A 55,334-nucleotide genomic window follows, 5' to 3' on the forward strand; every position below is an offset into this window, starting at 1 on the left:
TGTTCGGTCTCAACCGGCGGCTTTTGGGCGCGATCGTCGGTCACCTCGCCGCATTCGAGATGACCTCTTCGATTCCGTGTCGAATGTATGGCGACGGCCTGCGTCGCCTTGGATTCGATGAGGAAGTCACAGACTACTACGACGAGCATGTCGAGGCAGATGCGGTGCATGAGCAGATCGCGGCCCGCGATATGGCGGGCGCATTGGTTGAGGATCGCCCCGAGCTGCTTCCCGACATCATGTTCGGTGCTGCTGCCTGTCTCGCCGTGGATGGATGGATGGGCGACCACATCCTCGAAAGCTGGTCGAATGGGCGGTCTTCTCTTCGGGGCCGGAGGGCAGCGTGAGCGAGAAGGAGCCCGTGAGCGTCACGCCCTACCCTGACGGGCCCCTTTTGATGCGCGGCGACTTCGAGCTCCGCACGACCGACGGTGAACCGATCGAGCGGAAGCGTCGAACTGTGGCCCTGTGCAGGTGCGGGCTCTCGAGCATCAAACCGTTCTGCGATGGCACGCACAAAGCTGCCGGCTTTCGCACGGACGACTGAGCGCTGGTGCCTCGGACCATCACCCGCGGCCGGCCCCCGCGTCAGCCCCTGACGGGACAGAATGGACCTCGTATGCTTCTACCAATTCATACGGAACAAAGTGGCAGTCTGACTGCAAAGGAGAAGGATCATGGCCGAGATCTGGAAGCAGAACGAGAACAAGAGCGAAGAGGAAGATCTCGTCGTCACCGAGCACCGCGATGAGCAGGAGCCGGCGGTGACCCCCGAGGAGGAGCAGTCCGTCGAGACGACGAGCGGTGATCCCCGAAATGCTCTCGAAGAACTTGGCGACGATGTGGCATCATCGCCCGCTCGTCGCGGCACCGAAACGAGTGACTGATGCTGGCGGCGAAGTATCCCCGCCCGTTCGGGGTGGAGGAGGAATACCTGCTGCTCGACGCGGCCGACGGAAGGCCCGTTGACCGCGCTGCGGAACTCATCCTGGCAATGCCGGAACGGGCGGGACAGACCGAGCACGAGTACTTCACGAGCCAGATCGAGACTGCGACACCCGTGTGTCACGAGGCCTATGAGGCAGAAGAGTCCCTCATGAGGTTCCGCGTCCTCGCGTCACGTGAAGCGTCGTTCAGGGGGGTGGTGCTCGCGGGCACGGGTCTGCCCGCGACCGGCGGTGAGACCGCCGGAACCGTTTCGCCGAAGCGGCGCTACCACCTGATCGAATTGCAGATGCGGGAGGCGGCTGCCCACCAATACTCGACAGGCATGCACGTGCATGTCGAGGTGCCCTCGCCCGATGCCGGCATCGAAGTGCTGGCGCGATTGGCGCGCTGGGCGCCCGTATTACTCGCGATGACCGCGAATTCGCCGCTTTGGTGCGGCGAGACGACCGGGTTCGCGAGCTGGCGGCACGTCATGGGCCTTGCCTGGCCCGTTTCCGGCTACCCGCATGGCTTCGAGAACGCGCAGGACTATCTGCGCTCCGTGGCCAGTTTGATTGAGACCGGGATCGTTCCCGACGCGGGCCTGCTGACATGGGTGGCCCGGCTCTCGGCGAACTACCCGACGGTGGAGCTGCGGATCGCGGATGCGCAGCTCGAAGCGCGCGATGCGGTGGCCTTCGCCGTGATAGTACGTGCCCTTGTGGATCGCGCGCTGGCGGACTACACGAATGGGATATCTCGCCCTCAGTACCCGCTCGCGATCGTGAACGGCGCGAACTGGACAGCGGCACGGAATGGGCTCGGGTCCGAGCTCATTGACCCGCTAAGTGCGGAGTCGTCGCCGGCGTTCGATCTCGTCGACCGAATGCTCGGCACGATCGAGACCGAGCTCGACCGGTTCGGTGATCGCAATCGAATCGATCGTTATCTGCGCCGGCTTCGCGAAGGAGGCGATCCCGCAAACCGGCAGCGAGCCGCGTATGAATCCGCTGGGATGGCCGGACTCTTGGAGCTGTATCGTGCCGCGGGTGTCGCGGACGCAGCTGCCTAACCGGTGACGCCGATGGCGACCCGGCGAAGGGGGAGGAAGCTCCCTATTTCACGCGAAAAAGATGGTGATGAGTTCATCTACCGTCTGGGCAAACGGAAGATCACGAACCGTGCGGAGATCGAACGTATCGAAGCGCTCGTCATACCTCCGGCCTGGGAGCAGGTGGAGATCGAGAAAGCGCCCTCTGCGAAGGTGCTCGCTCGGGGCATCGATGCGGCTGGCCGTACGCAAACGATCTACCACCCTTCCTTTCGCAGGAGGCAGGATCGCCGGAAGTTCGACCGTATGCTGCGTTTCGGTGAAGCGCTGCCGCGCCTGAGAGCGCGTGTGGATCGCGATCTGAGACGCCGCAGACTGAGTCGCGACCGAGTCACCGCGTGCGTGATCCGGTTGATCGACCTCCAGTTCTTTCGAGTAGGCAACCCAATATATGCGAAGGACAATCGCAGCTACGGCGTCACGACTCTCCGTGAGGAGCACCTCACGACGACTTCCTCGGCCGTCGAGTTCGACTTCATGGGGAAGAGCGGGAAGCGTCAGCGGCGTCGCGTTTCCGACGCGAGAATCGCCCGGCTGATCGCACGGCTGACCGAGCTTCCGGGCCCGGAAGTGTTTCGGTTCTTCGACGAGGATGGCGTCGTGCACAATCTACGCAGTCGGCATGTGAATGCATACGTCAAGCGGCATATGGGCGACGAATTCACCGCGAAAGACTTTCGCACCTGGGGCGGCACTGTGCTGGTGGCCGACGCGCTGCTCAACGTGGACCCCTCGGAGGTCAAGTCCGAAAAAGCTCGTGCGAAGGGCCTCCGAGACGCAATCGCCGCCGCATCCGCACGCCTCGGCAATACCTCGGCCGTTACTCGATCCTCATATGTGGATCCTCGGGTGATCGACGCGGCCGAGCATCCGAAGATACTCGACCGCGTGCGGCAGGCGCGCATCTACCCCCGAAAAAATTTGACCGATTCCGAACAGCGTGCGATGCGCCTGCTAGAGCTGGAGAGTCAGACCTCGGGATAGTGTGCAACGAGAAAATGCCGCGACCATAGTAGGTAAGAGCCCAGAAAGACAGGAGTAGCCATGCCAGATGCCGCACTCGACGACGAAGTGGATCGAATCGTGAGACGACTCGCCGAGGCCGCTCAATCAACGGGCCAAAGCGTTGCGACGGCTGAATCACTGACGGGCGGGCAGCTCGCGGCAGCGATTTCAGCCGCATCCAACGCCGGCGACTGGTATCGGGGAGGGGTTGTGGCATACCACCCCGAGGTGAAATACTCGCTACTGGAAGCACCGCAGGGTCCGGTAGTTACCGCCCGAACGGCCGAGACCATGGCCCGGTCGACTCTGGAACTGCTCGGGGCCGACTATTCGGTTGCGGTCACCGGCGTCGGCGGCCCGGAACCGCAGGAAGGCAAACCGGCAGGCACGGTCTACCTCGCAACGTGTGTGCGCAATGAGGACCCGCAGAGCGAACTCCACCGCTTCGACGGTGAGCCGGTTGAAGTCATGGAACAGACGATTCGTGCAGCGTTCCAAGCGCTGTTGTCTCGAATGTCGGATTAACCCTCGGAGCCCTCTTCTTCTTCATCCACGTCGACGTCGTCCGCGGCCGTCGAAGTGGCGGGGCCGACCGGTGTGGCGCCGCCCTCGTCGGCCCAATCATTGCCAACTCGGTCGTCGAGAGCCGGGTCACTCACGACGTCGTCGTTCGACTGGTCTGATCCGTTACCTGTCTTGACCGTCGTGCTGTATTCGACGTCCTGGTCGTTTTCCGAGTGTTTGTTCATGGCCGTGCCTCCATTCCTAGCGACGCTCGCTAGCCGTAGAACTGAACCTACTGTCATACTGACGGCGGTGCGCGGCATTGTCAACACGGTCGTCGTGGTGTAAAGAGCCGCCTACTCTCGCTGGCATGACTTCGTTATGGCAACTCACCGGACCGGAGGTCGGATCTGATGGATTCGAGGAGGGGCGGCGTGATGCAGTCGTCGTGGGAGCGGGCATCACCGGGCTGACCACCGCTGTGTTGCTCGCACGAGCGGGCCAACGGGTCACTGTGTTAGAGGCGAGGCCGAGCGGCGACGTCACGACGGGCAACACCACCGGAAAGCTGAGCTTGCTCCAGGGAACAACGTTCTCGGAGGTTCTACTTCACAGTGACGGGGAGACCGTGAAAGCGTACGCCGAAGCGAATCGAGAAGGTCAGGCCTGGATGCTTCGACAGTTCGAAACATGGGGCCTCTCAGTAGATCGCCGCCCGCCGTACACCTACGCCGTCGATCCCTCGAACCTGGAAGGGCTCGAGCGGGAGAAGGAGGCTTCGGCCCTCGCGGGAATAGACATCGAAGAAACCTCCGATGCGAAGCTGCCGTTCGAGACCTCCGGTGCACTGATGCGTCCGGATCAAGCGCAGCTCCAGCCGATGGCTATGCTCGCAGAGCTCGCCAGAGAGCTTCGGGAGCGAGGTGGAACTTTGATCGAAAGATGCCGAGTCCACGAAATCGATGAACTCGTCGGTGGACTCGAAATCACAACGAATTTTGGAAGGATCAGGGCCGAAGTCTGTGTGCTGGCGACCGGGATCCCGATTCTCGACCGCGGCGGGTTCTTCGCGAAGCTCAAGCCCTTCCGGTCCTTCGTCGCGGCCTATCGAATGCCCGAAAGCGAGATACCGCGCGGCATGTATGTTTCAGTCGGTGAGCCGATGCGATCGTTGAGGACGGGCGAGGACTCAGACGGGAATGAGGTGCTTGTCGTCGGCGGAGGATCGCACGTAACCGGCCGTGGGGGAGACACCCGCGGAGAAGTCGCTAAACTCGACGACTGGACAGCGGAACAGTTCGCTCCGCGCGAGCGAATCGCCTGGTGGGCGGCACAAGATTACCAACCGCACTCTTGCGTCCCGTTCGCCGGCGCGCTCCCGCGCGGCGGCGGGCGAGTTTACGCTGCGACTGGATACAACAAGGGGGCATGACAAACGGCGTGGCGGCAGCACTGACGGTCACGGCCGACATCCTGGGCGGACAATTGGAGTGGGCACACACGTTGCACGAACACACATCGCGACTGCCGACGCTGCGAGACGGGATCGACAATAATGCGGTGGTCGCTGCTCAGCTGGTTTCGGGCTGGGCGGAGGCCGAATTGAAGTCGGTGAAAGAGGTCGAATCGCCAGGTGAAGGAGAGGGCATCGTCGTGCGTGACGGGATTTCGCGTGTGGGCGTCGCGCGAGTAGATGGCGAGCTCTGCCGGGTGTCGGCCATCTGCCCGCACCTGGGCGGAGTCGTGAAGTGAAACGGGCCCGAGCGCAGCTGGGACTGCCCGTTTCACGGATCTCGTTTCACGGCTGACGGCAAGCTGCTCGAAGGGCCGGCAGCCGATGGTCTCGGAGCCGTCGAAGACCCGGAAACCAAGGCGTAAGGTGTCGCGTCTCTCGAGAGCTACTCGGATTCGATTGCCGATAAGTGATGCGGCATGCCGACCGGCTTGGACTCGGCAGAACCTCGCTGTCGTAAGAAGATCGAGAAGGCGACCATCGAGCCCACCGCGAGCAGTTCGGATTGCCAGTTCTGCAGCGTGCGGTTCCAGAAGTCAGCCGAGAGCACCCGCCTCAGCCACCGCTACAGCGCCATCACCCGTGGCATCCTCGACCTCGACGAGCGCGACCTTGATGCCCTTGCCAAGGCCGCCGCAATTGCCGCGTGCACGCGACGCAGGTTGGCGATTCCTATTCGACGTTGAAAGAAGCCCGCGACGCGGGACGCGAATTGGTCGAGCACGGCGAATACACCGAACTCGTGGTGAAGTCGAAAGTGCTTCGCGGGCACAATACCGACGTGCTTGCACTGATTTCGCGCCCGGAACCCGAAAGCAGCAATGTCACGCTGAGCGTGACCACGAAAACCCCGAAGTCGGGCGCACCCATTACCGGGTACGCCTGCTGCTTCGACGTCCACAGCTAACCTGCCTGCCGGAGGCACCCGGTGTCTCGTTTCGAGCATCGCGGCACATTCCTCGTTCGCGATTGCGGGACGACCTCGCGACCTTCTGCACCGCGCCCTGTGGTGGGTGCGATCGCCGTTGCTCGCACTGCCCGGAAAAGTATGGCGCGGTCCCGCCCAGCCACCACCTAACCGAGCGGGGACCGCGCGCGAGCCTGCGTTGTATCCCAACAACTGAATATAGGGTTCCACCCCGGGTGTTGCCTACGCGGGGCCTGGAAGACTCCAGAGAACGCGGGTGGCAATGTCACGACTATCAGGCGCAGCGGGTTGAAGGCGAGCGGGCAACGTCGTAGTGGGTTTTTAGGGGGCATCCGTCGAACGTATGGTCGACTCCCGAGCATGGCGTCACGTGGGAACGTAGTGGGCATCGCGATGGAAGCGTGTTCGATAACTTCTCGCGGGCGACCGCGCAGCGGGTGTAGTGGGCAGCGAAGTGCCCAATTCTGGCCTCGTACCCTCTTTGCCAGGCTGGTTGTGAGTCATTCGTGGAGCACGAGAGTAGGGGCAGGGAGTATGTCACTCACGCCGGGATGGACCGATGACGAGGTCCGGGAGTTTGTATACGAGTACGCGCGGCAGCCGTGGGGCACGCGGCGGTCGTGGCTGGTGGAGCAGGGCGTGAGTTGGAACCGGTTCCGACGATGGCGCAGCGCGGTGGAAGACGGGGACCTCGACCGGGGCCTGGTTCCGCGAGAGGGTAGTGCTATGACTACCGAGAACGAACGTCGACAGTTCGTGAACGAGCGGCAACGGCATGCCGCGGAAACCGAGCGCCTGAGGGAGCGGGTGCGGGAGCTGGAGGCGACGAACGAGGCGTTGGGAAAAGCTATCGGGCTCTTGCATCAGTTGAACGCGCAAGAGCCCGACACTGTCGAGACGAACGAGCCGAGGGATTCATTCGGGCCGAGAACGAGCTCGTAACCACGCTCACGACCGTGGTGGGATCGCAGCGGCAAGCGCTGCTGCTGGCGGGGGTGTCGCGGGGGACGTGGCAGTACCGGCAGCGGGCGCGGGCGCGGGTCACGGCCCCGATCCGGCAGGCGGATCGGGCGTATCCGTCGAGGATTAGCGAGACCGATCGTGCACGGATCGAGGAGCGGATCAAGTTGGCGTGGGCCGCGGGTGAGTCGGTGGACTGGGCGTTCGCGACGGCGTGGGACGCTGGCGTGATGCTCGCGTCGCGCAGGAGTTGGTGGCGGGTCGGGGCGAGTATCGAGGACCAGGTGTTGCGGCCGAGCCCGCCGAAGAAGACCAGCCATCGGGGGCCGCGTGCCGCGCCCGTGCTCACCGCGACCGGGCCTGGGCAGGTGTGGTCGTGGGACATCACGGATCTGTACTCGCCGTGGCGGGGAACGAGCTACAAGGCGTACAAGATCATTGATGTGTTCTCCCGCGAGATCATGGGGTATCGCGTCGAGCATCGCGAGGCGGACCACCTCGCGGTCGAGTTGTTCGAGGACGCGATCCGTCAGCACGGCGCCCCGCGGGTCGTGCATGCGGATAACGGGGCCACGATGACTTCGACCGTGTTGCGGGACCTGCTGCGCGGGCATGGTGCCGCGCTCACGTTTAACCGGCCGTATGTGTCGAACGATAACCCGTTCAGCGAGGCCGCGTTCAAGACGATGAAGTATCGGCCCGGGTATCCCCGGATCTTTGCCACGTTGGAGGACGCGCGTGCCTATGTTGCTGGCTACGTGGGTTGGTACAACACGAGCCACAAGCACACGGGGATCGCGTTGTTTTCCCCGGCCGAGGTCGGTGACGGTTCCTGGGAACGCAAATGGGAGATCCGGGACCGGGCGCTCCAGGCGTATTACGACCGGCATCCAGCGCGCTTCGCGCGCCGGCCCCGCACCCCGTCACCCGCCACGCTGGTCGGGATCAACCACCGGAAACCACAAACCGACCAACAACCATCCCGGTGACTCAACACAGCTTGACAACGAGCGGTAGTGGGCATTTTAGTGGGCATTTTGAGGCCATTTTGGCCACCTTAGCGTTTGCTTAAAGGGCCGCGATCCGCGTCCTGATGCGGATCGCGGGGGTCTACATAGTGGGGCGGACGGGACTTGAACCCGTGACCGATGGATTATGAGTCCACTGCTCTAACCAGCTGAGCTACCGCCCCGCAACCTGAGCAATTCTAGCGACGATCTGCCGATTGTTCGCATTCGCGAAGATTCGCTTCGCGTTCACCCGCAACTGGCTACGCTCGGATGCGTGAAGGCCTTCGATACGCTCACCGTTGCCCCCGTCCTCCCCGAAAAGCTGCAGCCGCTGCGCAAGTTGGCGATGAACCTGCGCTGGTCGTGGCGCGAGCAGACTCACCAGCTGTTCAAGTCGATCGACCCGCAGCTGTGGAGGGCAACCGGCCACAACCCCATCACGCTGCTTCAGCGCCTTTCGGCCGAGCGCGTCGCCGAGCTCGAGGCCGACGCCGACTTCCTGCAGCGCCTCCAGTTCGAAATCGACGAGCTTGACGGCTACCTCGGTGTCGAGCGCTGGTTCGAGCGCACCACGCGCGGTAGTGAGGACGCGGCGACGAGCATCGCGTACTTCTCGATGGAGTTCGGTGTGCACCAGTCGCTGCCCATTTATTCGGGCGGCCTCGGCGTGCTGGCGGGCGACCACCTCAAGTCGGCCTCCGACCTCGGCGTGCCGCTCATCGGCATCGGCCTGCTCTACACCTACGGCTACTTCAGCCAGTCACTGAGCCGCGAAGGCTGGCAGCAAGAGGGCTACGAGCGCCACAACCCGGCCGATCTGGCGGTCACGCCGGTGCTCGACGAGACCGGCGAGCAGCTGCGCATTTCGGTGAACTTCCCCGACGAGCGTGAGGTGCACGCCATCGTCTGGCGCGCCGCAATCGGCCGCATCACGCTGCTGCTGCTTGACACGAACCTGCCCGAGAACCCCGAGGACTATCGGGTCATCACCGATCGCCTCTACGGCGGCGACGCCGAGCACCGCATCAAGCAGGAACTCGTGCTCGGCGTTGGCGGCGTGCGCGCGGTGCAGCGCTTCTGCGAGGTCAGCGGTCTCGCACAGCCTGACGTGTTCCACATGAACGAGGGTCACGCCGGCTTCCTCGGCATCGAGCGCATCGGCCAGCTCATCACGGCGGGCGAGTCGTTCGAGACCGCCCTCGCGACCGTGCGCGCATCCACGCTCTTCACGACACACACCCCGGTGCCCGCGGGCATCGACCGCTTCGACATGCACCTCGCACAGCGCTACCTGCAGCCGCTGGCCGACGGTACGTCGCGCCTCGCGGCCGGGGCGCCCGTCGCCCGCGTACTCGAGCTCGGCGGCGAAGACGACCCGCAGCGCTTCAACATGGCGCACCTCGGTCTGCGCCTCGCGCAGTATGCGAACGGCGTTGCCAAGCTCCACGGCGCGGTCTCGCGCGAGATGTTTAAGGACCTCTACCCGAACTTCGACGTCGCCGAAGTGCCGATTACATCGATCACCAACGGCGTGCACGTACCCACCTGGACGCGTGGCCCGATCAAGTCGGTCATCAACTCGATGGCCGGCGGTCGCGACGTCGCCACCGCGGACCGCTGGCAGAACGCGGATGCGGTTGGCTCGGCCGAGCTCTGGCGCATCCGTAACGAGCTCCGGCGAGAACTCGTCGAGCGTGCGCGTGGCCTTTCACTCGAATCATGGGAGGAGCGCGGCGCACAGGAGGCCGAGCTTGGCTGGACTAAGAACATCCTCAACCCGGATGCGCTCACGATCGGCTTTGCCCGCCGCGTCTCGACGTACAAGCGCCTCACGCTCATGCTGCAGCAGCCCGAGCGCCTCCGGCGCATCCTGCTCAATGAAGACCGCCCCGTGCAGTTCGTGATCGCTGGCAAGGCACACCCGGCCGATATGGGGGGCAAGCAGCTCCTGCAGCAGCTCGTGCAGTTCGCCGACGACGCGGGCGTGCGCGACCGCATCGTATTCATTCCCGACTACAACATCTCGCTCGGCAAGTTCCTTGTCGCGGGATCGGACATCTGGCTGAACAACCCGATCCGCCCTCAAGAGGCCTCGGGTACGTCGGGTATGAAGGCGGTCATGAACGGCTGCCTCACCATGTCGATCTCCGACGGCTGGTGGGACGAGATCGCCGACGACGAGCTCGGCTGGACGATCCCAACAGTGTCGAACGCGGATGCGCACCAACGCGACGCGTGGGAGGCACAGGCCCTCTACGACATCCTCGAGCACGAAATCGTGCCCATGTTCTACGACCGCGACAGCCAGGGCATCCCGCAGGCCTGGGTCGACAAGGTTCGCCGCTCGATGTCGCAGGTCGGTCCGAAGGTGGCCGCCGAGCGCATGGTGCGCGACTACGTCGAGCAGCTCTACCTGCCAGCCGGCCGCACCGCTCGCATCGCCGCTGACCTCGACCGCAGCCGACGCTTCGCTGACTGGCAGCAGCGCGTCATCGCGGGTTGGAACGGCGTCGCGGTGACCGAGGTGCACAACGAGGTCGGCAACCCGACGGCCGGCGAGGATGCGCGGATCTCGGCACAAGTCGACCTCGGCTCGCTCTCGCCCGAGGATGTTCTGGTGGAGGGCGTGGCCGGACGCGTTGGCGAGTTCGGCGAGCTTGAAAACCCGGTGCGCCTGCCGATGGTACCGCTCGGTGAGGGCCGCTACGAGGTCGCGGTGCGCACGAACGAGACCGGTGAATTCGGCTACACCGTGCGCGTCGTACCGAATCACGAACTGCTGCGTTCGCCCGCAGAAATGGGGCTCGTTCGATTCCCGGGGTAATCGGGTTCCAACACGCCGTCAGGCTAAATCACAGGGTTGTAATTCACCGATAAAGTCGGGCATAATTCCTGTGACGACAGTCGAATTGAATATCGGCGGGCAGCATGCCTGAGTCACGAATGGTCGTAGGGGAAGACGCACCACACGTGAAACAGGAGGACAACATGGCTGCACCAACAACTCAGGGTGTGCTCTACGTACACTCCGCACCGCGCGCGCTTTGCCAACACGTTGAGTGGGGGCTTGGCCGGGCGATCGGCGAGCCCACTAACCTGCCGTGGATTCCACAGCCGGTGATTCCGGGCTCGGTTCGTGCGGAGTTCGCGTGGCGCGGCACCCCCGGTACCGCTGCGGCAATCGCGTCGCAACTGCGCGGCTGGGAGCACCTGCGGTTCGAAGTAACCGAAGACCCGAGCGCGAACACCGACGGCGGACGCTGGATGCACACGCCCGGCCTTGGCATCTTCTTCGCGCAGGTCGACATGTCGGGCAACATGGTCGTGCCCGAAGACCGCATTCGCTACGCGATGGAGATCGCCGGCGGCAACGCGACCGAGCTCCACCGCGAACTCTCGCTCGCCCTCGGCCAGGCCTGGGACGACGAACTCGAGCCCTTCCGCACCGCCGGTGACGAGAGCCCAGTCGTCTGGATGCACCGCGTCGGCTAGCATCGGCGAGTGGACTCCAGCGATATCGGCGGCTATTTGATCCTGCTCACCGCCTGGGGAGCGGTCATGCTCGGAGTCGCCCTGTGGTCTCGGGCTGCCGCCTCCGGGCTGCCCAAGCACCGCATCGCCGAGTACGTGCCGCCCGAGGGCGACATCATCACGCATGGCCTCCTCACGCGTGCTGATCGCCGGCTGATTGGCGCCGCGTTCGTGGGCCTCGCGGTCAAGGGGCGAGTCCGGGTGCTCGCGCCGAGCGGAGACCGGGGCCCGGTTGCGCTCGAGGCGATGCTCGGCAATGGACTGACGACGCAAGAGCGGATGCTGCTCGACTGCCTCCGCCCCACACGCCCCACAGAGCGACAACAACGTCGCTACAGCGAGGGCCTCGCCGAACTTGGTATCACCGCCAGCAACGGTCAGCAGCTACCCGACATCTACTTCCTCAAGGGCCGCGGGGCGGATCGCCGGTATCAGCGTCGGCAGCTCGCGCGCTACTTTGACAATGCACGCCAGTCGCTCCGGGATGCGGGCCTCGCGAAACGTCTGCAAAACGGGTTTTTTCTCGCAACGCTGTCGCTGCTATTCCTGCTCAGCTTCGCCGTACTCGCGCTACTCATCCTTGGCGCTATCTTGGACGGCGCCTGGTGGTTTGTCGTGGTCGCGCCGCTATTCCTCGTCGGCTATTTCTTCATTCTTTTTCTCGCCGCGCCACCAATTCTTCGCTTTACCGCCGCAGGTAAAGAATTACGTGTCAGGCTCGCCGGCCTCCGCGAATACGTTCGCCTCGGCGAACAGGAGCGACTCCGATTCACACAGACGCCGCAGACGGCGCTGCGCGACCCGGTCGGCGACCTCACGCCGGCGGGGCACGCGCTCGGACTGCCACGCGTACCGCAGGCGCCCAACGCTCTCGAGCAATTTCAGCTCGACCAGATCATCCTCACCGAAGAACTGTTGCCGTACGCCGTGCTCTTCGGCCAGGAACGTCAATGGGCCAATGAGTTCGCGCACTTCGACGCCGCCGGCATCCGCGCCCAGAACCTCGAGGCCGTCAGCACCACGATGGAGGGCATCGTCATCGTGATGGAGGTGCTCTCGATTATCGGGCAGGTTCTGCGCGTGATCGGAACGATCGCCTCCTTCGCTGGGCGAGCCGACTAGGCGCGAGCTGTGGCGCACGCAGGCAAGAAAACGACGGATGGCCGGGGCTCACAAGAGCCCCGGCCATCCGTCAATGTGGTGCGTTACGCGTACTTGCGCAGCGCAAGCACGGCGTTGTGGCCGCCGAAACCAAACGACGTCGAGATAGCGAGCGCGCCGGGGGTGAGCGCAACCTCGCGAGCCGAGGTGACCACGTCAAGCGGGATCTCCTCGTCGAGGTTCTCGATGTTGATCGTCGGAGGCAGCACGTTGTTGTGCAATGCGAGCGCCGTGAACATCGCCTCGATCGCACCGGCGCCGCCGAGCAGGTGACCGGTCGAGCCCTTCGTCGCCGAAACCGGCACCGAGTGAATGTGGTCGCCAAGCACGCGCTTGAACGCGTTGTACTCGGCGATGTCACCCACCGGGGTCGAGGTAGCGTGCGCGTTGATGTGCACGACGTCCTCGGGCGATGCGCCGGCGATCTTGAGTGCCTCCTCGACGGCTCGGGCAGCGCCCTCCCCCTCGGGCTCGGGTGCCGTGATGTGGTAGGCGTCGGCCGTCACGCCGCCGCCCGCGACCTCGGCGTAGATCTTCGCTCCACGGGCGAGCGCATGCTCTTCGGTCTCGAGTACGAGCGCGGCCGCGCCCTCGCCGAGCACGAAGCCGTCGCGGTCGCGGTCGTACGGCCGCGAAGCGTGCTCCGGGTCGTCGTTACGCTTCGACAGCGCCTGCATCGCGGCAAACGCGGCGATGGGCAGAGGGTGCACCGCAGCCTCAGAACCACCGGCGATGACGACGTCTGCAAGGCCAGCCTGCAGGTGATCGTACGCGTTGATGACCGACTCGGTGCTCGAGGCACAGGCCGACACGACGGTGCGGATGCCGGCGCGGGCTTCGAGGTCCATACCGATCGCGGCCCCGGGCCCGTTCGGCATGAGCATGGGAACAGTCAGTGGGAGCACTCGGCGGGCACCGCGCTCACGCAAGGTGTCCCAGGCGTCGAGCAGGGTCCAGACGCCACCGATGCCGGTAGCCCAGTCGACGAGGAGCCGCTGCGGCTCGATCGCGCCCTTCTCGAGACCCGCGTCGGCGAAGGCCTCGCGGCCCGCGATGAGCGCGTATTGGCTCGACGGGTCCAGCCGCTTGGCCTGCACGCGACCCAGGATCTCACTCGGAGATTCCTTGACCGTCGCAGCAAACTTCACCGGCAGGTCGATCTCGTACTTCTGCGTGGTCTCGGCGGGCAACGTACGTGCGCCGGACTCGCCGCGCAGCAGTGCCTCCCAGGTGCCGGGTGCATCCGTTGCCAGCGGCGTGAACGCACCGATACCCGTGATCACGATCTTTTTCGTCATGAACGTAGCTTTTCCTCGAGGAGACAGGGCCAGTGGGGGTGAAACGAACCGTGGTGGCCGCAAACAGCTCGGGCGGCCACCACGGGCTCGCTAGGCCTCCTGGGCCTTGGCGATGAAGTCGACCGCGTCCTGCACGGTCTTGAGGTTCTCGACCTCGGCGTCGGGAATCTCGACGTCGAACTTCGACTCGGCGTTGACGACGATCGTCATCATCGAGATCGAGTCAATGTCAAGGTCGTCGGTGAACGACTTGTCGCCGGTCACGGTGTCAGCCGCAATGCCGGTCTCTTCGTTCACGAGCTCGGCGAGGCCGGCCAGGATCTCTTCGTTCGAAAGTGCCATGGTGTTCTCCTTGTTATGGGTGGTTGGTTTGATTGGGGGTCGGTGAGAGCTGTGGGCCCGTTAGGGCAGTCGAACGACCTGCGCCGCATAGGCGAGGCCGGCGCCGAAGCCGATCTGCAGTGCGAGGCCACCCGACAGCTCGGGGTGCTCTTCGAGCAAACGGTGCGTCGCGAGCGGAATTGATGCCGCCGAGGTGTTGCCCATCGTCTCGATATCGCGAGCGATCGCCACGGTCTCGGGCACGCCGAGCTGCTTCGCGAACTCGTCGACGATGCGCATGTTCGCCTGGTGTGGGATGAACGCGGCGAGGTCATCGACCGTCACGCCAGCGCGATCAAGCGCTTCGCGCGCCGCCTTCGCCATCTCCCACACAGCCCAGCGGAACACGGATTTGCCGTCCTGGCGGAGCGTGGGCCACTCGGCCTCGCCGCGACGGTAGTCCTGCAGCGGGCTGCTCATCGAAACCGCGTCCCACTTGCTGCCGTCGGAACCGATGACTGACTCGGCAATGCCGGGCTCGTCGGACGGACCAATGAGCGCCGCGCCCGCACCGTCGCCGAGCAGGAAGGAGATGGAACGATCGGTGGGGGAGATGACGTCCGACAGCTTCTCGGCGCCGACCACCAGTACGTACTCGGCGACACCGGCACGGATGAGGGCGTCGGCCTGAGTGACCGCGTAGCAGTACCCGGCGCAGCCGGCCGAAATGTCGTACGCCGCGGCGGGCGTGGCGCCGAGGCCGTCAGCGACGCGAGTGGCGGCGGCCGGCGTCTGCATCACGTTGGTGACCGTGGCGACGATGACGGCGCCGATCTGGCTCGGCTCAATGCCCGCCTTGTCGATGGCCTCCTGGCCCGCGCGAATGCCCATGTCGATGACATTGACGTCGTCAGTGGCGCGCTGGCGCGAAATAATACCCGTGCGCTGGCGGATCCACTCGTCAGACGAGTTGATCGGCCCAGCGATGTCGTCGTTCGTGACCGTCAGTTCGCCGCGGTACGCGCCGATGCTGTGAATACGGGTGAACTGGGGGCCAGTTGCCTGGTGGAGTTTCGGGCTCATGCTGCATCCTCTGCGGCCAGTGCGGCAACTACCGCGTCAATGTCTTCGGGAACGTTCACGGCGATGCCGTTCGTGCCCTTCATGCCACGCTTCGCGAGCCCGACGAGCGTGCCCGCGGGTGCGGCCTCGACGAGCGTCGTGTGCCCGGCCTCCACAAACGCGGCCATGCAGGCGTCCCAATGAACGGGGCGGTTCACCTGGTCAATAAGCAACTCAAGGTAGCGGCTGCCCGAGTCGACTCGGGTGCCGTCATAGTTCGTGTAGAGACGAAGCTTCGGGTCGTTCACCGCGAATCCGCCGGCCGACGCAGCAAGCTGCTCGTGTGCATCCGCCATGTAGCGAGTGTGGAACGCGCCGGCGACCTTGAGCGGAATCACGCGGGTGCCCTTGGCGGGCTCGGCGCGAAGCTGCTCGAGCGCATCCGGGTCGCCTGCGGCGACGATCTGTCCGGCACCGTTGAAGTTGGCTGGTTCGAGTTCGAGCTCGGCGAGGCGTGCGAGCACCTCGTCTTCGCTGCCGCCGAGGACAGCGGACATGCCCGTAGTCTGCTTCGCGGCGTCCTCGGCCATGAGCGTCGCGCGTCGCGACACGAACGCGAGCGCGGTGGCTGCGTCAAACACCCCGGCGGCGTACGCCGCGGCGATCTCGCCCACCGAGTGGCCCGCCACCTCGACACCCGAGAGGTCGGCGCCCGACGCGACCAGGACATCCCAGGTCAGGATGCCGGCGGCAACAATGAGCGGCTGCGCGATCGCGGTGTCGCGGATCGTCTCGGCGTCCGACTCGGTGCCGTGGCGAACGAGGTCAACGCCAACCGCGTCGCTGAGCTGCGCCAGCGTGTCTCGGCGTTCGGGCGTCGCGAGCCACGGGCCCAGAAAGCCGGGCTTCTGCGACCCCTGACCGGGGAAGGTAATGATGGTCATGTATCTGCGTTTCTTCGGGTGGTCAATTGCGGGAAGTGGCTGCGAACCACGCTAGCGGGAACGCTTTGTCGGCTTCGGGGTGGCGCGCCCGTCATAGGAGTTTGAATCGGCGATGCGGCCGAGGATCAGGGCGGACTGCAGGATTACGGCCTCGCGCGCGCCGGTCGCGTCCCACCCAATGACCTCGCTGATGCGCTTGAGGCGGTACCGAACGGTGTTCGGATGCACGAACAGCTCGCGCGCGGTGGCCTCGAGTGAGCGGCCGTTGTCGAGGTAGCACCAGAGGGTCGTGAGCAGGTCGGACTGGTGGTCGGCGAGCGGCAGGTAGACACGCTGCACGAGCGCCTGCCGCGCGAGGGGGTCACCCGCGAGGGCGCGCTCGGGCAGTAGATCGTCGGCAAGGATGGGCCGATCGGTCCGCCGGTACGCGCCGGCCACCGAGAAAGCCGCCAGCGCGGCGCGGGCGCTCATCGCGGCCTTGACCACGTTCGGCACCTCGGGCCCAAGTACGAGGCGGCCCTCGCCGAAGCCGCCCTCGAGCAGCTGCGATACCTCGAGAAAGCTGATCGGCGGCTCCTCAAACTCGTCGCTCGGCTTAGCGCGCCCAATAACGAGCACGAGGCGGTTGCCCTGTACACCGACCAGGAGGTCGGTCTGGTTGTGGCGGGCCGTGCGGCGCAGTTGGTCGACCTCGAGGACCTTCGGGGTCGTGCCGACGAGCACCGCCACCTCGCCATGGCCACTCCAGCCGAGGGCGGCAATGCGGCTCGGGAGCTCGGAGTCATGCTCGCCCGTGAGGATCGAGTCGACGACAAGCGCCTCGAGGCGCGCATCCCAGAGCCCACGCTGTTCGGCCGCGCGTGCGTAGACCTCGGCCGCCGCGAAGGCCATGTCGCGCGAATACCGCAACACGCCCTCGCGGATCTCGGGCGAGGCGTTGGCAACTCGCTCTTCAAAGACGTCGACGACGACGTGGATGAGCTGCAGCGTTTGCTGCAGGCTCACCGAGCGCAGGAGTTCGCGCGGGGCCGTGTCGAACACGTCCCGCGCGACCCACGGCGCCCCGCCGTCGTCTTCGAACCACGACACGATCGCGGAAATGCCCGACTGCGCCACCATGCCGACCGCACTGCGGCGGCCGGGCGGCATGTCAGAGAACCAGGGGAGCGTGAGCTCCATCCGGCGCAGCACCGTCGTGGCAAGGTCGCCCGTGATGCTGCGCAGCCAGGCAATCTCCCGATCTTTGTCGAACTTCGGTGTCATTGGTCGCGGGTGCGCTTCCTAGGCGTCGCCACCCGCCGAGCCGGACTCGCCGGCCGCCGGGTTGTTGAGGTCGTAACGGTCGATGGCCGTCTGCACGACGCTCGCGTCGACCTCACCGCGGCGGGCGAGCTCCGAGAGCGTGCGGACGACGATCGAGTGCGCGTCGATCTTGTAGAAGCGGCGGGCGGCGGCGCGGGTATCCGAGATACCGAAGCCGTCGGCGCCGAGGGTCGCGTAGTCACCGGGGATGAACTCGCGCACCATGTCGGGCAGTTGGTGGTTGAAGTCGCTCACGCCGAGGAACACGCCCTCCGAGTTCTGCAGCTTGTCGCGGAGGTACGGCACGCGAGCTTCCTCGGACGGCTTGGTCCAGTTGTGCTCGTTCGCCTCGAGGCCGTCGCGGCGCAGCTCCTGCCAGCTCGTGACCGACCAGACGTGGGCACGAACGCCCCACTCCTCGGCGAGAATCTGCTGTGCGTGCAGTGCCCACGGCACCGCCACGCCCGAGGCAAGCAGCTGCGCCTGCGGGCCCTGCTCAAGCTCGGGAGCGCGCAGGTAGTAAATGCCCTTCACGACGCCGTCGACGTCGAGGTTCTCAGGCTCGGCCGGCTGCGCCATCGGCTCGTTGTACATCGTGATGTAGTACATGACGTCCGGGTCCGGGTGGTTTCCGCCATACATGCGCTCGATACCGGCGCGCATGATGTGGCCGATCTCGTAGACGTAGGCAGGGTCGTATGACACGACGGCCGGGTTGGTGCTCGCGATGATGTGCGAGTGACCGTCCATGTGCTGCAGACCCTCACCCGTCAGGGTGGTACGGCCAGCCGTGGCACCGAGGATGAAGCCGCGGGCGAGCGAGTCGCCTGCGGCCCAGAAGCCGTCGCCCGTGCGCTGGAAGCCGAACATCGAGTAGAAGATGTACATCGGCACCATGAGTTCGCCGTGCACCGAATGCGAGGTGCCCACGGCGGTCATCGATGCGACCGCTCCAGCCTCGTTGATGCCGACGTGCATGAGCTGGCCCTGCGGCGACTCGCGGTAGGCGAGTAGCAGTTCGCGGTCAACCGCGGTGTACTGCTGGCCGTGCGGGTTGTAGATCTTCGCGGTCGGGAAGAACGCGTCGAGGCCGAAGGTGCGGGCTTCGTCGGGAATGATCGGCACGATGCGCTTGCCGAACTCGCCCGAACGCATGAGGTCCTTGAGCAGGCGCACGAAGCCCATGGTCGTCGCGACCGGCTGGTTGCCCGAGCCCTTTTTCGCGATTGCGTAGGTCTTCTCCTCGGGGAGGTCGATCTGCGTGTACTTCGAGCGACGCTCGGGCACGAAGCCACCGAGTTCGCGGCGACGCTCCAGCATGTACTGCAGGGCCGGGTCGGAGTCGTCCGGCTTGTAGTAGGGGATGCTGTAGAGGTCGGCCTCAAGGTCCTTGTCGGCGATCGGAATCTGCAGCGTGTCGCGGAACTTCTTGAGGTCGGCGAGCGTGAGCTTCTTCATCTGGTGGGTCGCGTTGCGGCCCTCGAAGTGCGTGCCGAGACCGTAGCCCTTGACCGTGTGCGCGAGGATGACGGTCGGCTGGCCCTTGTGCTCTAGCGCTGCCTTGTAGGCGGCGTAGACCTTGCGGTAGTCGTGCCCACCGCGCTTGAGGCCCCAGATGTCGTCGTCGCTGAGGTTCTCAACGAGCTTGAGGGCCTCGGGGTCGCGGCCGAAGAAGTTGTCCCGGACGTACTTGCCCGACTCAGCCTTGTAGGTCTGGAAGTCGCCGTCGGGGGTTTCGTTCATCAGGCGAAGGAGCGCGCCCTCGCTGTCGCGGGCGAGGAGGTCGTCCCACTCGCGGCCCCACACGACCTTAATGACGTTCCATCCGGCACCACGGAAGTACGACTCGAGCTCCTGCACGATCTTGCCGTTACCGCGCACGGGGCCGTCGAGGCGCTGCAGGTTGCAGTTGACGACGAAGGTGAGGTTGTCGAGCTCGTAGTTCGCCGCGATCTGCAGCTGGCCACGCGACTCGGGCTCATCCATCTCGCCGTCGCCGAGGAAGGCCCACACGTGCGAGCCCGAGGCGTCCTTGATGCCACGGTTGGTGAGGTACTTGTTGTACTGCGCCTGCCAGATCGCGTTCATCGGGCCGAGACCCATCGACACCGTCGGGAACTGCCAGAAGTCCGGCATGAGGCGCGGGTGCGGGTACGAGCTCAGACCGTTCGGGGCCTTCGAGGCCTCCTGACGGAAACTGTTGAGGTTGTCTTCCGTGAGGCGACCCTCGAGGTAGGCCCGCGCGTAGTTACCGGGCGCCGCGTGGCCCTGGAAGTACACCTGGTCGGGGCCGGCCGGGTGGTCGTAGCTCTTGAAGAAGTGGTTGAGACCGACCTCGTAGAGGGTCGACTGCGCCGCGTACGACGAGATGTGACCGCCAACGCCGATGTGTGCCTTCTGCGAGTTCTGCACCGTGATTGCCGCGTTCCAGCGGATCCAGCGGCGGTAGGTGCGCTCAATCGACTCATCGCCAGGGAACTCCGGCTCATCTTCCGGCGCGATCGTATTGATGTAGTCCGTCACCGGGTGCATCGGCACGCCCAGGTGCTGTTCGCGCGAGCGCTGGAGCAGCGCCAGCATGACTTCGCGGGCACGCTGGTGGCCCCGTTCGCCAATGACCGCGTCGAGAGATTCTTTCCATTCCGCAGTTTCCTGCGGATCGGTGTCGACGTAGTCCTCGGAATACGGGTCGGAGATGTGGAGTGCCACGTTGACCTCTTTCGTTGTCAGGAAGCGCGGTGCTAGACGCCGCATCGGGTTGCGATGTTGCGCCACCTCAACAGCCTAGCGACTTCCGACAATGAATTTGTGCGCTTGATTGATGATTCGTCCAGTTCAGATCATGTGCAGTATGTGCTGCCACGCTGTGCTGCGTGGAACCGACTTTTACTGTTTCGGGCGACCAGCCGGTCACCGCGCCGACGCACCGCGGTGACCGTGTCACCGTGCTCGGGCCGGGCTCGCCTCGCCTCCTCGTCTTTATTCCGGGCGCCTTCACGCCGCTGTGCTCGGGCGAAATTCGTGAGCTCGGCGAGCTCGCTGTCCGGGCAGAGCAACTCGGCGTGCAGGTCTATGCCGTCTCGTGCGATAGCCCCGCGACGCTTGCCGCGTGGCTGGCGGCGGAAGACGCATCCGGCCGAATCATCGGCGTGTCGGATCACTGGCCGCACGGGTCGCTGGCGTCGATCCTCGGGTCGTTCGACGATCATGCCGGCACGGCGCTGCGCCGCAGCTGGGCCATTCGAGCGGATGGCACGCGCGTACTCGTCGCGGGCACGGCAGCGGGGGAGTCGCGCGAGCTGCACGACCACCTGCGCGGCATTGAATGGGCAGGCGCCGAGTAGCCGCTATAGTTATTCGCTGCGGGCCTGTAGCTCAGTTGGTTAGAGCATCTGGTTTACACCCAGAGGGTCGGGGGTTCGAGTCCCTCCGGGCCCACGTAAGAAATTGAGGAAGCAAGACCTTGGCATACGAGGCCTTGCTTCCTCTCGTTTCCCACACGATTCGCACCGAGGCACCCGAATTGCGACCGACTCACTGCCGAATCACCGCGGTCCCAACTTCGACCGTTTGCATATCGCCTTCTCCTCACCCACGGCAACCACTTCTGGAGCGCCGAGCTTGCCGGCGCCTGCCCCGACATCATCACGGTCGCCAAGGCCTCGGGCAACGGCCTCCCGCCCGGTGCGGTCGGCTCCGCGGTACTCGACCTCCTCGATGAGGGGCGCGTCATGGAGCGCGCCGTCCGCGCCGGCACCCGCTTCACCGAGCTAATGCAGGAGCTGCAGGCACGCCACGTGTGGATCGGCGCCGTGCACGGCAGTGGGCTCTACCCGGGCGTCGAGCTCGTTCGTGACCGCGAGACCCTCGAGCCAACAACCGAAGAGACCGCACTAGTGTGCGAACGGATGCTGCACCCCGGCATCATCGTGCAGCCCGCGAGCGAGCGGCAGAACGTGCTGAAGTCCAAGCCGCCAACCACCATCACAGAGTTCGACGTCGAGGCCTTTGCTCAGGCACTCGACGTCGAACTTGCGCGATTGGGTTAGTTACGAGGTGACGATCCGTCGCTGACGGGCTCGAGCTCGCCGTCGTCGTCGCCGATGCCCTCGGGGATCTTGTTGAACCCGGTGACAGGCTGGTTCTCGTCGAAGGCAACGACCTTCTTGCGGAAGCCACGCGTGATCACGGCGAGGTAGACGAGGCCCAGCGCCAGCCAGATGCCGCCACCGATCAGTGCCTCGAGGTGCAGGTTGAGCCAGAGCAAGACGGTCAGCGCGAGACCGATGCCCGGCATGACGATGTACTTGAAGATGTCGCCGGGGGTCTTGCGCAACCCCTTGCGCCATGCGAAGTACGCAATCACCGACGCGTTCACGAAGCTAAAGGCAATGAGCGCGCCAAAGTTGATGAAGGCCGAAATGAGTTCGAGCGAAAACTCAATCGCCAACAGCGAGACGATTCCGACGAGCACGACGTTGAACACGGGCGTGTGGCTCTTCGCGTTGATACGACCGAACCACTTGCGGGGGAACACGTTGTTGCGCCCCATGACCAGCAGCATGCGCGACACCGAGGCGTGCGAGGCGAGGCCCGACGCGAGCGTCGCGGTGAAGCCCGCGGCGACGAAGATGACCTGGAAGACCTGGCCCCCGATGATGAGACCGATTTGGGGGAGCGGGTCGTCGGTGAACTCACCGAACGGGGTGTTGTCGGGGAACCGCAGCTGCGCGAAGTAGCTCGCGACGAAGAAGATTGCGCCACCGATAATCACGGTGAGCAGAATCGCGCGCGGCATCGTCTTCGAGTCGCGAGCTTCCTCGGCGTACATCGTGATCGCGTCGAAGCCGATGAAGCTAAAGCAGACCACCGTCGCGGCCATGAGCAGCGACTGCGAGTCGAGTCCCTCGTGCACGAATGGCCGGCTGCTGACCAGCGTGCCCATGCCCTCTCCGCTGAGGACCTGTTGAATGACGAGGCCGATGAAGACGAGGATCACGATGACCGCGAAGATCAGCAGCAGCGCGTTGAAGTTCGAGGTGCCGCGCATGCTCGTGGCGACGAGCGCCGTCACGCCGATGCAGTAGAGCACCACCCAGATCCACGCGGGAACGTCGGGGAACATCTGCTCCATGTAGAGGCGGATGATGAGCGCGTTGACCATCGGCAGCAGCAAATAGTCGAGCAGTGAGGTCCAACCAACCATGAAGCCGAGGTTGGGATGCATCGATTCACGCACATAGGTGTAGGCCGAGCCGGCGCTCGGAATGGCGCCAGCCATCTTGCCGTAGCTGATAGCGGTAAAGACCATCACGATGAGGGCTACGAGGTAGGCCATGGGCACGGTGCCGTCGGTGATGTCGGAGACGATACCGAAGGTGTCGAATACGACAGTGGGGGTCATGTACCCGAGGCCGAGGCCGACGATGGCCCACATCCCCAGGTTGCGACGCAAGGTTCCTTGTTGTTGAACAGCGGTCATAGGCGGATCCTTTTAGCAGGGACTCTGGGAGTCAGGAGCATCTCCGCGAACAGACGGATTGCCAGGACTCTAATAGAGGTTTGGCCACACTAGGACGGTTAACAACGATATTTGTACGTATAAAAATGATCGACGCTATGCAGCAATTCGACAGAACGCGACCAGACGACAGGGTTTGACCTTTGCCGCCGTCTGCAGCGTTGAAACGTCAGTGTCAGGAACACTCGACACTCATCACCGTGACGGTGATCTCGCGCTCGCCGTCGGAGAAGACGAGGAAGATGTTCGACGGGAAATCGTCGGTTTGGATGCGGAGCGCCTAGCCGCGATCGCCGAGGTGGTGCGGGCTGCCCGAGCCGCCGCCCGAGGTCGGCAGAACCCGGCTAAACCACCTTGACGGTATGCAGCGACTCACCCTTGAGGCGGGAGCGGCCCGCGAGGTCGGCCAGCTCGATCAACGCGCCCACGCCTGCGACCACAAAGCCGAGGTCGCGCACAAGCTCACAGCTCGCCGCGAGCGTGCCGCCGGTCGCGAGCACGTCATCCAGAATCAAGACTCGGGTGCCGGGCGCGACATCGCGCTGCATCTCGATCGTGGCCGAGCCGTACTCGAGGTCATATGAACGGGATGCCGCGGGCGCGGGCAGCTTCCCGGCCTTGCGAATCGGCACGAGACCGCAGCCGACTCGCGCCGCGACGGCGCCGGCGATCAGGAATCCGCGGGCCTCGACACCCGCGACGACGTCATACGTGCCGTTAAACGGCGCCACGAGGGCGCGCAGCGCGACGTCGAAGGCCTCGGGTTGTGCAAACAGCGGCAGCACGTCGCGGAAGAGCACTCCCGGTTCGGGGTAGTCGGGGATGCTGCCCACGTGCGCCAGCGCATCCGCAAGTTCAGCCGGTGTGGGGGCGGTGACGTGCTGAGGTGTCACCAGGTTCGTCTGCGCCACGCCTACTCCCCTTGGCCGATGCGGTGGAGCAGTTCGGTCATGCGCACGTGCACCTGCTCGATATTCGGGATGTCGTCGAGGCGCAGCGGATTGTCAGCCGAAGTCTCGAGTACGAGCGTGCCACAGCGGAAGATGCGATCGATAAATGACCGCTCGTACGCGACATTCGAGATACCGCGCAGCGGGATATCGTGGCCGCGCTTGTTGAAGATGCCGGTGCGGGTAATCACGCGACGGTCCGTGATCGTGTAGGTCGTGGTGAGCCACTTCAGCCACGGCACGAGCGCGACGGGAATGAGCACCACGACGCAGACACCCCAGATGACGTAGCTGCCGATCGGCTGCGCGTCCGGCGGCAGCAAGATCGTGCCGACGATGGCGGCGACCAGCACGAGTAGCCCGAGAAGCAACCAGCCCAAGATGCGCTTGATGTGGGTTCGAAGATGGAAGACGACGTGCTCATTTTCACCGAGCAGGCGTTGCGGGATTCCCATGTCGTCAGCGTACTCGCCGGGACCGCCGACGCTACGCTCGACACATGACGAGCTTGCGCCAATTGCAGTCCACCCTTGACGCGCTATTTCCCGAGACGGATGCCGAGCCGTGGGATGCGGTTGGCCCGGCAGCCGGCGATCCCGACGCCGAGGTAACGCGAGTGCTGCTCGCGGTCGACCCAGTTTCGGCAACCGTGGACGAGGCGCTCGAGTTTGGCGCGCAACTGCTGGTGACGCACCATCCGCTGGTACTGCGCGGCATTACAACCCTGCGCGAGGACCGTTACAAGGGTGCGCTACTCGCCCGACTCATTCGAGAGGGCTGCGCCCTGCACACCGCGCACACCAACGCCGATGTCGTTGAGACGGGCCCGACCGGCACGATCTTCGATCGCCTCGGCGTCAGTGCCGACAGCCGCCGGCCGATCGAGCCGCTCGCGAGCCGCCCGGAACGCGGCATCGGCCTCATCGGGGAGTTCGCCGAGTCCATCACCCTGCGCGAATTCGCCGAGCGGGTCGCGCGCATCATGCCGCCGACGGCAGGGGGAGTGCGCGTCGCTGGCGATCCGAAGCAACCGATTCGCCGCGTCGCCTGCTGCTCAGGCGCGGGCGATAGCCTGCTCGCGCACCCGCTCGTCACGAGCGCCGACGTCTACCTCACGTCGGACCTGCGCCATCACCCGGCTTCCGAGGCTCGCGAGCAGTCGCTGCTCGGCGGGGGACCCGCGCTCGTCGATGTCGCCCACTTCGCAAGCGAATGGCTCTGGCTCGACGGGTTGGCCGACCGCCTTCGTGCCGCGCATCCCGAACTCGAGGTGCGTGTTTCGACCCGCAACACGGATCCGTGGATGTGGCATATCCCGCAGCGCACGACATCCGCTTCAAGTCAGGGACAATAGAGAACTATGAAGGCCTCACAACAGCACCAGCTGCGCCTGCTCGAATTGGCCAATCTCGATGCCAAACGGGGCCGGCTCCAGCACACCGCCAAGCACATTCCCGAACAGCTCAGCCTCGAAAAGATTGAGGGCGAACGCCGCGCGCGCCGGGCCGCCGCGGCCCAGGCCCTCGGCGAACTCGAGGATGCGCAGGCACAGCTGCGCCGTGTCGAGTCCGACGTACAGACCGTCGTGCAGCGCCAGCACGCCGACGAGGCCCGCCTTGCGACCGCGACCACGAGCAAAGAGATCACAGCGTTCGAGACAGAGATCGCCGCGCTGAAGCGTCGCCGCGACCGACTCGAGGGCGAGCAACTCGAACTCGAGGAGCAGGTCGAGTCACTCACCGCGACGTACGAGGCCCGGCACGATGAGATGCGCACCCTCGAGGCCGAGGCGAGCGACCTCCTCGAGCGGCGCGACCTGGCCCGAGTCAACTTGCAGGTCGAGGCGAAGGAGCTGGGCACGGCGCGTCGCCTGCTGCTTGGCGGCATCCCGGCAGAGCTCGTCGCGCTCTACGAAGAAGTGCGCGGCAAGGTCGGCATCGGCGCTGCCGAGCTCGTGGGTAACGTCTCGATGGCCTCGAACGAGACCCTCGAGGTCGTGGACATGGCGAACGTGCGTCGCGCGACCGCCGACGAGGTGCTGTTCTGCCCCATGACCGGCGCGATTCTCGTGCGTACCGAGCGGTCGGACGTCTGATGCCGCGCAACCTCGTCGTTGAGGCCGACGGCGGATCTCGCGGCAACCCCGGGCCGGGCGGTTCCGGGTCGGTCATCATCGATGCCGACACCGGCGAGGTCCTCGAAACCATCTCGCGCTCGCTCGGCGTCTGCACCAACAACGTCGCCGAGTACACGGGCCTCGTGCTCGGGCTCGAAGCGGCCTACCGCATCGACCCGCAGGCACAGGTCGAGGTGCGGATGGACTCGAAGCTTGTCGTCGAGCAGATGTCTGGCCGCTGGAAGATCAAGCACCCCGACATGCAGAAGCTCGCTGCAATCGCGCGCGACCTCATCGGCTCACGGCAGGTTCGCTTCACGTGGGTACCCCGCGCGCAGAACTCCCGGGCGGATGCGGCGGCGAACGCCGCGATGGACCACCCCGCCGAGTACCAGGGCCCGAATCCCCTCGCGGGCGACTCGCTGTTCTGAGCTATGCGCCGCACGCTAGAATAGTGGGATGAGTGGGCCGGCCAGACGGTCACGTGCCGCATCACGCGGTCCGAGGAACGTCCGGGCTCCACAGAGCAGGACGGTGGGTAACGCCCACCCGGGGTAACCCGCGAGACAGTGCCACAGAAAGCAAACCGCCCGCAAGGGTAAGGGTGAAAGGGTGGGGTAAGAGCCCACCGGGGGAGCGGTGACGTTCCTCGCACGGTAAACCTCGTCCGGAGCAAGGCCAACAGGAAACGTCGACGCGGCTCGCCGAGTTTCCGGGTGTGCTGCTAGAGCGACGTGGTAACGCGCCGCCGAGATAGATGGCCGTCGGGGAGTTCGCTCCTCACAGAACCCGGCGTACCGGCCGACCCACTCAACTTCTTGGCTAGTCCCAGCCCTCCTGGGCGAGCAGGGCGGCGCCAACGATGCCCGCGTTGTTCGTCAGTTCGGCCGCGTCGATGCGAGTCGCGATCGAAATGTGCGGCAGGAAGTCGGCCGCCTGCTTCGAGATACCGCCCGAGACGATGAACAAGTCTGGCGAGAACAGCTGCTCGAGCTTGGCGAAGTACGGCGTCAGCCGATCAGTCGCCCACTCCTCGAGTGGTACGTTTTCGCGCTCACGTACCTTGGCCGAAGCGAACTTCTCGTAGTCGTCGTGACCGTCGACCGAAAGGTGGCCGAGCTCAGTGTTCGGCACCAGCTTTCCGTTGTGGATCAGCGCCGAACCGATACCAGTGCCGAGCGTGATGACAAGCAGCGAGCCCCGCGAGTCCTTCGCATGGCCGAACTTCGCCTCACCGTAGCCTGCAGCATCCGCGTCGTTGACGAGCGACACCGGCTGGCCGAGGTGCTCCGAGAATGCCGTCGCCGCGTCGAGGCCGATCCACTCGTCGGCGATGTTGGCCGCCGAGTAGGCGACGCCACGGCGCACCACCGACGGCATGCACATGCCGATGTGGTAGTGATCGTCGTTTGCCTCGTCCTGCGCGAGGATCTTGTCGCGCAATTCCGCCACGGCCGACAGCACGGCATCGATCGGGGCGCCCTCAGGGGTCTTCACCTTCTGTCGTTCGCCAACGAGCTTGCCCTTATTAAGGTTGACGAGGGCGCCCTTGATGCCGGTGCCGCCAATGTCGATGCCGATTGCGACCGGCGCGTGCTTCTTTGCCATGAGAAATAGCCTACGCAGAGTTCGACACGCGAACGCCGTATTTCCTAGAGTTCCGACGGCGGCAGCGTGAGAATTTCTGGGCCGTCCTCACGCACGACGATGGTGTGCTCAAATTGCGCGCAGCGCGACCCGTCGCGCGTCACGACCGTCCAGTCGTCGTCCCACTGCTCCCAATCTTGCGACCCCGTCACGAGCATTGGCTCGATTGTGAAGATCATGCCCGCCTGAATCACATCGTTGAAGCGATCCGTGTCGTAGTGGGGAATAATCAGGCCGGAGTGGAACGAGCGACCGACGCCGTGCCCCGTGTAGTCGCGCACCGACTCGTAGCCGAAGCGATTCGCGTACTTTTCGATCACGCGACCGATCACGTTGACCTCTCGGCCGGGCTTCGCCGCCTTGATGCCGCGCATCGTCGCCTCGTACGTGCGCTCGACGAGCAAGCGCGACTCCTCGGCCACGTCGCCAACGAGGTACATGCGATTCGTGTCGCCGTGCATCCCGTCGACGAACGCCGTGATGTCGATGTTGAGAATGTCGCCGTCCTCGAGCACCGTGTCGTCGGGGATGCCGTGGCAGATGCACTCGTTGAGCGAGGTGCAGATCGACTTCATGAAGCCACGGTAGCCAAGCGTCGACGGGTAGGCGTTGTGGCGCACGAGGAAGTCGTGGGCGAGCTCGTCGAGGCGCTCATGGGTCGTGCCGGGCACGACAAACGGCTCGAGGTATTCGAGCGCCGCGGCGGCGATGCGAGAGGCCTTGCGCACGCGGTCGATCTCTTCCTCGGTGTAGAGGTCGCCCGTGCCGTCGGGCTCGTTGGCCGTCTTCTTGCCGACGTACTCGGGACGCGGGATGCTCGCGGGAACCTTGCGTTCGGGCGTAACGGTTCCGGGGATCAACAGACCGGTTTCAGAGTTTTTCGGCATATCGTCAAGTCTATGACGGAACAACAGCCCGAATTCTGGTTCAACACCCGCACCGGCGAAGTCGAGGAGGGCAAGCAGTCGATCTCATCCGAACGACTCGGTCCCTTCCCCACCCGCGAGGACGCGGCCCACGCAAACGACAAGCTCGCCGAGAACGCCCGCAAATGGGCCGAGGAAGATGCTCGCGAAGACGAGGACTAACGCGCCCCCGAGCGCTAGCTAGTAACTCTCGTCAGCGCTCGGGTAGGTCTGCTCGTGCACGTCGGAGATGAAGTTGCCGACCGCCTGCTCGAGCTGCTCGGCGAGGTTCGCGTACTTGCGCACAAACTTTGGGCTCCGGCCCGCGGTGTACCCGAAGGCGTCGGTCCAGACCATCATCTGGCCGTCGCACTCGACGCCACCACCGACGCTGATGGTTGGAATGTCGAGGGTGCGGGTCACGCGGCCGGCAACGTCGGCGGGCACCATCTCGATCACGACCGCGAACGCGCCCGCCTCCTGCACCGCGAGCGCGTCGTCGAGCAGCTGCTGCTCAGCATCGCCTCGACCCTGGATGACGTGCCCGCCGAGGTTGTGCTCCGACTGCGGGGTGAAGCCGATGTGGCCGAGCACGGGGATGCCCGCCTCGGTGATGCGGCGAATCTGTTTGCGCATCCGCACGCCGCCCTCGAGCTTGACGCCGTGGGCACCCGCCTCCTTCATGAACCGAACTGCGGTCTGCAGCGCGTGCTCGGTTGACTCTTCGTAGGAGCCGAACGGCATGTCGGCGACGACGAAGGCGCGCTGCGTCGCACGCGTGACCGAACGCGTCATCGTGATGAGCTCGTCGACCGTGATGGGCAGGGTCGAGTCGTAGCCGAGGATCACGTTCGCGGCGGAATCGCCGACGAGCAGGAGGTCAACTCCCGCACGGTCGAACACCGTGGCTGAGGGTGCGTCGTACGCGGTGAGACCGGTGATCTTGAGGCCATCCGCTTTCGCCTTCGCAAAATGACGGGTTCGAACACGCTTCACTGGGGTCTGCTCCGACATGGTGGCCATCCTATCCCGCTCACATTCGGCCCGCGGTCTCTATGCTCATGAGTATGAGCCAGCAGCAGGATTACGTGCTCCAGACCATTGACGACAACGACATCCGCTTCGTGCGGTTGTGGTTTACGGATGTGTTGGGAACGTTGAAATCGGTAGCGCTGACGCCGGCCGAGGTCGAGGGAGCGTTCGCCGAGGGAGTCGGCTTCGACGGGTCGACGATCGAGGGTCTGACCCGGCGCACGGAGTCCGATATGCTCCTGCAGCCCGACCCCTCGACCTTCCAGCAACTCAGCTGGCACGGCGTCGAGCGCAGCGCCCGCATGTTCTGCGATCTGACGACGCCCGACGGCCAGCCCGCGCTCAGTGATCCACGCAATGTACTCCGCCGCACGCTCGAGCGAGCCGCTTCCCTCGGGTTCGACTGCTACGTGCATCCCGAGGTCGAGTTCTACGTGCTCAAAGAGATCGGCGTCGGGCCGAATGGCGTGCAGCCGATCGATAGCGCCGGCTATTTCGACAACATCTCGGGTGGCATCACGCACGCGTTCCGCGCCCGCACGGTGCGGCTGCTCGAGGAACTCGGGATCGCTGTCGAGTTCAGCCACCACGAGGGTGGACCGGGGCAGAACGAGATCGACCTACGCTACGCCGACGCGCTCACGATGGCCGACAACCTCATGACCTTCCGCACCGTCGTGCACGAGGTCGCCGCCGAGCACGGCGTGCACGCGACCTTCATGCCGAAGCCGTCGATCGACTGGCCTGGCTCGGGCATGCACACCCACATCTCGCTGTTCGAGGGCGAGACAAACGCGTTCCACGAGCCCGGCGCGCAACACCAGCTCTCGAAGACCGGCCGCCACTTCATCGCCGGCCTCCTTCGCCACGCACGCGAAATCGCCGCCGTGACGAACCAGTCGGTCAATTCCTACAAGCGGCTCTGGGGCGGCGACGAGGCGCCGAGCTACGTTTGCTGGGGACACAACAACTCGTCGGCGCTCGTGCGGGTGCCGACCTACAAGCCGAACAAGTCTCGCTCCGCACGGGTCGAGTACCGTGCGATCGACTCCGCCGCGAATCCCTACCTCTCCTTCGCCGTGCTCATCGAAGCCGGTCTGCGCGGCATCGAGGGAGAGTACGAGGTGCCGGAGGAGATCGACGGCGACCTGCGCGACCTTTCGATGCGTGAACGCCACGTGCTCGGGTACGACGACCTGCCCCACGACCTCGACGAGGCCCTCCTCATTGCCGAGCAGTCCGAGCTCGTCGCGAACACCCTGGGCGAGCAGTTGTTCGAGTTCTTCCTCGAGAACAAGCGCAACGAGTGGAAGGCCTTCCGTCGGCAGGTCACCGACTACGAGCTCCGCGAGGGGCTCGGGCTCTAAAGCATGCGCGAGGGCATTCGCACCCGAATTCTGCGGGCGGGTTTCCGAGATTCACAGGGCGCCGCCGAGATGCTCACCGAGCTCGGCGGTGTGCTCGACCTCGGCGACACGGTCGTGCTGTCGCTCTTCGAGCCGTTCGATCCCGAGCCCGAGGTCGCGTTGCGCGAGCTCATTTCGCTGTTCGAGCATCAGCCCGAGCTCGCCGCGGCCTGGCGGGATGACCTCGCCAAGCTGCGCTCGGTGGTCTCGCTGTTCGCGAGCTCAAGCCGCCTCGTCGAACTCGTGCGCCGACACCCCGACGTCGTCGACGAGGTGCATGCCGAGTCACACGAATTGCCGTCAACCTCGGGGATGCGCACCCGCATGCTTGAGGCGGTGGCGGGCTTCGAGGGTGAGGACGCGACCGCGCGGCTGCGCTTGCGCTACCGCGTCGAGCTCGCGAAGATCGCCCTCTATGATTTGCGACTCCCGCAGCCAGCGGTATCGCTGCATCGCATCGGCGAAGCGCTCGCCGACCTCGCATCGGTCACCATCGACGTGGCCCTGATGCTCTCGCGAGACGAGCTCAGTGCGCCGCCGAGCGGTTTCGGTCGCTTCCCCGCCGAAGAGGTCGACAACGTGCGCCTCGCCGTCATCGGCATGGGCAAGTGCGGCGCCCGCGAGCTCAACTACATCTCCGATATCGACGTCATGTTCGTCGCCGAGCCGGCCGCCGACAGCGAGCTCTCGGTGCCGAGGGCGATCGAGATCGCCACCCGGCTGGCCTCGACGATGATGCACATCCTGATGGACTACGCCGTCGAGCCACCGCTTTGGGAGGTCGACGCGAACCTTCGCCCCGAGGGTAAGGACGGCGCGCTCGTGCGCACGCTCGACAGCTACCTGAACTATTACCATCGGTGGGCCGAGAACTGGGAGTTCATGGCCTTGCTCAAGGCTCGCCCCATCGCGGGCGACCTCGACCTGGGCGAGCGCTTCGTCGATGCCGTGGCTCCCCTCGTGTGGAACGCGGGCGACCGCGACAACTTCGTGCTCGGCGTCCAGCGCATGCGCAAGCGCGTCATTGATCACATCCCGCGCTCTGAGGTGCAACGCGAACTCAAGCTCGGACCGGGTGGCCTCCGCGACGTCGAGTTCCCGGTGCAGCTGTTGCAGATCGTGCACGGACAGGTCGACGAACACCTGCGAGTGCGGAGCACCCTCGACGCCATCAACGCGCTCACGGCCGAGGGACACATCGGTCGTGACGATGCCGCCCAGTTCGCGAACGACTACCGCTTCCTGCGCCTCCTCGAACATCGTGTGCAGCTGCGCGACCTCAAGCGCACTCACCTTGTGCCCGACGATCCGGCCGCGCTGCGGGCTCTCGCGCGCGGCTCGCGCATCGGCAGCGTCGAGGTGCTCAAGCGCGAACTCGAGGAGGTTCGCCGGCGGGTGCGACAGTTGCACGAGAAGCTCTTCTTCAGGCCCCTCGTGACCGCCGCGGCCCACCTCAGCGCCGACCAGTTCCATCTCGCCGACGACCGCGTGCTCGTGCGCCTGCGTGCGATCGGCTACCGCGACCCGCGGGGTGCGCTCGGGCACATCCAAGCCCTCACGCAGGGCGTGTCTCGGCGTGCGACGATGCAGCGCAACCTGCTGCCGGTGCTGCTGGAGTGGCTCGCTGAGGGAACGAACCCCGACCAAGGTCTACTGGCGTTCCGCAAGCTGTCCGAGCAGAACGGCGAGGCCTCGTGGTACTTGCGGCTGCTGCGTGACTCAAACCTTGCTGCCCGCCGGCTCTGCGAAGTACTCGCCAACAGCGCGTTCTGCGCCACCTTCCTCGAGCTCTTCCCCGAGGCGGTGAAGTGGCTCGATTCGGATGCGCAGCTCAAACCACGCTCGCTCGAAGACCTCCAGGCGGAGTTCGTCGGCGCGCTGAAGCGTCATAACGATGACGTGCGGCTCGGGCGCATCCTGCGAGGCCTACGGCGCCGTGAAATGCTGCGCCTCGCCCTCGCCGCCGTGCTCAGCGTCGACTCGGTCGACGAGATTGCTGAGGGCCTCACCGTGATCGGCGAGTTCGCGATCGGCGGGGCGCTCGCCGCAGCACGTCAGATCGACGACCGACACTACCCGCCGTTTGCGGTCATTGGTATGGGGCGATTCGGCGGTGCCGAACTTGGCTTCGGCAGCGACCTCGATGTGCTCTATGTGTATGGCACCGACGGCTTCGTGGGGGATAACCCCGCCGGAGCCGCGCGCACCCTCGTGCGTCGCGTGCAGGAGCTCCTCGAGGACGCCCGCCTGCCCATCGACCTGGATGCGGATCTCCGACCCGAGGGCAAGAGCGGCGAGCTCGTTCGGTCGCTCACTGCGTATCAGAACTATTACTCGAAGTGGTCGCTCGGTTGGGAGGCCCAGGCGCTGCTTCGCGCCCGCGGAGTGGCCGGCGACGACAGTCTCATTGCGGGCTTCACCGAGATTGCCGACGCCACTCGCTACCGTTCGTCGGGGCTCGCGTCAAAGGAACTCATTGAGATCCGCCGCATCAAAGCGCGGATGGAGGACGAACGGCTGCCTCGGGGCGTCGATCCGAAACGCCACCTCAAGCTCGGCCGAGGCTCGCTCAGCGATGTCGAGTGGCTCGTGCAGACGCTGCAGCTCGACCGCGGCCACGACATTCCCGAGCTGCGCACAACGTCAACGCTGACCGCGCTTCGAGTCGCCACCGAGCACGGAATTCTCGGCCACCAGGACGCCGAGACCCTTCGTGCGGCGTGGCTGCTCGCAAGTCGCGTGCGTTCCGGCGTGCTGCTCTACTCGAATTCGCAAACCGATGTGTTGCCCGGCGACTCGGTGGCGCTCGAGGGCGTCGCACGGTTGCTCGGCTACGAGCCCGGAAGCGGCGTGGAACTCGAGAACGACTACCTCAACGCAACCCGGCGCGCGCGCGGCGTGTTCGAGCGCATCTTCTACGGCGACTGACGGGCCCGTCCTCGACGGTACCTAGAGCACCGTCGTGCCGAACAGCATGCCGACAACGAACGTCGCGGCGAGGGCGATGACGCCACCGATGCAGGTACGCACGATCGCGCGCAAGCGGTTCGCACCGCCGATCCAAGCCGCGATCGAGCCGGTGACGCCGAGCGCCACGATGGTCGCGGCGAAGGTGACGGGGATGTTCAGGGTTGTGGGGAGGAACAGAATCGTGAGCATCGGCAGAATCGCGCCGACGAAGAACGACAGGGCCGACGCGAGCGCCGCCTGCCAGGGGTTGACCACGTCATCCTCCGAAATGTTGAGTTCGAGCGACAGGTGCGCCTTCAGCGCATCCCGCTCGGTCATCTCTTTCGCGACCTGCGCGGCGGTGTTGCGGCTCAGGCCCTGATTTTCGTAGAGGCCGACGAGCTCCTCAAGCTCGCCTTCGGGGTCTTCGCGGAGTTCCTCGCGTTCCTTTTCAATCAGCGCGTTCTCCGAGTCGCGCTGGCTTGAGACCGAGACGTATTCGCCCAGGGCCATCGAGATCGCCCCACCCACAACCGCGGCCGCGCCGGCAAGGAGCACCGGCGTGAACTGGTTTGTGGCGCTCGCGACGCCAACGACCACGGCGGCGGTCGAGACGATGCCGTCGTTGGCCCCGAGCACGCCGGCGCGTAGCCAGTTGAGCCGCTGGGCGAGCCCCGTGATCTGATGCGGTTCGGCTCGCTGTGCCTCGTGCCCGGTGCTGCTCGTCATACTGCCAATCGTAGGCGCAACCACCGACACCGGAAACGCCGACGGGGCAAAGCGCAGTGCGCTTCGCCCCGTCGTAACTGACTCGCTTACTAGCAGCCGAAGGTGAGGTCGAACTCGTAGGGGTGGGGGCGTGCCGCGAGCGGCGCCACCTCGGTCTCGAACTTGTAGTCGATCCAGGTGCGGATCAGGTCCTCGTCGAACACATTGCCCTTGAGCAGGAACTCGTGGTCGGCCTCGAGCGCGCGCAGCGACTCGACGAGCGAGGTCGAGAGCTGCGGAATGCTCTTGGCTTCCTCCGGCGGAAGCTCGTAGAGATCCTTGTCGATCGGCTCGTGCGGCTCGATGCGGTTCTGGATACCGTCGAGGCCCGCCATGAGCTGTGCGGCGAACGCGAGGTACGGGTTCGATGAGGCGTCAGGTGCGCGGAATTCGATGCGCTTCGCCTTCGGGTTCGTGCCCGTGATCGGGATGCGGATGGCCGCCGAGCGGTTACCCGCCGAGTAGACGAGGTTGATCGGCGCCTCGTAGCCCTTTACCAGGCGGTGATACGAGTTCGCGCTCGGGTTCGTGAACGCGGCGAGGGCGTTCGCGTGCTTGAGGATACCGCCGATGTACCAGCGTGCCGTGTCCGAAAGCGAGCCATAGCCGGCCTCGTCGTAGAACAGCGGAGTACCCTCGCTCCAGAGCGACTGGTGGGTGTGCATGCCCGAACCGTTGTCGCCGAAGAGCGGCTTCGGCATGAACGTGGCGACGTGACCCCAGTCGTTCGCGACACCCTTTACGAGGTACTTGAACTTGAGGATGTCGTCGGCCGCGTGCACGAGCGTGTTGAACTTGTAGTTGATCTCCTGCTGACCGCCGGTACCAACCTCGTGGTGGGCGCGCTCGACCTCAAGGCCGGCGTTGATCAGCTCGAGGGTGATGGCGTCGCGCAGGTCGGCGGTCTTGTCGACCGGCGAGACGGGGAAGTAGCCGCCCTTGTAGCCGGTCTTGTTGCCGAGGTTGCCGCCCTCTTCTTCGCGCGCGGTGTTCCACGCGCCCTCGATCGAGTCGACCTGGTAGTAGCTACGGTTCGGTGCGACCTCGTGGCGGACGTCGTCGAAGATGTAGAACTCCGCCTCGGGGGCGAAGAACGCGGTGTCGGCGATGCCGGTGGAGGCGAGGTACTTCTCAGCCTTCTTCGCGGTCTGGCGCGGGTCGCGCGCGTAGATCTCGCCGGTGCGCGGGTTGTAGATGTCGAAGATCATCACGAGCGTCGGCTCGGCCCGGAACGGATCGAGGTAGGCCGTGGTTACGTCGGGGATGAGCTGCATGTCCGACTCGTTGATCGAGGCGAAGCCCTGAATCGAGGAGCCGTCAAACAACTGACCGTCGGTAAAGAAGTCTTCGTCGACCGTGCTCGCTGGGATGTTGAAGTGCTGCTGCACGCCCGGCAGATCTGTGAAGCGGATGTCGAGGAATGCGACGCCCTGCTCCTTAATAAATTCCAGCACTTCGGACGGTGTTTTGAACATATCGCTCCATCTCGGGAGATTAACAAGGGTCTGCGGGCTGGTTTCATACTACGCGGCATCGACTGTGCGGCTGTCGCGCCTTCCCGCAAAAACCGTCGGAGACGGATCGATAGGATTGAGTTGTGCCACGAAATTCCTCCCCGAACGCCGAACCCGACCGCCACTATCAGGGGGAGCGCCTCGGCCTCCCCGAAGCAGGCCCGGGCTCGATGGCGGGCTTCGGCCGCCGACTGGCCGGACTCGCGATCGACTGGGGCGTCGCGGTGGCGATCGCCTACTTCGCGTTCGATTACAACCCCGTCGCCATCATGGGCATCTTCATCGGGCTGTCTTGGCTCGGCATCGCCCTGCTCGGTGGCTCGCTGGGACACCTGCTGTGCGGCATGCGCCTGAATACAGTCGCGCGCGCCACCCCGGGTTGGTGGCGCCCACTTGTACGTCAGGTGCTGGTGATGCTCGTCCTGCCTCCGCTCGTTGCAGATGAGGACGGTCGTGGCATGCACGATGTCCTGACTGGACTCGTGCTGCGCCGCTACGTGCGGTCTTAGCGCATCTGCGACCGCGAAGGACGAATCTTCGAGGGGTCCATGCCCTTCGGAATCGGCAGCTCGGACTTCGAGAGCGACTGCAGGCGAGCATCCACGGCGAGAATCTCGTCGCGACGGAGCTTGTTCGGCAGGCGCTTCACTTCGCGCTTCAGCTTGCCGAGTGAGACACCGCCCTGACCCACGAGGATGTGGTGGACAGTGACGGTCGGAACGACGCGCTGCACCTTGCGACGCTCATCGGCGAGCAGCTTCTTCGAGGCGGCATTGTCGGCCTCGGTGAACAGGATGACGCCGGGCTTGCCGACGGCTCGGAAGATGACGTCCTGCGTGCGGGGGTTGAACGCGACGGGCATGTCGCTGGTGCGCCAGGTGCCGCGCAGACTCGACTGCAACACGGCGCCGGTGGCGCCCTGGCGGCCCTCAAGCTGCGAGTAGGCGACCTTCTCGGCGCGGTTGTTCAGCACGAACATGAACAGCATGAGGCCGAACAGCAGGCCGAGGATCATGAAGATGATCCACATGATCCAGTTGTCGCGGTACATGAAGAAGCACAGGAAGAACGCCGCGAGAATCGGCAGCACCGCCGCAGTGATCATCAGTGCGACGCCGGGCTTGTCGTACTTCGCCGTCATCTTCACAACGTCGATGATTTGACGGAAGCGACCGGGCTCCTTGGTGCTCGATTCAGAGGATTTAGCCATAGTTCACCTAGGATACCCGCCCCGCGCCATCCACAGGATTCGATCCGACGAACGTTATCCACAATTTCCCTCGGTCAGCCGTTCGCTCGGCAAGTTCGCGTCGCACAATGCCCGATATGCGCCCACAACACCGCCCCGAGTCCGAGACCGCACCTGCCATCGGGTCCACCGTGGCGGGCTGGCGGCTGGTTCGGCCGCTGCCCCAGGAGATCCCCGGTGTGCTGAGCTTTGTCGCCGTGGCCGAACGCACCCCAGAGGGGGCCGCCTCGAGCAACCACTGGGTCGGGTTCTCCGTCGAGCAACCCGAGCCCCTCATGCACCGTCGCCTCAATATCGCCACCGATGATGCCTCGGCGACACGGTTGAGCCGCGACGCGCGCACTCGGCATCGACACGGCGGTGACTTCGTGCGACCGTACTTCGAACTGCTCAGCGATGGGCATCGCCGGTTGACCGTGGGGGAGTTAGTGCAGGACTCGAGCTTTGCGGCGCTCGTGTCGCGCGAAGTTGAGCTGCCGCCTGGCGCAGTGGTCACCCTCGCGGTGCCGGTGCTCGAATCGGTCGCCCAGGCGCATCGGCGTGGATTTACCCACGGGGCGCTCGCGCTCACCGCCTGCCGAATCGACAGCAGCGGCAAACCGTGGGTCGAGGAATGGTCGGCGAGCGTCGATCTCGATGACTTGAGCGGGATGCGCCGCGACCTCGCAATCCAGGATGACCTGCGGGGTCTTGGTCGCCTCTGCGACGCGCTACTCGCCCATTCGAGCGGCGAGGCGAGCGGGCAGGTTCGCGAGCTGGTCGCCGCGCTCGCCCAGGGAGCCCCGGTAGCCGACCCGATTCCACGCCTCGTTGATGCGCTGTTTGCCTGGGCACCGCCTGCGGCGCTCGCCGTTGCGGCACCCGTCGCGCATCACGTCGAGCCTGGGCAACTATCGGAACGACCGGCTCGGCCTGCAAAAGACCACGCCGGGTCGGTAGATGACGACCCGCTCATCGAAGCGCAGCCCAGTCAACGTCGCGGGGGTGTGACGGCGTCGATGGCCGTCGGGTGGCGGCTCATCGCCATGCGCGCGAGCGGAATTCGCCCGGCTGTCTGGCTCGGCCTGGTCGGTGCCGGCTGCGCGGTCGCGGTGGTTTCCCCGCTCCTGTAAGCGTTGCCGCTGCTGCTTATACAAATGGGCGGGCACGCAGCCAGTTCGCTGCACGCCCGCCCATTCACTCGCCAGTGACTAAATGCCGAGGTTGCCCTCGAACGCGCCCTCTTCGAGGCGCTGCTTGACCTGCGTCAGGTAACGGGCCGCGTCGGCGCCGTCGATGATGCGGTGGTCGTAGCTGAGCGCGAGGTACACCATCGAACGAATCGCGATGCTCTCGGTGCCGTCGGCCGTCTTGACGACCGTCGGGCGCTTCACGACCGCGCCGGTGCCGAGGATGGCCTCCTGCGGCAGGAACACGACCGGGGTGTCGAACAGCGCACCGCGCGAGCCCGTGTTCGTCACCGTGAAGGTGCCGCCGGCAAGCTCGTCGGGGAGCAGCTTGTTGTCACGCGTGCGCGTCGCGAGGTCGTCGATCGACTTCGCGAGCTCGGCGATGTTCAGACCGCCAGCGTTCTTAATCACCGGGGTGAGCAAACCACGCTCGGTGTCGACCGCAATCGACACGTTCTCGCCCTCGGGGTAGACGATCTCGTCACCCTGAACGGTCGAGTTGATGATCGGGTAGGACTGCAGGCCCTCGATCGCGGCGAGCGTGAAGAACGGCAGGAAGGAAAGCTTCGAGCCGGTCTTCTCGAGGAACTCGTTCTTCTTCGCCGCGCGGAGGTTGGCAACGCGGGTCACGTCGACCTCAATCACCGTGGTGAGCTGCGCCGTCGTGGTCATCGACTCAACGGCACGCTGCGAAACAACCTTGCGCAGGCGCGACATCTTCGCGCTCGTGCCGCGCAGTGGCGACACCTCGTGCGGGGTGGCCTCGGTCGGCACACCGGCGGAGGCTGCGGGCGCGGCCGCAGTAGCGGCCGCCGGTGCCTGCGACTTCGCGGCCTCGAGCACGTCTTCCTTGCGGATGCGTCCGCCGACGCCCGAGCCAGTGATCTGGGTCAGATCGACACCATGCTCCGCAGCGAGCTTGCGCACGATCGGAGTCACATAGCGGGGGTCGCTCTTCGTCTCAGGGCGCTGCGGGGCAGCGGGGGCCTTCGGCGCCGCGGGAGCAGCCTGGGTTGCGGGGGCAGCAGGGGCAGCCGGTGCGGCAGGCGCCTCAGCCTTGGGTGCTTCGGCAGCGGGCTCAGCAGCAGCCGGAGCCTCAGCAGCCGGGGCTGCCGCGCCGTCGCCGATGCGTGCGAGCACGGCACCAACCTCGACGGTCTCGTCCTCCTGGACGAGAATTTCCTGCACCGTGCCGGCGAACGGCGACGGAACCTCAGTGTCCACCTTGTCGGTCGACACCTCGAGCAGCGCCTCGTCAACCTCAACGGTCTCGCCAACCTGCTTCAGCCACCGAGTGACCGTACCCTCAGTGACGCTCTCACCGAGGGCGGGAAGCGTCACGTCCTGGCCAGCGCCACCGGTCACCGGGGCGGCGGCGGGGGCTTCGGCCTCGGCGGGTGCCGGTGCCTCTTCAACGGGAGCGGCTTCCTCAGCGGCGGCTTCCTCAGCGGGGGCTTCCTCTGTGGCGGGGGCGGGTGCCTCGGCCGGGGCCTCGGCGACTGCGCCGTCGCCGATGCGTGCGAGCACGGCACCAACCTCGACGGTCTCGTCCTCCTGGACGAGAATTTCCTGCACCGTGCCGGCGAACGGCGACGGAACCTCAGTGTCCACCTTGTCGGTCGACACCTCGAGCAGCGCCTCGTCAACCTCAACGGTCTCGCCAACCTGCTTCAGCCACCGAGTGACCGTACCCTCAGTGACGCTCTCACCGAGGGCGGGAAGCGTTACATCCTGGCTCATTAACTTCTCCTAAAAGTGTTTCGACTCGTGTGACTAGATCGCGTGCAGCGGACGACCGGCGAGCGCCATCATCGCTTCGCCGATGGTCTCGCCCTGGGTCGGGTGCGCGTGGACCAGCTGAGCGACGTCTTCGGGGTAGGCATCCCAGTTGACGATGAGCTGCGCCTCACCGACGAGTTCGCCGACGCGGGCACCGATCATGTGGATGCCGACGACGGGGCCGTCGTTCACGCGGATCGCCTTGACAAAGCCGGCGGTGCCGAGGATCGAGCTCTTGGCGTTGCCCGCGAGGTTGTACTCATAAGCGGTGATGTTGTCGGCGCCGTACTCTTCGGCTGCCTTCTTCTCGGAGAGACCCACCGAAGCGACCTGCGGCTCACAGTACGTAACCTTGGGCACGTTCTTGTCTTCGACGAGCACCGGGCTCTGTCCCGCGATCTGCTCGGCGACAAAGATGCCGTGCTGGTAGCTGCGGTGCGCGAGCTGGAGGCCCGGCGTGATGTCGCCGATCGCGTAGACGCCGGGAACGTTGGTCTCTAGCTTGTCGTTGACGAGCACGAAGCCGCGGTCGGTCTCGACGCCAACCTCTTCGAGGCCGATGTTCTGCGTCACGGGGCCACGGCCGATCGCGACGAGGAGCACGTCGCCGTCGATGGTCTCGCCACCCTTGTCGGTCTTGACGTGCACGCCGTACTCGTCCTGCGTGACCGACTCAAACTTCGTGCTGAGCTGGAAGTTGATGCCGCGCTTCTTGTAAGCGCGCTCGAGTGCCTTCGAAATCGCCTCGTCCTCTGCGGGAGCGAGGTGAGGCAGGCCCTCGATGATGGTGACTTCAGCGCCGAGTGCGCGCCAGAGGCTCGCGAACTCAAGGCCGATCACGCCGCCGCCGAGCACGACCGCGCGCTGCGGCACCCAGTCCATCAGCAGCGCCTGATCGCTCGTGATCACGTTGCCGGTGATTTCGAGGCCGGGGATGCTCCGCGAGAACGAGCCGGTCGCGAGCACGACGTTCTTGGCGATGAGCTTGTCGTCGCCAACCTGCACCGTCTTGGCGTCAACGAGGCGACCCTCGCCCGCGAAGACGTCGATCTTCTTCGCCTTGAGCAGTCCCTGCAGGCCCTTGAACTTGCCCGAGACGATGCCGTCGCGGAACGCCGCGATCTTGGCGCCATCAATGCCCTCGAGCTTGAGGTTGACGCCGAGTCGGGCACCATCCTCAACCGCATCGGCAACCTCACCGGCGTGGAGAATGGCCTTGGTGGGCACACAACCGCGGTGGAGGCACGTGCCGCCGAGCTTGTCCTTCTCGACGAGGGCAACCGTCTGTCCCAGCTGCTTGGCACGAATAGCGGCGGCGTAGCCTGCGCTACCGCCACCAAGGACTACGAGGTCGAAATTGTGATCGGCCACTCGGAAAGCTCCTTTGAAGTTTGGATGGGGATCCCAGCACGAGATCTGGACAGGCCTGCAGGGATCTTGCAGACACAACCTTTTCCAGAGTACACCCGCGAGTTACCGACTAATTCAGTGTCGACAGCAGTTCTACGAGGGTGCGCACGGGCACTCCGGTCGCACCCTTAGCGACGTAGCCGTAGGGGGCTTTCGTCTCGGCCGGGCCGGCGATGTCGAAGTGCAGCCAAGGGATGTCATTGCCTTCGTCGTCGATGCCGATGAAGCGCTGCAGGAAGGCGCCGGCGAACAGCATGCCGCCCGAGCGGTCGCCCGGCTTTGAGTTGACGATGTCGGCGATGTTCGACTCGAGCTTCTCGTCGAACTCCTCCGGAATCGGCATCGCCCACACGGGCTCGCCGACGGTCTTGCCAGCGGCAAGTGCGCGGTCGCGCCACTCCTCTTCGTTGCCGAGGAGACCCGTGGTGCGGTCGCCGAGCGCGACCACCTGGGCGCCGGTCAGCGTGGCAATGTCGATGATGAGGTCGGGCTGCTGCTCCGAAGCGAGCGAGAGTCCGTCGCTGAGCACGAGGCGACCCTCAGCATCCGTGTTCGTGACCTCGACCGTCACGCCCGAGTGCGTCGTGAGCACGTCGTCGGGCTTGATCGCGCTGCCCGAGGGCATGTTTTCGGCGAGCATGCACCAACCGCTCACATGCACCGGCAGGCCGAGCGACGCTGCGGCGCGAATCGTGCCGACGACCGAAGCTGCTCCACCCATGTCGAACTTCATGCCAACCATCGACGCGGCCGGCTTGATCGATAGACCGCCCGAGTCGAAGGTGATGCCCTTGCCGACGAGCGCGATGTGCGCCACGGCGTCCTCGGGCTCGTACTCGAGGTGCACGATGCGCGGCGAGTTCACCGAACCGGCGCCGACGCCGAGCACGCCGCCGCAGCCCTCGTCGATGAGTCGCTGCTCGTCCCAGACCTCGACTACGACGCTCTCGTCGTCGAACAGGTCGACCACCGCATCGGCGAAGTCCTCAGGCACGAGCGCGCTCGGGGGAGTGTTGACGAGGTCACGAGTGAGCACGACGGCGTCGGTGATCGAGGTCACGCGCTGCTCGATGTCATCGGTCGTGCCGGTGGCGTTCACCTGCTGCGCATCGATGACCCCTTCGTCGGTCGACTTGAAGCGGTCGTAGCGGTAGCCGCCGAGCACGTGGCCCGTCAGCAGCGCCTCGAGCTCAGCATCGGTCGGCTCGACAAGGTCGTAGACGACGCTTGCCGCCTTGATCAGCGTGCGCGCTGCGGTGCCCGCAGCGCGGCGCAGCGCCTCCTCGTCGCGGCTGTCGCCGATGCCGATGAGCAGCGCGGCAGCTTCGCCGTCCTCGTCATCGGTGGCGACCAGGATGCGCGTGCTCTGGCCGGTCGTCCCGGTCACGCCGAGTTGCTCGAGGCGGTCGGCGTCGAGGCCGAGGTCTGCGGAAGTCAGAGGTTCCGGAACATCGCCCTTGCGCACCGGAATCACGGTGACGACATCGGAGGAATAGGGCTCGAGATCAATACGAATTTCAGCAGACGTCATGGGCACGAGCCTACGCCGAGGAAACTGGGGGAGGGCGTAGCATTGAAGCCATGCTCTCTGATCCCTCGATGTACCGTCCTGGCGAGGCATGGCATGAAATTCCTCCCGGCCTGCCACTCGTGGCGCTGCTCTCGGGGTATAGGGATGCCGGGCAGACGGTGCGCCAAGGAATCGAGGCGCTGCTCTCGCAAGACGAGGGACGCATCGTCGCCTCGTTCGACGCTGACCAGCTGCTCGACTATCGGGCGCGGCGCCCAGTGGTGAAGCTCGAGTCGAACCGCGTCACCGAGTACCGCGTGCCGCGTCTCGACCTGCGGCTGCTCAACGATTCGCTCGGGCAGCCGTTCCTTCTGCTGAGCGGCTTCGAGCCCGACTTTCGATGGGACCAGTTCACCGGCGACCTCCTTCGTCTGCATGCCCACTTCATGGTGTCGAGTACTACCTGGGCACATTCGATCCCAATGCCCGTGCCACACACGCGCCCAGCGCGACTCGCGGTCACCGGCAACCGCGACGAGTTCATCGAGAACAACTCGGTGTGGCAGACGAATATCGAGGCGCCCGCACACGCCCTCCACGAGCTCGAGTTCGAGCTCACGGCGAGCGACGAGCCGGTCGTCGACCTCGTCGTGCTGGTGCCCCATTACCTCGCCGATTCCAGCGTGCCGGCCGGCGCCATGAAGCTCCTCGAAGGCATCGGGAGCGCGGCTGGCGTCATGATCGACACCGAGCAGCTGCGCGAGCGCGACCGCGTGTTCCGCACCGACGTCGACGCCCAGATCGCCGAGAACGAAGAAATGCAGCGCCTCATTCAGGCGCTTGAAACCCAATACGACGGCGTGGTGCGCGGCACGCCCCGTGAAAATCCATTTGCCGACGCCGATGGCGAAATGCCGAGCGCCGACGACATCGCCAACGAACTCGAGCGCTACCTCTCAGCGCGCCGGAAGCCCAACGAAACGTAATGTCCACGGACACCCCAAACACCCAGTCGCTCAGCCTGATCCCACCCCGCCTTCCCGGCATCATCTTCACCCTCGCGCTCGTCGCGTACATCGTCGCGGTGACCCAGCGCAGCTCGCTCGGCGTCGCCGGCGTCGACGCGATTGCCCGATTCGATGCGTCGGCCACCGCGCTATCGACGCTCGCGGTCATGCAGGTCGTCGTGTACGCCGCCGCGCAGATTCCCGTCGGCATGCTGCTCGACCGCTTCGGCCCCTCGCGCCTGATCATTAGCGGCGCTGCGCTGATGGCGGTCGGCCAGGTGATCGTCGCGGTCGCGCCTTCGATCGAGGTGGCCGTCGTAGGGCGCATCCTCGTCGGTCTCGGCGACGCGGCAACCTTCGTGAGCGGACTGCGCATCATCTCGGCATGGTTCCGGCCCCGCAAGGTGCCGGTCATGCAGCAATGGTTGGGTAACCTCGGCCAACTCGGTCAGTTCATCTCGGCTGTGCCGTTCTCGACGTTGCTCCACCTCAGCGAGTGGACGGTCGCCTTCCTCACCACCGCATCCCTCTCGGTGATCGTCGTCGTCGCGGCGATTGCGGGGCTGAAGGATGTGCCCGGCTCGCGCTTCGGCGGTCAGCCAATGTCGCTTGCCGGCGCGTTCAGCACGCTCGGCGCGGCGTTCGGCCGACCCGGTACACGCCTCGGGTTCTGGTCGCACTTCACGACGCAGTTCCCGGGCAACGTGTTCGGCTTGCTCTGGGGGTACCCCCTCATGGTGCAGGGGCTCGGCTACGCGCCCCAGCTCGCCTCCACCCTGCTCATCCTGCCGGTCGTGGTCGGCATGTTCGTCGGCCCGGTGATTGGGCTGCTGACCGCTCGCTTCCCGCTGCGGCGTTCGAACCTCGTGATCGGCATCGCGATCACGAGCGCGATCTTCTGGTCTCTCCTGTTGCTCTGGCCAGGCCAGCCGCCCCTGTGGTTCTACATCCTCGTGCTCGTGGTTACCGGCGCTGCCACCACCGGCTCGAACATCGGCTTCGACTTTGCGCGAACCTTCAACCCCTCATCGAGCTACGGTTCGGCCTCCGGCATCGTGAACGTCGGCGGGTTCACCGCCAGCGCAATCGCGTTCCTGACGATTGGCCTCGGCATCGACGCGGTCACCGGCGGCGCCGAGCCAACGTGGGACGCTTTTCGCGTCGCGATGTGGACTTTCCCCGTCCTGACAGTGATCGGCATCGCCGCGCTGCTCCACGTCCGCGGCAAGACCCGCAACCGGATGGCCGCGGAAGAGGGCGTCGTGGTCGCGCCGCTGTGGCGTGCTCTGGCCCGCCGGATGCGCCGTCGAGGAGACACATGGGAATAGTTCGGGCTCCGCGCGTGTACCATTTACTATCTGCCCCAATCTATTCCGCCTCGGCGGGACTTGACTTGGGCATTCGTTTTGCCCGCACCACTTGAGGGGGTCCGTAATGGCAGCAGGAGCAACGCCGAACGTGACGGCCGCACGTTCGAAGGAAGAGCTTTCCGCGCTCAAGGTCGCAGACCTGCGCGCGATTGCGAAGGAAATTGGCCTGACCGGCGCCTCGACGCTGAAGAAGGATGACCTCGTCGGTGCCATCATTGCGCACGAGGGCGGCGCCCCAGCGTCGGCCGCCGCGCCGAAGAAGGCGCCGGCGAAGAAGACGGCCGCGAAGAAGGCAACGCCCGCCGACGGTGACGAGCACATCGTGGTCGACCTCGACGAAGACCACGAGGTCGATGAGAAGGACATCGAGACCTCGACCGACGACGAAGAGCACGCCGAGAAGGACGAAGACCCAGACCTCGGCAAGCGCGATGACAAGAGCGAGGATCCCGAGGAGGACGCCATCAAGGCGGAGTCCGCGGTGAAGGCCGCCGGCGCCCTCGTACTCAAGAACACCGACGATGACGACACCCCGGTCTACTCGGGCACCATCACGGGTGCCACCGCCGACCCCGTCAAGGACTACCTGAAGCAGATCGGTAAGGTGCCGCTGCTCGACGCCGCCGAAGAAGTCGACCTCGCAATGCGCATCGAGGCGGGCCTGTACGCCGAGGACAAGCTCCTTCGTCAGCCCGACATCGAGGCCAAGCTCAAGCGCGAGCTCAAGTGGATCGTCCGCGACGGCAAGCGCGCAAAGAGCCACCTGCTCGGCGCCAACCTTCGACTCGTCGTCTCGCTTGCGAAGCGCTACACGGGTCGCGGCATGCAGTTCCTCGACCTGATCCAAGAGGGCAACCTGGGTCTCATCCGTGCGGTCGAGAAGTTCGACTACACGAAGGGCTTCAAGTTCTCGACCTACGCGACCTGGTGGATCCGTCAGGCCATCACGCGCGCGATGGCCGACCAGGCCCGCACCATCCGCATCCCGGTGCACATGGTGGAGGTCATCAACAAGCTCGCCCGCGTGCAGCGACAGATGCTGCAGGACCTCGGTCGCGAACCCACTCCGGAAGAGCTCGCGCACGAACTCGACATGACGCCCGAAAAGGTCGTCGAGGTGCAGAAGTACGGCCGCGAGCCGATTTCGCTGCACACGCCCCTCGGCGAGGACGGTGACTCGGAGTTCGGTGACCTCATTGAGGACACCGAGGCGGTCGTGCCGGCCGACGCCGTGAGCTTCACGATGCTGCAGCGTCAGCTCGAGTCGCTGCTCGACTCGCTCTCCGAACGCGAGGCCGGCGTAATTCGCATGCGCTTCGGCCTCGGTGACGGCATGCCAAAGACGCTCGACCAGATCGGCGAGACGTTCGGGGTGACGCGTGAGCGCATCCGCCAGATCGAATCCAAGACCATGGCGAAGCTCCGCCACCCGTCGCGTTCGCAGTCGCTGCGCGACTACCTCGAGTAAGGAGACGCGTATGCAGGCGAATGATGGCAAGGCCCTGACCTCGACGGTCGACGGCACCGACTACCACCGCATCCCGATCAAGACTCGCGTGGTCATGCCGGGTGACGACCTCCACGAGGTCGTGCGCACGTACGCCGCCGACGAGGTGCAGGACGGCGACGTGCTGTTCATCACCGAGAAGATCGTGGCGATCACCCAGGGACGTTCGATGTTGACCAGCGACATCAAGCCGCGCCCGCTCGCGAACTTCCTCGCCAAGTACGTCACCAAGACGCCCTACGGCATCGGCCTCGGCATGCCCGAGACCATGGAAATGGCGCTGCGCGAATGCGGTACCCCGCGCATCCTGCTCGCCTCGGGTGTCGCCGCGGTGACCAAGGCGTTCGGCCGTTCGGGCGACTTCTACCGGGTTGCCGGCGAGAAGGCCCGCGCGATCGACGGCCCGACCAAGAACACGATTCCTCCGTACAACGAGTCCGTCGTGCTCGGCCCGAAGGACCCAATGCGCGTTGCTCGCGACATCAAGATCCTGCTCGGCAACAAGGTCGATGTGCTCGTTGTCGATATCAACGACATTGGCGGCAACATCCTCGGCACGACGCTCGAGCGAGAGCAGAACGACACGTTCGTGCGCATCCTCAGCGACAACCCGCTGGGTCAGGGTCACCAGTCGACCCCGATGGGGATTATTCGCCGATAACCGCTCGGTAGCGCGGGAGCAGGCCCCGCCGCACACCCGACACCGAAGGCTTCGCCTGGAAGACACCGGTGTTGTAGTTGCCCTCGATCAGCACGGGACGATCCGGCGCGATCGCGACGTCCCAACCGACGTAGGGCACCTCCGGGATGCGGCGGGCGGCTGCCGCCACCAGTTCGAGCGCGCGCTCGAAGTGCGGCACCTCGAAGCCGACGATCGGCACGCCACTGAGCGGATGAATCGAGTGGATCGCGTTGTTGTCGTCGAAGGCGGGGCACTGCGCGATGCCGGCCTCGTCGAGCATGGTGTACATGCCGCCGCCCGAGAAGTTGTCGACGTCGCCGCCCGCGCCGATGCGCAGCGCGACGGCAATCACGTCGACGCGGTCGCCGTTGTTGAACGTGACGATGCGCATGGTGTTCACGCTCGACTCGTTGAGCGCCGCGAGGTGGGGGTGCTGCACGAGGAACTCCTCGAGCAGAAACTGCCGGTTGCTCATCCGAATCTTGCGGAAGCGCGCGAGGTCAGTGCCAATGTCGTCCGGGCGCACGCGCTCGATTCCCTTGCCACCGAGCGAATCGGGCACCTTCGCCATGAGGTTCGGGTGCCGCTCGACGAAGTCCGCGAGTTGCGCATCGCTCGCGGTGCGCACGTCGAGCCACTCCCGGCCGAGGAGGTCGTCGAACTCGACATTGAAGTTCGACTTGTCGGCCAGCCGCAGGTTCGCCTGCTTATCGGTGTTGAAGCGGCGCGCGTAGTGGTCCGACTTCGGATGCGTCATGAACGTCGTGCGTTCGGCCTTCGACAGAATCGCGAAGTCCCAGTCTTGGTAGTCCTGGAACGCACACTCGTACTTCGCGGCCGACCAGAACATGTCGAGGGCGACGCCGATGCGCGGCTTGCGGAAGTGCTTCGAGATGTCACCGGCGAGTTGCCACACGCGCGGCAGGTTGAGTGCCTTCACCCGCCCTACGAGATAGTTCACACGCAGCTTGTTCGCGGATGCACCAGGCACAAAATCCTCTTCCGTCGGCGACACAGTGGCTTCGATGCTACCGCGACAGCGGTGCGCCTTGCCGCCTGACTGCCCGGCAGTCGATAGGATTCAAGCTTGGACTAGGAGGTTCCGGTCATGGCGCAGGCGTATTCGGCTGAAGATCTACAGGTACTCGAGGGGCTCGAGGCGGTGCGGAAGCGACCCGGTATGTATATCGGTTCGACCGATTCGCGCGGGCTCATGCACTGCCTGTGGGAGATCATCGACAACTCGGTCGACGAGGCGCTCGGCGGCCACGGCGCGAAGATCGACATCCTCCTTCACCAGGACGGCTCCGTCGAGGTGCGCGACGAGGGTCGCGGCGTGCCGATCGACATCGAGCCCCGCACTGGTTGGACCGGCGTGCAGGTGGTTTACACGAAGCTGCACGCGGGCGGCAAGTTTGGCTCGACCAACTACGGCGCCGCTGGTGGTCTGCACGGCGTTGGCGCATCCGTCGTCAACGCGCTATCGAGCCGCCTCGACGTCGAGGTCGATCGTGGTGGCAAGACCTACGCCATGAGCTTCCAGCGCGGCCACGCCGGAGTCTTCGCCGATTCCGGCGAGCCCTCGCCCGAATCGGCCTTCACCGAGCAGCCCGGCCACGCCGAGTTGCGAGTGGTCGGCAAGGTGGGCAAAAACGTCACGGGTACGCGGGTGCGGTACTGGGCCGACCCGCAGGTGTTTGTGCGCGACGCCGCGTTCCAGCTCGAGCAGCTGCGCGACCGCGCCCGCCAGACGGCGTTCCTCGTGCCGGGCCTCGAGATTCGTCTTTCCGACGAGCGCGACCCACAGGCCATCGAGCAGGAGTCATTCAAGTACGACGGCGGCATCTCGGAGTTCGTCGAGTACCTCGCGCCCGACGCGGCCCTCACCGACATCTGGCGGATGGAGGGGGAGGGGCACTACCGCGAAACCGTTCCCGTGCTCGACGACAAGACGGGCCACATGGTCTCGCGCGAGGTCGAGCGCCGCATGGAGGTCGACCTCGCCCTGCGGTGGGGCGCCGGTTACGACACCGTCGAGCGCAGCTTCGTCAACATCATTGCGACGCCGAAGGGGGGCTCGCACGTGAGCGGCTTCGAGGCAGGCCTGCTCAAGGTCGTTCGCGACGAAGTCACGAAGAACGCGCGCAAGCTCAAGGTCGGCAACGACAAGCTCGACAAGGATGACATCCTCGCAGGCCTCACCGCCGTCGTGACCGTGCGCATCCCTGAGCCGCAGTTCGAGGGTCAGACCAAGGAGGTGCTCGGCACCCCGCAGGCGCGCAACATCGTGCAGAAGACGATCGTCGACGGCATGAAGGAGCGCTTCGGCTCGACGAAGCGGCAGGACAAAACCGAGGCGTCGATGCTGCTCGAGAAGATCGTCACCGAGATGAAGAGCCGCATCGCGGCGCGCGCCCACAAAGAGACGCAGCGCCGCAAGACCGCGCTCGAGAACTCTTCCCTGCCCGCGAAGCTCGTCGACTGCCGCACGAACGAGGTCGAGCGCTCCGAGCTGTTCATCGTTGAGGGTGACTCGGCGCTCGGTACCGCGAAGCCGGCCCGCGACTCCGAGTATCAGGCGCTCTTCCCGATTCGAGGCAAGATCCTCAATGTGCAGAAGGCCTCGCTCGCCGACATGTTGAAGAATGCCGAATGCGCCAACATCATTCAGGTGCTCGGCGCGGGATCAGGTCGCTCATTCGACCTCGACCAGGCGCGGTACGGCAAGGTCATCATCATGTCCGACGCGGACGTCGACGGCGCGCACATTCGCACGCTGCTGCTCACGCTGTTCTTCCGCTACATGCGCCCGATGCTCGAGGCCGGTCGCGTCTACGCCGCTGTGCCGCCGCTGCACCGAGTGGTCGTCATGAACGCCGGTAAGAAGCCGAACGAGACCATCTACACGTACAGCGAGAAGGAGCTCCAGGCGCTGCTGAAGAAGCTCGAGCGCTCGGGCAAAAAGTATCAAGACCCCATTCAGCGCTACAAGGGCCTCGGCGAGATGGACGAGGACCAGCTCTGGGATACGACCATGAACCCGCAGCACCGCTTGCTGCGGCGCATGAACCTCAAGGATGCGGCCGAAGCCGAGCGGATCTTCGAGGTGCTCATGGGCAACGAGGTCGCCCCGCGTCGCGAGTTCATTGTCGACGGCGCCGAGCACGTCGTTCCCGAGCTCATCGACGCCTAGGCTGCCCCGCGCATCCGCCTTCTCCCTGGCCGCATCGCTGGGGACGCACGATTGACGCAGCCGCCGTGCGCCCCACGAGAACTAGCCGTTGAGGCTGGGGGAGACGCCGAGCTTCACGTCGATGTCGATCTGCTTCCCGTCACGGATGACCGTCAGCGTCGCTGTGTCGCCTGCCTTGAGCGTGCGCACGGTGCCGACGAGGCTCGATGAGCTCGAGATGTCCTGACCGTTCACCGCGATGATGAGGTCGCCCTTCTTGACGCCCGCATCGTCCGACGGACCGTCGGCGGTCACTTCCTGCACCTCGGCGCCGAGCACCGTGCTGCCGTCCAACTCGGCCTGACCGTCGGTGTTCGCGGTACCGAGCCACGCGTGCTCAACCTCGCCCGTGTCGATGAGCTGCTGCGCCACGTTCTGCACGAGCACGGTCGGAATCGCGAAGCCAATGCCGATGCTGCCCGACGTGCCCGACGAGTCCGTGCCAAGGGTCGCGATCGACGAGTTGATGCCGACGAGCTGGCCCGTCGCGTCGACGAGCGCACCACCCGAGTTACCCGGGTTGAGCGCGGCCGAGGTCTGAATCGCATTGGTGACGACGGCGTTGCCGCTCACCTCGCCGGTGTTCACCGGGCGGTTCAACGCCGAGACAATGCCGGTCGTGTACGAGCCTGAGAGGCCGAGGGGCGACCCTATCGCCATGACACCGTCGCCGACCTCAAGCGCGGTTGAGTCACCCACCGTCATCGGCACGAGTGTGTCGGGCGCATCGGTGACCTGAATCACCGCGAGGTCGGTCGCCGGGTCGGTGCCGAGCACGGTCGCCTGGTAGCCGCGGTTGCCGATCGTGACGGTGACGGCAGAGTCGCCAGAGGCCCCCTCGACGACGTGATTGTTCGTGACGATGTGGCCCTCGCCATCCCAGACGACGCCAGAGCCTTGGCTCGTGCCCTGTGACGTCTCCACCTGAATCGAAACGACCGAGTTTTCGAGTTCGGCCGCCACGGCAGTCCAGTTCGTATCGTTCGCATCCGCCTGCACGACCGTGCCGGAGGAGGACGTGTTGATGCCACCACCCGCGGGCAGCAACGCCCACGTGCCCACGGCGCTACCCGCACCGACGATGAGTGCAGTAGCCGCTGCGACGCCGATGACACCGCCGGTGCTCAGGCTGCGCTTCTTCGCGGGCTTCGTCGACGACGAATCCGCGGATGCTCCTGCTGGCTGATATTCCGGGTGCATGGTCGCCGCGAGCGTCGGCCCACCAGGAAACTGCTGCGTCGGCGTGCTCGGAAACTGCTGGGTCGGCGCGTCGGCCTGGTTCGGTCCCGCCTCCTGCTGGCCGGGCGCCAGGGGGATGCCGTAATTCACCTGCGTCGTCGGCGCGGGCTCTGCTGCGGCAGGAGCAGGCCTCCCGAACTGCGTCGTCGGCGCGTCCTGCGCACCCGCGGCGGGGGAGCCGCCGGAGGGGGAGTAGCCCGCACCCGAGTCGGTGCTCGAGGGTGCGGTACCTGGGGTATTGGGGGCGCCAAGCGGCGGAAGCGAGGGCATGTGGCCGTGCTGCGGGGCTCCGGGCTGTTCTTCGGACATGAAGGAATCCAATCACCGCAAGGCTGAGCGTTCTGCGGAAAGTTGTCGAATTTCAGTGGTCAGGTTCATGCGAGCACGCTGATCCCAGAGCTCGGATGCGGTCGGGGAATGAAATAGTTCCCGCCGCGCCAGAAGGTCCTGCAAAATGTGCAGTCGCCCCTCGACGAAGTCGGTCGCCGGCACGTGCGCGTACTCGCGACGAATTCCCTCGACATACCTGCGGTACCGGGCATCTGCAGCCGCGAGAATCGCGAGGTCGGCGTCGCGGAGCAATCCCGCCGCATCCTCATCACCGGGTTCGAGCACCACCCCAACTACGGCGCTCGGGTCGGTGCTGAGAATCAGCCGAGCAACCTGATCGGCCACCATCGAGCCCCGGCCAAGCGCCAGCAATTCGGCACGTGCCAGCTCGGCCGAAGCACGCTCGTCGGCACCCGGCGCGCCTTCGTACACGGCGTCATGGTACCAGGCGGCAAGCAGCGTCGCACGGGGCACCTCTGCGCCGGATGCCCAGAGCAGGTCGAGGTGGAGGAGCACGTCATGCAGATGTTCGGCGTCGTGATAGCCGCGGTGCGGCTCCTGCCAGCGCGCGAGGAGCCGCTCGCCAGTATCCGCCCAGGCGGGGGAGCCGTGACCAAGCTCTGCCCACCACGCGCGCAGCTCGGCCAGCCGGGCCCGCGGCCGCTGCGCATCCCGCTGCGCCTGGGGGATGCGCAGCCCCGAGGCTTCGAGACGACGCACGAGTTCGTGCCCGGTCACGGCCACCGCGCCCGCCGCGACGAGCCCGGGGAGTTCGTCTTCGCGCACGTCGTAGTGGTCGAGGTCGAAGCGCCGCCGCGCGAGCCGTTGGCTGTGGGCGAACGCGTGCAGTTCGGCGAGGGAGTGGTCAGACACGAGGTGCGCCCAGCGCAGGCCGTGGGCCGGCCAGCGCGCGGGATCTACGAGAATTGTCACCTGGCAGACGATAATTGCCCATATGGAAGATCTGCCGTGGCTTGACTCAATTGTGTCGCGAATTGTGCCACCCGAGACCGCGCCGAGCATCGATGCGACCGTGTTGTGGTGGGTGCTTGCCGCGGCACTCGTCGCCTGCGCCGTGCCGGTCGTCTGGCTGCGCGTGCGGCTCGGCGTCACGCTCGTGCACGAGCTCGGGCACGCATTCGTCGGCGTGATGGTCGGCCGCAAGTTCAACGGCTTCGTGCTGCGCGGCGACATGTCAGGCGCAGCGGTGACGCAGGGCAAGCCCAGGGGATTCGGCAGGGTAGCGACGACCTGGGCGGGGTATCCGGCGCCCGCGATCCTCGGCGCGGCCCTCGCGTGGTTCGTCGGCCGAGGATGGGCCGCGCCGACCGTGACGCTGCTCATGCTGCTGCTCGCGATCGCGATGATCCGCGTACGGTCGTGGCTCACCGCGGGTGTCACCTTGATCTCGCTCGCTGGTTTCGCGGCGCTCTGGTGGTGGCGCGACGACGAGATTCAGTCGCTCGTGCTCATTGCCATTGCGATCGTTCTCGTCGTTGGTGCCTGGCGACACCTCGGTGCCGTCGTGGCGCAGCCGAGCACGAGCAGCGACCCGGGCGTGCTGGCGCAGCTCACGCGCGTGCCGGCGTTGCTGTGGAACCTCAGCTTCGCCGTCGTGTGCGGCCTCGCAACGTGGGGAGTGGCGCAGTTCTTCCTGCCGTAGTTCGCGAGCGGAGGCGACTTCGCGATAATGACATAATGTGCATTATCGGATAACGCCACGCTTCCCGCGGTGCACCGAGGATCCCCAGGCATCGCGTAGTATTACTCGCAGTGGCTCCGGCCCTTCTAGCTCGCCAACCTTAGGGAGAAACGCAGTGAACGCGCTCATCGCCATCTTCAGCATCCTCGTCTTCGTTGCAGGACTCTGGTGCTACGGCCTCGCGTTCCAGATGCCGACCGACACGCTGTCGCTGCTCGTGTTCATTCTCGGCGTCCTGCTCAACACGCTCGCGTTCTTCATTCCCTGGCAGATCGTCGGCCACGGTCGAAAGTAACAACTTCATAACAGCCGCAATTGCGCCCTTGGTTCCACCGAATCAGGGGCGTTCTGCTTATCAGGAGGACCGCGTGGCCTACACGCCTTCGCTCGACATTTCGGTGCGCTTCACTGCGCCGGTCGAGCGTGTCTGGGATGCGATCGTCGATCGCAACGAGTTCGCGACTTGGTGGCCCGATGGCGGCCACATCGAAGCCCGCAAGGGCGGCGAGCTCAAGCTGACCACGCCGCGCCCAAAGAAAAAGCGCGACCGGATGCTCACCGGCAAGGTGGTGAGCGTCGAGCCCTACGCGAAGATCGTGATCGAGGTCAACGCGCAGCCGCGCGACCGCGACACACGCCTGACGCTGCTCTTCAGCCAGCTCAAGCACAAGTCACGCCTACGCCTCATCGAGGAGGGCTCCGACAGCCCGGCCTCCGGCGTCACCCTGCAGGAAGCCCGCGAAGGATGGCGCGAGGTGCTTGC

The 55,334-nt window shown here is 65.4% G+C and carries 54 protein-coding genes, 2 tRNA genes, 1 other RNA gene and 1 pseudogene (2 of these 58 only partly in view); 34 read left to right on the plus strand and 24 right to left on the minus strand.

All coding sequences use genetic code 11. From position 1 onward, the window contains the following. The 6 genes from QM019_RS00865 to QM019_RS00890 all read left to right on the plus strand — a co-directional run. On the plus strand, positions 1-347 hold the 3' portion of the coding sequence (locus tag QM019_RS00865) for an iron-containing redox enzyme family protein (RefSeq protein ID WP_282851493.1). The gene continues 700 nt to the left of window position 1, outside the view; only the last 347 of its 1,047 coding nucleotides appear in the window; its start codon lies beyond the left edge, outside the window; it ends in the stop codon at positions 345-347. Then, entirely contained in the window at positions 275-547 is a 273-nt protein-coding gene (locus QM019_RS00870) for a CDGSH iron-sulfur domain-containing protein (protein WP_345961008.1), read from the plus strand. The genes QM019_RS00865 and QM019_RS00870 overlap by 73 nt, the downstream gene beginning before the upstream one ends. Before the next feature lie 130 nt (positions 548-677). Further along, positions 678-887 (plus strand): hypothetical protein, encoded by a 210-nt coding sequence (locus tag QM019_RS00875; protein WP_282851495.1) that lies wholly within the window; start codon positions 678-680, stop codon positions 885-887. Then, entirely contained in the window at positions 887-1,999 is a 1,113-nt protein-coding gene (locus QM019_RS00880) for a carboxylate-amine ligase (protein WP_282851496.1), read from the plus strand. The genes QM019_RS00875 and QM019_RS00880 overlap by 1 nt, the downstream gene beginning before the upstream one ends. A gap of 12 nt (positions 2,000-2,011) precedes the next feature. Continuing rightward, positions 2,012-3,022, plus strand: coding sequence for a DNA topoisomerase IB (locus QM019_RS00885; RefSeq protein WP_282851497.1), 1,011 nt, complete (start codon positions 2,012-2,014; stop codon positions 3,020-3,022). A gap of 60 nt (positions 3,023-3,082) precedes the next feature. Further along, positions 3,083-3,568, plus strand: coding sequence for a CinA family protein (locus QM019_RS00890; protein ID WP_282851498.1), 486 nt, complete (start codon positions 3,083-3,085; stop codon positions 3,566-3,568). Here the strand turns inward: QM019_RS00890 and QM019_RS00895 are convergent. Beyond that, positions 3,565-3,792, minus strand: coding sequence for a hypothetical protein (locus tag QM019_RS00895; RefSeq protein ID WP_282851545.1), 228 nt, complete (start codon positions 3,790-3,792; stop codon positions 3,565-3,567). The genes QM019_RS00890 and QM019_RS00895 overlap by 4 nt on opposite strands. Positions 3,793-3,917: 125 nt before the next feature. Between QM019_RS00895 and QM019_RS00900 the strand changes: the two genes are divergently transcribed. Both QM019_RS00900 and QM019_RS00905 read left to right on the plus strand, forming a co-directional pair. After that, the gene (locus QM019_RS00900; RefSeq protein ID WP_282851499.1) at positions 3,918-4,979 is read left to right on the plus strand and encodes an NAD(P)/FAD-dependent oxidoreductase; all 1,062 of its coding nucleotides are present in this window, start codon (positions 3,918-3,920) and stop codon (positions 4,977-4,979) included. Beyond that, positions 4,976-5,299, plus strand: a complete 324-nt coding sequence (locus tag QM019_RS00905; protein ID WP_282851500.1) for a Rieske (2Fe-2S) protein — start codon at positions 4,976-4,978, stop codon at positions 5,297-5,299. Before QM019_RS00900 ends, QM019_RS00905 begins: the two co-directional genes overlap by 4 nt. A 146-nt stretch (positions 5,300-5,445) precedes the next feature. Here QM019_RS00905 and QM019_RS00915 read toward each other — a convergent pair. After that, a pseudogene (locus tag QM019_RS00915) lies at positions 5,446-5,610 on the minus strand (DUF6766 family protein); the annotation flags it as partial. A 96-nt stretch (positions 5,611-5,706) separates the two neighbouring features. Between QM019_RS00915 and QM019_RS00920 the strand changes: the two are divergent. The 3 genes from QM019_RS00920 to QM019_RS00930 all read left to right on the plus strand — a co-directional run bounded on the left by QM019_RS00920 (position 5,707) and on the right by QM019_RS00930 (position 7,937). Then, positions 5,707-5,967, plus strand: a complete 261-nt coding sequence (locus QM019_RS00920) for a hypothetical protein (protein ID WP_282851501.1) — start codon at positions 5,707-5,709, stop codon at positions 5,965-5,967. 747 nt (positions 5,968-6,714) lie between these two features. Then, positions 6,715-6,930, plus strand: a complete 216-nt coding sequence (locus tag QM019_RS00925; protein ID WP_241209195.1) for a hypothetical protein — start codon at positions 6,715-6,717, stop codon at positions 6,928-6,930. 14 nt (positions 6,931-6,944) lie between these two features. Then, positions 6,945-7,937 (plus strand): DDE-type integrase/transposase/recombinase, encoded by a 993-nt coding sequence (locus tag QM019_RS00930; protein ID WP_282851502.1) that lies wholly within the window; start codon positions 6,945-6,947, stop codon positions 7,935-7,937. A 129-nt stretch (positions 7,938-8,066) separates the two neighbouring features. On the opposite strand, the gene QM019_RS00935 is transcribed toward QM019_RS00930, so the two are convergent. Beyond that, positions 8,067-8,140, minus strand: a tRNA-Ile gene (locus QM019_RS00935). A 92-nt stretch (positions 8,141-8,232) separates the two neighbouring features. Between QM019_RS00935 and glgP the strand changes: the two genes are divergently transcribed. From glgP to QM019_RS00950, 3 genes are all read left to right on the plus strand, one after another. Further along, positions 8,233-10,782: an alpha-glucan family phosphorylase gene (gene glgP, locus QM019_RS00940; protein ID WP_282851503.1), complete on the plus strand. Its 2,550-nt coding sequence runs from the start codon at positions 8,233-8,235 to the stop codon at positions 10,780-10,782. A gap of 164 nt (positions 10,783-10,946) precedes the next feature. Continuing rightward, positions 10,947-11,450, plus strand: a complete 504-nt coding sequence (locus QM019_RS00945; protein WP_164509688.1) for a DUF3145 domain-containing protein — start codon at positions 10,947-10,949, stop codon at positions 11,448-11,450. Positions 11,451-11,459: 9 nt separating this feature from the next. Continuing rightward, on the plus strand, positions 11,460-12,611 hold the full coding sequence (locus QM019_RS00950; RefSeq protein ID WP_282851504.1) for a DUF2207 family protein: 1,152 nt from the start codon (positions 11,460-11,462) through the stop codon (positions 12,609-12,611). Positions 12,612-12,694: 83 nt separating this feature from the next. Here QM019_RS00950 and QM019_RS00955 read toward each other — a convergent pair whose 3' ends face one another. From QM019_RS00955 to aceE, 6 genes are all read right to left on the minus strand, one after another. Further along, positions 12,695-13,948 (minus strand): beta-ketoacyl-[acyl-carrier-protein] synthase family protein, encoded by a 1,254-nt coding sequence (locus QM019_RS00955; RefSeq protein ID WP_282851505.1) that lies wholly within the window; start codon positions 13,946-13,948, stop codon positions 12,695-12,697. Between the two features lie 90 nt (positions 13,949-14,038). Continuing rightward, the gene (locus QM019_RS00960) at positions 14,039-14,290 is read right to left on the minus strand and encodes an acyl carrier protein (protein WP_249387901.1); all 252 of its coding nucleotides are present in this window, start codon (positions 14,288-14,290) and stop codon (positions 14,039-14,041) included. 60 nt (positions 14,291-14,350) lie between these two features. Then, complete coding sequence (locus QM019_RS00965) at positions 14,351-15,352, minus strand: beta-ketoacyl-ACP synthase III (protein WP_282851507.1); 1,002 nt, start codon at positions 15,350-15,352, stop codon at positions 14,351-14,353. Next, the gene (locus tag QM019_RS00970) at positions 15,349-16,275 is read right to left on the minus strand and encodes an ACP S-malonyltransferase (protein ID WP_282851508.1); all 927 of its coding nucleotides are present in this window, start codon (positions 16,273-16,275) and stop codon (positions 15,349-15,351) included. Before QM019_RS00970 ends, QM019_RS00965 begins: the two co-directional genes overlap by 4 nt. A 51-nt stretch (positions 16,276-16,326) precedes the next feature. After that, a complete protein-coding gene (locus tag QM019_RS00975; protein ID WP_282851509.1) occupies positions 16,327-17,538 on the minus strand; it encodes a PucR family transcriptional regulator in 1,212 nt (403 codons plus the stop codon). Between the two features lie 18 nt (positions 17,539-17,556). Continuing rightward, positions 17,557-20,286 carry a pyruvate dehydrogenase (acetyl-transferring), homodimeric type gene (gene aceE, locus QM019_RS00980; RefSeq protein ID WP_282851510.1) on the minus strand — a complete coding sequence of 910 codons (2,730 nt, stop codon included), beginning with the start codon at positions 20,284-20,286 and terminating at the stop codon, positions 17,557-17,559. 164 nt (positions 20,287-20,450) lie between these two features. Between aceE and QM019_RS00985 the strand changes: the two genes are divergently transcribed. The 3 genes from QM019_RS00985 to QM019_RS00995 all read left to right on the plus strand — a co-directional run bounded on the left by QM019_RS00985 (position 20,451) and on the right by QM019_RS00995 (position 21,626). After that, positions 20,451-20,921 carry a redoxin domain-containing protein gene (locus tag QM019_RS00985; RefSeq protein WP_282851511.1) on the plus strand — a complete coding sequence of 157 codons (471 nt, stop codon included), beginning with the start codon at positions 20,451-20,453 and terminating at the stop codon, positions 20,919-20,921. Between the two features lie 20 nt (positions 20,922-20,941). Beyond that, positions 20,942-21,015: transfer RNA gene (locus QM019_RS00990), tRNA-Val, on the plus strand. Positions 21,016-21,308: 293 nt separating this feature from the next. After that, the gene (locus tag QM019_RS00995; protein ID WP_282851512.1) at positions 21,309-21,626 is read left to right on the plus strand and encodes a hypothetical protein; all 318 of its coding nucleotides are present in this window, start codon (positions 21,309-21,311) and stop codon (positions 21,624-21,626) included. Here the strand turns inward: QM019_RS00995 and QM019_RS01000 are convergent. The 3 genes from QM019_RS01000 to QM019_RS01010 all read right to left on the minus strand — a co-directional run bounded on the left by QM019_RS01000 (position 21,623) and on the right by QM019_RS01010 (position 24,503). Further along, positions 21,623-23,014, minus strand: a complete 1,392-nt coding sequence (locus QM019_RS01000) for an APC family permease (protein ID WP_282851544.1) — start codon at positions 23,012-23,014, stop codon at positions 21,623-21,625. The two genes, QM019_RS00995 and QM019_RS01000, sit on opposite strands and share 4 nt — an antisense overlap. 428 nt (positions 23,015-23,442) lie before the next feature. Beyond that, entirely contained in the window at positions 23,443-24,009 is a 567-nt protein-coding gene (locus QM019_RS01005) for an adenine phosphoribosyltransferase (RefSeq protein ID WP_282851513.1), read from the minus strand. Between the two features lie 2 nt (positions 24,010-24,011). Beyond that, a complete protein-coding gene (locus tag QM019_RS01010; protein ID WP_282851514.1) occupies positions 24,012-24,503 on the minus strand; it encodes a PH domain-containing protein in 492 nt (163 codons plus the stop codon). Between the two features lie 44 nt (positions 24,504-24,547). Between QM019_RS01010 and QM019_RS01015 the strand changes: the two genes are divergently transcribed. The 4 genes from QM019_RS01015 (at position 24,548) to rnpB (ending at position 26,977) form a co-directional block, all read left to right on the plus strand. Next, positions 24,548-25,402 carry a Nif3-like dinuclear metal center hexameric protein gene (locus tag QM019_RS01015; protein WP_282851515.1) on the plus strand — a complete coding sequence of 285 codons (855 nt, stop codon included), beginning with the start codon at positions 24,548-24,550 and terminating at the stop codon, positions 25,400-25,402. A gap of 6 nt (positions 25,403-25,408) precedes the next feature. After that, on the plus strand, positions 25,409-26,143 hold the full coding sequence (locus QM019_RS01020) for a zinc ribbon domain-containing protein (protein ID WP_125105985.1): 735 nt from the start codon (positions 25,409-25,411) through the stop codon (positions 26,141-26,143). Continuing rightward, the gene (locus tag QM019_RS01025; RefSeq protein WP_282851516.1) at positions 26,143-26,595 is read left to right on the plus strand and encodes a reverse transcriptase-like protein; all 453 of its coding nucleotides are present in this window, start codon (positions 26,143-26,145) and stop codon (positions 26,593-26,595) included. The genes QM019_RS01020 and QM019_RS01025 overlap by 1 nt, the downstream gene beginning before the upstream one ends. A gap of 33 nt (positions 26,596-26,628) precedes the next feature. Then, positions 26,629-26,977: RNase P RNA component class A (gene rnpB, locus QM019_RS01030), an RNA gene on the plus strand. A 9-nt stretch (positions 26,978-26,986) separates the two neighbouring features. Here rnpB and ppgK read toward each other — a convergent pair. Next, positions 26,987-27,772 carry a polyphosphate--glucose phosphotransferase gene (ppgK, locus tag QM019_RS01035; RefSeq protein ID WP_282851517.1) on the minus strand — a complete coding sequence of 262 codons (786 nt, stop codon included), beginning with the start codon at positions 27,770-27,772 and terminating at the stop codon, positions 26,987-26,989. 44 nt (positions 27,773-27,816) lie between these two features. Beyond that, the gene (gene map, locus QM019_RS01040) at positions 27,817-28,698 is read right to left on the minus strand and encodes a type I methionyl aminopeptidase (protein WP_282851518.1); all 882 of its coding nucleotides are present in this window, start codon (positions 28,696-28,698) and stop codon (positions 27,817-27,819) included. A 12-nt stretch (positions 28,699-28,710) separates the two neighbouring features. On the opposite strand from map, the gene QM019_RS01045 reads away from it, so the two are divergent. After that, entirely contained in the window at positions 28,711-28,899 is a 189-nt protein-coding gene (locus tag QM019_RS01045; RefSeq protein WP_125105981.1) for an SPOR domain-containing protein, read from the plus strand. A gap of 18 nt (positions 28,900-28,917) precedes the next feature. Here QM019_RS01045 and panB read toward each other — a convergent pair whose 3' ends face one another. Beyond that, on the minus strand, positions 28,918-29,730 hold the full coding sequence (panB, locus tag QM019_RS01050) for a 3-methyl-2-oxobutanoate hydroxymethyltransferase (RefSeq protein ID WP_282851520.1): 813 nt from the start codon (positions 29,728-29,730) through the stop codon (positions 28,918-28,920). A gap of 53 nt (positions 29,731-29,783) precedes the next feature. Here panB and QM019_RS01055 point away from each other — a divergent pair, with 53 nt between their 5' ends. Together QM019_RS01055 and QM019_RS01060 are read left to right on the plus strand one after the other, a co-directional pair. Beyond that, a complete protein-coding gene (locus QM019_RS01055) occupies positions 29,784-31,115 on the plus strand; it encodes a glutamine synthetase family protein (RefSeq protein WP_125105979.1) in 1,332 nt (443 codons plus the stop codon). A gap of 3 nt (positions 31,116-31,118) precedes the next feature. Continuing rightward, complete coding sequence (locus QM019_RS01060; protein WP_282851522.1) at positions 31,119-34,082, plus strand: bifunctional [glutamine synthetase] adenylyltransferase/[glutamine synthetase]-adenylyl-L-tyrosine phosphorylase; 2,964 nt, start codon at positions 31,119-31,121, stop codon at positions 34,080-34,082. 21 nt (positions 34,083-34,103) lie between these two features. Here the strand turns inward: QM019_RS01060 and QM019_RS01065 are convergent, their stop codons facing one another. Then, entirely contained in the window at positions 34,104-34,832 is a 729-nt protein-coding gene (locus QM019_RS01065; protein WP_282851523.1) for a VIT1/CCC1 transporter family protein, read from the minus strand. Between the two features lie 89 nt (positions 34,833-34,921). Beyond that, on the minus strand, positions 34,922-36,346 hold the full coding sequence (gene glnA, locus QM019_RS01070; protein ID WP_282851524.1) for a type I glutamate--ammonia ligase: 1,425 nt from the start codon (positions 36,344-36,346) through the stop codon (positions 34,922-34,924). 122 nt (positions 36,347-36,468) lie between these two features. Between glnA and QM019_RS01075 the strand changes: the two genes are divergently transcribed. Next, positions 36,469-36,894: an RDD family protein gene (locus QM019_RS01075; RefSeq protein ID WP_282851525.1), complete on the plus strand. Its 426-nt coding sequence runs from the start codon at positions 36,469-36,471 to the stop codon at positions 36,892-36,894. Here the strand turns inward: QM019_RS01075 and QM019_RS01080 are convergent. Beyond that, positions 36,891-37,595 (minus strand): DUF4191 domain-containing protein, encoded by a 705-nt coding sequence (locus tag QM019_RS01080; protein ID WP_193127962.1) that lies wholly within the window; start codon positions 37,593-37,595, stop codon positions 36,891-36,893. The genes QM019_RS01075 and QM019_RS01080 overlap by 4 nt on opposite strands. A gap of 116 nt (positions 37,596-37,711) precedes the next feature. On the opposite strand from QM019_RS01080, the gene QM019_RS01085 reads away from it, so the two are divergent. Further along, entirely contained in the window at positions 37,712-38,746 is a 1,035-nt protein-coding gene (locus QM019_RS01085) for a protein kinase family protein (RefSeq protein ID WP_282851526.1), read from the plus strand. A gap of 78 nt (positions 38,747-38,824) precedes the next feature. On the opposite strand, the gene sucB is transcribed toward QM019_RS01085, so the two are convergent. The 3 genes from sucB to QM019_RS01100 all read right to left on the minus strand — a co-directional run bounded on the left by sucB (position 38,825) and on the right by QM019_RS01100 (position 43,523). Continuing rightward, positions 38,825-40,543 carry a 2-oxoglutarate dehydrogenase, E2 component, dihydrolipoamide succinyltransferase gene (sucB, locus tag QM019_RS01090; protein WP_282851527.1) on the minus strand — a complete coding sequence of 573 codons (1,719 nt, stop codon included), beginning with the start codon at positions 40,541-40,543 and terminating at the stop codon, positions 38,825-38,827. 33 nt (positions 40,544-40,576) lie between these two features. Then, on the minus strand, positions 40,577-41,953 hold the full coding sequence (gene lpdA / locus QM019_RS01095; RefSeq protein ID WP_282851528.1) for a dihydrolipoyl dehydrogenase: 1,377 nt from the start codon (positions 41,951-41,953) through the stop codon (positions 40,577-40,579). Positions 41,954-42,062: 109 nt separating this feature from the next. Further along, positions 42,063-43,523, minus strand: coding sequence for a leucyl aminopeptidase (locus QM019_RS01100; protein ID WP_282851529.1), 1,461 nt, complete (start codon positions 43,521-43,523; stop codon positions 42,063-42,065). 50 nt (positions 43,524-43,573) lie between these two features. On the opposite strand from QM019_RS01100, the gene QM019_RS01105 reads away from it, so the two are divergent. The 4 genes from QM019_RS01105 to QM019_RS01120 all read left to right on the plus strand — a co-directional run bounded on the left by QM019_RS01105 (position 43,574) and on the right by QM019_RS01120 (position 48,047). Continuing rightward, the gene (locus QM019_RS01105; protein WP_282851530.1) at positions 43,574-44,488 is read left to right on the plus strand and encodes a PAC2 family protein; all 915 of its coding nucleotides are present in this window, start codon (positions 43,574-43,576) and stop codon (positions 44,486-44,488) included. Further along, complete coding sequence (locus tag QM019_RS01110; RefSeq protein WP_282851531.1) at positions 44,488-45,837, plus strand: MFS transporter; 1,350 nt, start codon at positions 44,488-44,490, stop codon at positions 45,835-45,837. The genes QM019_RS01105 and QM019_RS01110 overlap by 1 nt, the downstream gene beginning before the upstream one ends. A gap of 106 nt (positions 45,838-45,943) precedes the next feature. Next, on the plus strand, positions 45,944-47,347 hold the full coding sequence (locus QM019_RS01115; protein ID WP_125105968.1) for an RNA polymerase sigma factor: 1,404 nt from the start codon (positions 45,944-45,946) through the stop codon (positions 47,345-47,347). 10 nt (positions 47,348-47,357) lie between these two features. Then, complete coding sequence (locus tag QM019_RS01120; RefSeq protein ID WP_282851532.1) at positions 47,358-48,047, plus strand: coenzyme F420-0:L-glutamate ligase; 690 nt, start codon at positions 47,358-47,360, stop codon at positions 48,045-48,047. Here the strand turns inward: QM019_RS01120 and QM019_RS01125 are convergent. Next, positions 48,034-49,083, minus strand: coding sequence for a sugar-transfer associated ATP-grasp domain-containing protein (locus QM019_RS01125; protein ID WP_282851533.1), 1,050 nt, complete (start codon positions 49,081-49,083; stop codon positions 48,034-48,036). The two genes, QM019_RS01120 and QM019_RS01125, sit on opposite strands and share 14 nt — an antisense overlap. A gap of 93 nt (positions 49,084-49,176) precedes the next feature. Here QM019_RS01125 and QM019_RS01130 point away from each other — a divergent pair, with 93 nt between their 5' ends. Further along, positions 49,177-51,261, plus strand: a complete 2,085-nt coding sequence (locus QM019_RS01130) for a DNA gyrase/topoisomerase IV subunit B (protein WP_282851534.1) — start codon at positions 49,177-49,179, stop codon at positions 51,259-51,261. 81 nt (positions 51,262-51,342) lie between these two features. Here QM019_RS01130 and QM019_RS01135 read toward each other — a convergent pair whose 3' ends face one another. Together QM019_RS01135 and QM019_RS01140 are read right to left on the minus strand one after the other, a co-directional pair. Beyond that, positions 51,343-52,848, minus strand: a complete 1,506-nt coding sequence (locus QM019_RS01135; protein ID WP_282851535.1) for a trypsin-like peptidase domain-containing protein — start codon at positions 52,846-52,848, stop codon at positions 51,343-51,345. Between the two features lie 12 nt (positions 52,849-52,860). Then, a complete protein-coding gene (locus QM019_RS01140; RefSeq protein ID WP_282851536.1) occupies positions 52,861-53,802 on the minus strand; it encodes a DUF4031 domain-containing protein in 942 nt (313 codons plus the stop codon). Between the two features lie 22 nt (positions 53,803-53,824). Here QM019_RS01140 and QM019_RS01145 point away from each other — a divergent pair, with 22 nt between their 5' ends. The 3 genes from QM019_RS01145 to QM019_RS01155 all read left to right on the plus strand — a co-directional run. Then, on the plus strand, positions 53,825-54,532 hold the full coding sequence (locus QM019_RS01145) for a M50 family metallopeptidase (RefSeq protein ID WP_282851538.1): 708 nt from the start codon (positions 53,825-53,827) through the stop codon (positions 54,530-54,532). A 154-nt stretch (positions 54,533-54,686) separates the two neighbouring features. Continuing rightward, on the plus strand, positions 54,687-54,866 hold the full coding sequence (locus QM019_RS01150) for a hypothetical protein (protein ID WP_164509684.1): 180 nt from the start codon (positions 54,687-54,689) through the stop codon (positions 54,864-54,866). Between the two features lie 73 nt (positions 54,867-54,939). Continuing rightward, a protein-coding gene (locus QM019_RS01155; RefSeq protein ID WP_282824348.1) for an SRPBCC family protein crosses the window boundary here: on the plus strand, positions 54,940-55,334 show its 5' portion. It continues 31 nt past the right edge of the window; the window shows 395 of its 426 coding nt (coding positions 1-395); its start codon is at positions 54,940-54,942; the stop codon falls past the right edge of the window.

It is taken from the genome of Gulosibacter sediminis (assembly GCF_030011715.1).
Classification (GTDB): Bacteria; Actinomycetota; Actinomycetes; order Actinomycetales; family Microbacteriaceae; genus Gulosibacter; species Gulosibacter sediminis.

What these genes read in the sequence shown, in the direction of transcription:
- QM019_RS00870 (WP_345961008.1), top strand. Translation starts at nt 275, where the DNA reads ATGGATGGGCGACCACATCCTCGAAAGCTGGTCGAATGGGCGGTCTTC.
- QM019_RS00875 (WP_282851495.1), top strand. Translation starts at nt 678, where the DNA reads ATGGCCGAGATCTGGAAGCAGAACGAGAACAAGAGCGAAGAGGAAGAT.
- QM019_RS00880 (WP_282851496.1), top strand. Translation starts at nt 887, where the DNA reads ATGCTGGCGGCGAAGTATCCCCGCCCGTTCGGGGTGGAGGAGGAATAC.
- QM019_RS00885 (WP_282851497.1), top strand. Translation starts at nt 2,012, where the DNA reads ATGGCGACCCGGCGAAGGGGGAGGAAGCTCCCTATTTCACGCGAAAAA.
- QM019_RS00890 (WP_282851498.1), top strand. Translation starts at nt 3,083, where the DNA reads ATGCCAGATGCCGCACTCGACGACGAAGTGGATCGAATCGTGAGACGA.
- QM019_RS00895 (WP_282851545.1), bottom strand. Translation starts at nt 3,792, where the DNA reads ATGAACAAACACTCGGAAAACGACCAGGACGTCGAATACAGCACGACG.
- QM019_RS00900 (WP_282851499.1), top strand. Translation starts at nt 3,918, where the DNA reads ATGACTTCGTTATGGCAACTCACCGGACCGGAGGTCGGATCTGATGGA.
- QM019_RS00905 (WP_282851500.1), top strand. Translation starts at nt 4,976, where the DNA reads ATGACAAACGGCGTGGCGGCAGCACTGACGGTCACGGCCGACATCCTG.
- QM019_RS00925 (WP_241209195.1), top strand. Translation starts at nt 6,715, where the DNA reads ATGACTACCGAGAACGAACGTCGACAGTTCGTGAACGAGCGGCAACGG.
- QM019_RS00945 (WP_164509688.1), top strand. Translation starts at nt 10,947, where the DNA reads ATGGCTGCACCAACAACTCAGGGTGTGCTCTACGTACACTCCGCACCG.
- QM019_RS00955 (WP_282851505.1), bottom strand. Translation starts at nt 13,948, where the DNA reads ATGACGAAAAAGATCGTGATCACGGGTATCGGTGCGTTCACGCCGCTG.
- QM019_RS00960 (WP_249387901.1), bottom strand. Translation starts at nt 14,290, where the DNA reads ATGGCACTTTCGAACGAAGAGATCCTGGCCGGCCTCGCCGAGCTCGTG.
- QM019_RS00965 (WP_282851507.1), bottom strand. Translation starts at nt 15,352, where the DNA reads ATGAGCCCGAAACTCCACCAGGCAACTGGCCCCCAGTTCACCCGTATT.
- QM019_RS00970 (WP_282851508.1), bottom strand. Translation starts at nt 16,275, where the DNA reads ATGACCATCATTACCTTCCCCGGTCAGGGGTCGCAGAAGCCCGGCTTT.
- QM019_RS00975 (WP_282851509.1), bottom strand. Translation starts at nt 17,538, where the DNA reads ATGACACCGAAGTTCGACAAAGATCGGGAGATTGCCTGGCTGCGCAGC.
- QM019_RS00995 (WP_282851512.1), top strand. Translation starts at nt 21,309, where the DNA reads ATGGAGCGCGCCGTCCGCGCCGGCACCCGCTTCACCGAGCTAATGCAG.
- QM019_RS01000 (WP_282851544.1), bottom strand. Translation starts at nt 23,014, where the DNA reads ATGTGGGCCATCGTCGGCCTCGGCCTCGGGTACATGACCCCCACTGTC.
- QM019_RS01010 (WP_282851514.1), bottom strand. Translation starts at nt 24,503, where the DNA reads ATGGGAATCCCGCAACGCCTGCTCGGTGAAAATGAGCACGTCGTCTTC.
- QM019_RS01015 (WP_282851515.1), top strand. Translation starts at nt 24,548, where the DNA reads ATGACGAGCTTGCGCCAATTGCAGTCCACCCTTGACGCGCTATTTCCC.
- QM019_RS01020 (WP_125105985.1), top strand. Translation starts at nt 25,409, where the DNA reads ATGAAGGCCTCACAACAGCACCAGCTGCGCCTGCTCGAATTGGCCAAT.
- QM019_RS01025 (WP_282851516.1), top strand. Translation starts at nt 26,143, where the DNA reads ATGCCGCGCAACCTCGTCGTTGAGGCCGACGGCGGATCTCGCGGCAAC.
- ppgK (WP_282851517.1), bottom strand. Translation starts at nt 27,772, where the DNA reads ATGGCAAAGAAGCACGCGCCGGTCGCAATCGGCATCGACATTGGCGGC.
- map (WP_282851518.1), bottom strand. Translation starts at nt 28,698, where the DNA reads ATGCCGAAAAACTCTGAAACCGGTCTGTTGATCCCCGGAACCGTTACG.
- QM019_RS01045 (WP_125105981.1), top strand. Translation starts at nt 28,711, where the DNA reads ATGACGGAACAACAGCCCGAATTCTGGTTCAACACCCGCACCGGCGAA.
- panB (WP_282851520.1), bottom strand. Translation starts at nt 29,730, where the DNA reads ATGTCGGAGCAGACCCCAGTGAAGCGTGTTCGAACCCGTCATTTTGCG.
- QM019_RS01055 (WP_125105979.1), top strand. Translation starts at nt 29,784, where the DNA reads ATGAGCCAGCAGCAGGATTACGTGCTCCAGACCATTGACGACAACGAC.
- QM019_RS01060 (WP_282851522.1), top strand. Translation starts at nt 31,119, where the DNA reads ATGCGCGAGGGCATTCGCACCCGAATTCTGCGGGCGGGTTTCCGAGAT.
- QM019_RS01065 (WP_282851523.1), bottom strand. Translation starts at nt 34,832, where the DNA reads ATGACGAGCAGCACCGGGCACGAGGCACAGCGAGCCGAACCGCATCAG.
- glnA (WP_282851524.1), bottom strand. Translation starts at nt 36,346, where the DNA reads ATGTTCAAAACACCGTCCGAAGTGCTGGAATTTATTAAGGAGCAGGGC.
- QM019_RS01080 (WP_193127962.1), bottom strand. Translation starts at nt 37,595, where the DNA reads ATGGCTAAATCCTCTGAATCGAGCACCAAGGAGCCCGGTCGCTTCCGT.
- QM019_RS01085 (WP_282851526.1), top strand. Translation starts at nt 37,712, where the DNA reads ATGCGCCCACAACACCGCCCCGAGTCCGAGACCGCACCTGCCATCGGG.
- sucB (WP_282851527.1), bottom strand. Translation starts at nt 40,543, where the DNA reads ATGAGCCAGGATGTAACGCTTCCCGCCCTCGGTGAGAGCGTCACTGAG.
- QM019_RS01100 (WP_282851529.1), bottom strand. Translation starts at nt 43,523, where the DNA reads ATGACGTCTGCTGAAATTCGTATTGATCTCGAGCCCTATTCCTCCGAT.
- QM019_RS01105 (WP_282851530.1), top strand. Translation starts at nt 43,574, where the DNA reads ATGCTCTCTGATCCCTCGATGTACCGTCCTGGCGAGGCATGGCATGAA.
- QM019_RS01110 (WP_282851531.1), top strand. Translation starts at nt 44,488, where the DNA reads ATGTCCACGGACACCCCAAACACCCAGTCGCTCAGCCTGATCCCACCC.
- QM019_RS01115 (WP_125105968.1), top strand. Translation starts at nt 45,944, where the DNA reads ATGGCAGCAGGAGCAACGCCGAACGTGACGGCCGCACGTTCGAAGGAA.
- QM019_RS01120 (WP_282851532.1), top strand. Translation starts at nt 47,358, where the DNA reads ATGCAGGCGAATGATGGCAAGGCCCTGACCTCGACGGTCGACGGCACC.
- QM019_RS01130 (WP_282851534.1), top strand. Translation starts at nt 49,177, where the DNA reads ATGGCGCAGGCGTATTCGGCTGAAGATCTACAGGTACTCGAGGGGCTC.
- QM019_RS01135 (WP_282851535.1), bottom strand. Translation starts at nt 52,848, where the DNA reads ATGTCCGAAGAACAGCCCGGAGCCCCGCAGCACGGCCACATGCCCTCG.
- QM019_RS01145 (WP_282851538.1), top strand. Translation starts at nt 53,825, where the DNA reads ATGGAAGATCTGCCGTGGCTTGACTCAATTGTGTCGCGAATTGTGCCA.